At 63.0% G+C, this 57,671-nt stretch carries 47 protein-coding genes and 1 pseudogene; 16 read left to right on the top strand and 32 right to left on the bottom strand.

From position 1 onward, the window contains the following. Positions 1-143 precede the first annotated feature (143 nt). Positions 144-6,437 carry a HAMP domain-containing protein gene (locus AC5ZFO_RS28685; protein WP_282521483.1) on the top strand — a complete coding sequence of 2,098 codons (6,294 nt, stop codon included), beginning with the start codon at positions 144-146 and terminating at the stop codon, positions 6,435-6,437. 14 nt (positions 6,438-6,451) lie between these two features. After that, positions 6,452-7,942, top strand: a complete 1,491-nt coding sequence (locus AC5ZFO_RS28680; RefSeq protein WP_496122875.1) for an HWE histidine kinase domain-containing protein — start codon at positions 6,452-6,454, stop codon at positions 7,940-7,942. 90 nt (positions 7,943-8,032) lie between these two features. Here AC5ZFO_RS28680 and AC5ZFO_RS28675 read toward each other — a convergent pair whose 3' ends face one another. Then, a complete protein-coding gene (locus AC5ZFO_RS28675; RefSeq protein WP_496122874.1) occupies positions 8,033-8,338 on the bottom strand; it encodes a hypothetical protein in 306 nt (101 codons plus the stop codon). A 56-nt stretch (positions 8,339-8,394) separates the two neighbouring features. Between AC5ZFO_RS28675 and AC5ZFO_RS28670 the strand changes: the two genes are divergently transcribed. Then, positions 8,395-8,652, top strand: coding sequence for a hypothetical protein (locus AC5ZFO_RS28670; protein ID WP_166350479.1), 258 nt, complete (start codon positions 8,395-8,397; stop codon positions 8,650-8,652). A gap of 96 nt (positions 8,653-8,748) precedes the next feature. Further along, entirely contained in the window at positions 8,749-8,994 is a 246-nt protein-coding gene (locus tag AC5ZFO_RS28665) for a hypothetical protein (RefSeq protein WP_028148238.1), read from the top strand. A 98-nt stretch (positions 8,995-9,092) separates the two neighbouring features. Here AC5ZFO_RS28665 and AC5ZFO_RS28660 read toward each other — a convergent pair whose 3' ends face one another. Together AC5ZFO_RS28660 and AC5ZFO_RS28655 are read right to left on the bottom strand one after the other, a co-directional pair. Further along, positions 9,093-9,278: a hypothetical protein gene (locus AC5ZFO_RS28660; RefSeq protein WP_282521486.1), complete on the bottom strand. Its 186-nt coding sequence runs from the start codon at positions 9,276-9,278 to the stop codon at positions 9,093-9,095. 18 nt (positions 9,279-9,296) lie between these two features. Further along, a complete protein-coding gene (locus tag AC5ZFO_RS28655) occupies positions 9,297-9,518 on the bottom strand; it encodes a hypothetical protein (protein WP_282521587.1) in 222 nt (73 codons plus the stop codon). Between the two features lie 115 nt (positions 9,519-9,633). Between AC5ZFO_RS28655 and AC5ZFO_RS28650 the strand changes: the two genes are divergently transcribed. Continuing rightward, positions 9,634-9,828 carry a DUF3072 domain-containing protein gene (locus tag AC5ZFO_RS28650; protein ID WP_063984955.1) on the top strand — a complete coding sequence of 65 codons (195 nt, stop codon included), beginning with the start codon at positions 9,634-9,636 and terminating at the stop codon, positions 9,826-9,828. A gap of 68 nt (positions 9,829-9,896) precedes the next feature. Beyond that, entirely contained in the window at positions 9,897-10,208 is a 312-nt protein-coding gene (locus AC5ZFO_RS28645; protein ID WP_282521487.1) for a DUF6496 domain-containing protein, read from the top strand. 12 nt (positions 10,209-10,220) lie between these two features. Here AC5ZFO_RS28645 and AC5ZFO_RS28640 read toward each other — a convergent pair whose 3' ends face one another. Beyond that, complete coding sequence (locus tag AC5ZFO_RS28640; protein WP_028148242.1) at positions 10,221-10,583, bottom strand: hypothetical protein; 363 nt, start codon at positions 10,581-10,583, stop codon at positions 10,221-10,223. Between the two features lie 271 nt (positions 10,584-10,854). Beyond that, positions 10,855-12,390 carry a Do family serine endopeptidase gene (locus AC5ZFO_RS28635; RefSeq protein ID WP_282521488.1) on the bottom strand — a complete coding sequence of 512 codons (1,536 nt, stop codon included), beginning with the start codon at positions 12,388-12,390 and terminating at the stop codon, positions 10,855-10,857. Between the two features lie 210 nt (positions 12,391-12,600). Here AC5ZFO_RS28635 and AC5ZFO_RS28630 point away from each other — a divergent pair, with 210 nt between their 5' ends. Continuing rightward, a complete protein-coding gene (locus tag AC5ZFO_RS28630) occupies positions 12,601-13,437 on the top strand; it encodes a universal stress protein (protein ID WP_282521489.1) in 837 nt (278 codons plus the stop codon). 31 nt (positions 13,438-13,468) lie between these two features. On the opposite strand, the gene AC5ZFO_RS28625 is transcribed toward AC5ZFO_RS28630, so the two are convergent. The 9 genes from AC5ZFO_RS28625 to AC5ZFO_RS28585 form a co-directional block, all read right to left on the bottom strand. Then, complete coding sequence (locus AC5ZFO_RS28625; RefSeq protein ID WP_496122873.1) at positions 13,469-13,681, bottom strand: hypothetical protein; 213 nt, start codon at positions 13,679-13,681, stop codon at positions 13,469-13,471. Positions 13,682-14,074: 393 nt separating this feature from the next. Further along, a complete protein-coding gene (rpe, locus tag AC5ZFO_RS28620; protein ID WP_282521490.1) occupies positions 14,075-14,812 on the bottom strand; it encodes a ribulose-phosphate 3-epimerase in 738 nt (245 codons plus the stop codon). After that, positions 14,809-15,744 carry a CbbX protein gene (gene cbbX / locus AC5ZFO_RS28615; protein ID WP_496122872.1) on the bottom strand — a complete coding sequence of 312 codons (936 nt, stop codon included), beginning with the start codon at positions 15,742-15,744 and terminating at the stop codon, positions 14,809-14,811. The genes rpe and cbbX overlap by 4 nt, the downstream gene beginning before the upstream one ends. 97 nt (positions 15,745-15,841) lie before the next feature. Continuing rightward, on the bottom strand, positions 15,842-16,249 hold the full coding sequence (locus AC5ZFO_RS28610) for a ribulose bisphosphate carboxylase small subunit (RefSeq protein WP_282521492.1): 408 nt from the start codon (positions 16,247-16,249) through the stop codon (positions 15,842-15,844). Between the two features lie 11 nt (positions 16,250-16,260). Next, on the bottom strand, positions 16,261-17,721 hold the full coding sequence (locus AC5ZFO_RS28605; protein ID WP_282521493.1) for a form I ribulose bisphosphate carboxylase large subunit: 1,461 nt from the start codon (positions 17,719-17,721) through the stop codon (positions 16,261-16,263). 31 nt (positions 17,722-17,752) lie between these two features. Further along, positions 17,753-18,838, bottom strand: coding sequence for a class II fructose-bisphosphate aldolase (gene fba, locus AC5ZFO_RS28600; protein ID WP_282521494.1), 1,086 nt, complete (start codon positions 18,836-18,838; stop codon positions 17,753-17,755). Positions 18,839-18,852: 14 nt separating this feature from the next. Beyond that, on the bottom strand, positions 18,853-20,874 hold the full coding sequence (gene tkt, locus AC5ZFO_RS28595; protein WP_282521495.1) for a transketolase: 2,022 nt from the start codon (positions 20,872-20,874) through the stop codon (positions 18,853-18,855). A gap of 16 nt (positions 20,875-20,890) precedes the next feature. Continuing rightward, positions 20,891-21,766, bottom strand: a complete 876-nt coding sequence (locus AC5ZFO_RS28590; protein ID WP_282521496.1) for a phosphoribulokinase — start codon at positions 21,764-21,766, stop codon at positions 20,891-20,893. A 12-nt stretch (positions 21,767-21,778) separates the two neighbouring features. Further along, positions 21,779-22,816: a class 1 fructose-bisphosphatase gene (locus tag AC5ZFO_RS28585; protein WP_282521497.1), complete on the bottom strand. Its 1,038-nt coding sequence runs from the start codon at positions 22,814-22,816 to the stop codon at positions 21,779-21,781. 119 nt (positions 22,817-22,935) lie between these two features. Here AC5ZFO_RS28585 and AC5ZFO_RS28580 point away from each other — a divergent pair, with 119 nt between their 5' ends. Then, on the top strand, positions 22,936-23,913 hold the full coding sequence (locus AC5ZFO_RS28580) for a LysR family transcriptional regulator (RefSeq protein ID WP_282521498.1): 978 nt from the start codon (positions 22,936-22,938) through the stop codon (positions 23,911-23,913). A 211-nt stretch (positions 23,914-24,124) separates the two neighbouring features. Continuing rightward, positions 24,125-26,020: a TonB-dependent receptor gene (locus AC5ZFO_RS28575; RefSeq protein WP_496122871.1), complete on the top strand. Its 1,896-nt coding sequence runs from the start codon at positions 24,125-24,127 to the stop codon at positions 26,018-26,020. Between the two features lie 109 nt (positions 26,021-26,129). Here the strand turns inward: AC5ZFO_RS28575 and AC5ZFO_RS28570 are convergent, their stop codons facing one another. The 5 genes from AC5ZFO_RS28570 to AC5ZFO_RS28550 all read right to left on the bottom strand — a co-directional run bounded on the left by AC5ZFO_RS28570 (position 26,130) and on the right by AC5ZFO_RS28550 (position 30,770). Then, positions 26,130-26,327, bottom strand: a complete 198-nt coding sequence (locus tag AC5ZFO_RS28570; protein WP_404979798.1) for a hypothetical protein — start codon at positions 26,325-26,327, stop codon at positions 26,130-26,132. 139 nt (positions 26,328-26,466) lie between these two features. Further along, on the bottom strand, positions 26,467-26,886 hold the full coding sequence (locus AC5ZFO_RS28565; RefSeq protein ID WP_071916093.1) for a DUF4118 domain-containing protein: 420 nt from the start codon (positions 26,884-26,886) through the stop codon (positions 26,467-26,469). A 220-nt stretch (positions 26,887-27,106) separates the two neighbouring features. After that, the gene (locus AC5ZFO_RS28560; protein ID WP_496122870.1) at positions 27,107-28,606 is read right to left on the bottom strand and encodes a substrate-binding domain-containing protein; all 1,500 of its coding nucleotides are present in this window, start codon (positions 28,604-28,606) and stop codon (positions 27,107-27,109) included. Positions 28,607-28,904: 298 nt separating this feature from the next. Continuing rightward, positions 28,905-30,098: an MFS transporter gene (locus tag AC5ZFO_RS28555; RefSeq protein ID WP_282521501.1), complete on the bottom strand. Its 1,194-nt coding sequence runs from the start codon at positions 30,096-30,098 to the stop codon at positions 28,905-28,907. Positions 30,099-30,149: 51 nt separating this feature from the next. Next, on the bottom strand, positions 30,150-30,770 hold the full coding sequence (locus AC5ZFO_RS28550; protein ID WP_496122888.1) for a TetR/AcrR family transcriptional regulator: 621 nt from the start codon (positions 30,768-30,770) through the stop codon (positions 30,150-30,152). Positions 30,771-31,700: 930 nt separating this feature from the next. Here AC5ZFO_RS28550 and AC5ZFO_RS28545 point away from each other — a divergent pair. Further along, the gene (locus tag AC5ZFO_RS28545) at positions 31,701-33,101 is read left to right on the top strand and encodes a tyrosine-type recombinase/integrase (protein WP_496122869.1); all 1,401 of its coding nucleotides are present in this window, start codon (positions 31,701-31,703) and stop codon (positions 33,099-33,101) included. 225 nt (positions 33,102-33,326) lie between these two features. On the opposite strand, the gene AC5ZFO_RS28540 is transcribed toward AC5ZFO_RS28545, so the two are convergent. Continuing rightward, on the bottom strand, positions 33,327-33,458 hold the full coding sequence (locus AC5ZFO_RS28540; protein WP_496122868.1) for a hypothetical protein: 132 nt from the start codon (positions 33,456-33,458) through the stop codon (positions 33,327-33,329). A 430-nt stretch (positions 33,459-33,888) separates the two neighbouring features. Here AC5ZFO_RS28540 and AC5ZFO_RS28535 point away from each other — a divergent pair, with 430 nt between their 5' ends. After that, positions 33,889-34,149 (top strand): DUF3551 domain-containing protein, encoded by a 261-nt coding sequence (locus AC5ZFO_RS28535; RefSeq protein WP_496122867.1) that lies wholly within the window; start codon positions 33,889-33,891, stop codon positions 34,147-34,149. 968 nt (positions 34,150-35,117) lie between these two features. On the opposite strand, the gene AC5ZFO_RS28530 is transcribed toward AC5ZFO_RS28535, so the two are convergent. After that, on the bottom strand, positions 35,118-35,480 hold the full coding sequence (locus tag AC5ZFO_RS28530; RefSeq protein WP_496122866.1) for a hypothetical protein: 363 nt from the start codon (positions 35,478-35,480) through the stop codon (positions 35,118-35,120). Between the two features lie 378 nt (positions 35,481-35,858). Here AC5ZFO_RS28530 and AC5ZFO_RS28525 point away from each other — a divergent pair. Then, positions 35,859-36,072: pseudogene (locus AC5ZFO_RS28525) on the top strand (hypothetical protein); the annotation flags it as partial. Next, positions 36,050-36,229 carry a hypothetical protein gene (locus tag AC5ZFO_RS28520; protein ID WP_496122890.1) on the top strand — a complete coding sequence of 60 codons (180 nt, stop codon included), beginning with the start codon at positions 36,050-36,052 and terminating at the stop codon, positions 36,227-36,229. The pseudogene AC5ZFO_RS28525 and the gene AC5ZFO_RS28520, both read left to right, overlap by 23 nt. 9 nt (positions 36,230-36,238) lie before the next feature. Here AC5ZFO_RS28520 and AC5ZFO_RS28515 read toward each other — a convergent pair whose 3' ends face one another. From AC5ZFO_RS28515 to AC5ZFO_RS28465, 11 genes are all read right to left on the bottom strand, one after another. Continuing rightward, complete coding sequence (locus tag AC5ZFO_RS28515) at positions 36,239-38,176, bottom strand: adenylate/guanylate cyclase domain-containing protein (RefSeq protein ID WP_496122865.1); 1,938 nt, start codon at positions 38,174-38,176, stop codon at positions 36,239-36,241. A gap of 167 nt (positions 38,177-38,343) precedes the next feature. Then, entirely contained in the window at positions 38,344-38,688 is a 345-nt protein-coding gene (locus tag AC5ZFO_RS28510; RefSeq protein ID WP_496122864.1) for an HdeA/HdeB family chaperone, read from the bottom strand. A gap of 52 nt (positions 38,689-38,740) precedes the next feature. Next, complete coding sequence (locus AC5ZFO_RS28505) at positions 38,741-40,207, bottom strand: MltF family protein (protein ID WP_496122863.1); 1,467 nt, start codon at positions 40,205-40,207, stop codon at positions 38,741-38,743. Positions 40,208-40,357: 150 nt separating this feature from the next. Beyond that, positions 40,358-41,665, bottom strand: a complete 1,308-nt coding sequence (locus AC5ZFO_RS28500) for a DUF3300 domain-containing protein (RefSeq protein ID WP_496122862.1) — start codon at positions 41,663-41,665, stop codon at positions 40,358-40,360. Positions 41,666-41,744: 79 nt separating this feature from the next. Then, positions 41,745-43,229 (bottom strand): DUF1254 domain-containing protein, encoded by a 1,485-nt coding sequence (locus tag AC5ZFO_RS28495; RefSeq protein WP_496122861.1) that lies wholly within the window; start codon positions 43,227-43,229, stop codon positions 41,745-41,747. A 90-nt stretch (positions 43,230-43,319) separates the two neighbouring features. Next, on the bottom strand, positions 43,320-45,692 hold the full coding sequence (locus AC5ZFO_RS28490; protein WP_496122860.1) for a sulfatase-like hydrolase/transferase: 2,373 nt from the start codon (positions 45,690-45,692) through the stop codon (positions 43,320-43,322). A 61-nt stretch (positions 45,693-45,753) separates the two neighbouring features. Further along, complete coding sequence (locus AC5ZFO_RS28485; RefSeq protein WP_496122887.1) at positions 45,754-46,734, bottom strand: HAD family hydrolase; 981 nt, start codon at positions 46,732-46,734, stop codon at positions 45,754-45,756. Between the two features lie 106 nt (positions 46,735-46,840). Continuing rightward, the gene (locus AC5ZFO_RS28480; protein WP_496122859.1) at positions 46,841-48,550 is read right to left on the bottom strand and encodes an arylsulfatase; all 1,710 of its coding nucleotides are present in this window, start codon (positions 48,548-48,550) and stop codon (positions 46,841-46,843) included. 2 nt (positions 48,551-48,552) lie between these two features. Continuing rightward, complete coding sequence (locus tag AC5ZFO_RS28475) at positions 48,553-49,524, bottom strand: formylglycine-generating enzyme family protein (RefSeq protein WP_496122858.1); 972 nt, start codon at positions 49,522-49,524, stop codon at positions 48,553-48,555. A gap of 188 nt (positions 49,525-49,712) precedes the next feature. After that, on the bottom strand, positions 49,713-50,312 hold the full coding sequence (locus tag AC5ZFO_RS28470; RefSeq protein ID WP_496122857.1) for a DUF502 domain-containing protein: 600 nt from the start codon (positions 50,310-50,312) through the stop codon (positions 49,713-49,715). A gap of 63 nt (positions 50,313-50,375) precedes the next feature. Continuing rightward, on the bottom strand, positions 50,376-51,074 hold the full coding sequence (locus AC5ZFO_RS28465) for a transporter (RefSeq protein ID WP_496122856.1): 699 nt from the start codon (positions 51,072-51,074) through the stop codon (positions 50,376-50,378). A gap of 920 nt (positions 51,075-51,994) precedes the next feature. On the opposite strand from AC5ZFO_RS28465, the gene AC5ZFO_RS28460 reads away from it, so the two are divergent. The 3 genes from AC5ZFO_RS28460 to AC5ZFO_RS28450 all read left to right on the top strand — a co-directional run bounded on the left by AC5ZFO_RS28460 (position 51,995) and on the right by AC5ZFO_RS28450 (position 55,221). Then, a complete protein-coding gene (locus AC5ZFO_RS28460; protein WP_496122855.1) occupies positions 51,995-54,139 on the top strand; it encodes a sensor histidine kinase in 2,145 nt (714 codons plus the stop codon). Beyond that, positions 54,136-54,762, top strand: coding sequence for a response regulator transcription factor (locus AC5ZFO_RS28455; protein WP_496122854.1), 627 nt, complete (start codon positions 54,136-54,138; stop codon positions 54,760-54,762). The genes AC5ZFO_RS28460 and AC5ZFO_RS28455 overlap by 4 nt, the downstream gene beginning before the upstream one ends. Positions 54,763-54,825: 63 nt before the next feature. Beyond that, the gene (locus tag AC5ZFO_RS28450) at positions 54,826-55,221 is read left to right on the top strand and encodes a response regulator (RefSeq protein WP_496122853.1); all 396 of its coding nucleotides are present in this window, start codon (positions 54,826-54,828) and stop codon (positions 55,219-55,221) included. The last annotated feature ends 2,450 nt before the right edge of the window (positions 55,222-57,671 follow it).

The following is a 57,671-nucleotide window of genomic DNA, read 5'->3' as shown; positions in this document are numbered from 1 at the left end:
CATCGTTATTTTGACCGGGCTGAGCATGGCAGGTTCCAATTCCAAGCGCCGCAACGTTGGCGCTTGATTTCGAATTTGGCTGACGCTCTATTTTGACAACTGCGTCACGCCTTGGATTCGGCCGACGCCGCGGGGGAATCAGTATGAGCGACCTCGATCCCGGAACTGCATCACGCTCCGGTCGTCGCGTTCCAAAGCCAAAAAACAACGGTATGTCGGACCCGGATTCCCGGCCGGAATTGCTGCTTGTCTTGCAGGCCATGCGCAGCGGCGATTTTTCGGTGCGGATGAGCGGGGACTATCTCGGCATCGACGGCAAGATCGCCGACACTTTTAATGAAATCATCGCCGCCAACCAGCGCATGGCGCAGCAACTCGAGCTGGTCGGTCAGGTCGTGGGGCGCGAGGGCAAGACCCGCCAGCGCGTGAAGTTCGGCCTTGCCAGCGGCTCCTGGGCCGACATGGAAGGCTCCGTCAACACGCTGATCGACGATCTGCTGTGGCCGACGCGCGAAGTGACGCGCGCGGTCGCGGCGGTGGCGCAAGGCGACCTGCTCCAGACCGTCAAGCTGGACGTCGACGGCCGCCCGCTGCGCGGCGAATTCCTGCAGTCGGCGACCATCGTCAACACCATGATCAAGCAGCTCGGCGTGTTCACCTCCGAGGTGACGCGCGTGGCCCGCGAGGTCGGCACCGAAGGCAAGCTCGGCGGCCAGGCCCAGGTGCCTGAGGTGACCGGCGTCTGGAAGGATCTGACCGAGAGCGTCAACTCGATGGCGAACAACCTGACCAACCAGGTTCGCAACATCGCCGAGGTCACGATCGCGGTCGCCAACGGCGACTTGTCCAAGAAGATCACCGTCGACGTCCGCGGCGAGATCCTTCAGCTCAAGGAAGCCATCAACACGATGGTGGACCAGCTGCGCTCCTTCGCCTCCGAAGTGACGCGCGTGGCGCGCGAGGTCGGCACCGACGGCAAGCTCGGCGGCCAGGCCATCGTGCCCGGCGTCGCCGGCACCTGGAAGGATCTGACGGACTCCGTCAACGCGATGTGCGGCAACCTTACCGCACAGGTTCGTAACATCGCCAATGTGACCACCGCCGTGGCGCGCGGCGACTTGTCCCGCAAGATCACAGTGGACGTGCGCGGCGAAATTCTGGAATTGAAGGACACCATCAACACGATGGTGGACCAGCTCAACGCCTTCGCCTCCGAAGTGACCCGCGTGGCGCGCGAGGTCGGCACCGAGGGCAAGCTCGGCGGCCAGGCCCAGGTGCCAGGTGTGGCCGGCACCTGGAAGGACCTCACCGACAACGTCAACTTCATGGCGTCGAACCTGACCGCGCAGGTCCGCAACATCGCCGACGTCGCGACCGCCATCGCCGGCGGCGACTTGTCGAAGAAGATCACGGTGACCGTCTCGGGCGAGATCCTTCAGCTGAAGGAAACGCTCAACACCATGGTGGACCAGCTCAATGCGTTTGCCGGCGAAGTCACGCGCGTCGCGCGCGAGGTCGGCACCGAGGGGCGGCTCGGCGGTCAGGCCAACGTGCTCGGCGTCGCCGGCACCTGGAAGGACCTCACCGAGAGCGTCAACTCGATGGCGTCGAACCTGACCGCACAGGTCCGCAACATCGCCGAGGTGACGACGGCGGTCGCGGGCGGCGATCTGTCGAAGAAGATCACCGTGGACGTGCGCGGCGAAATCCTGGAGCTGAAAGACACTATCAACACGATGGTGGACCAGCTCAACGCCTTCGCCGGCGAAGTCACCCGCGTCGCGCGCGAGGTCGGCACCGAAGGCAAGCTCGGCGGGCAGGCCCAAGTGCGCGGCGTCGCCGGTACCTGGAAGGACTTGACGGACTCGGTCAACTCGATGGCCTCGAACCTGACCGGCCAGGTCCGTAACATCGCCGAGGTCGCCACCGCCGTTGCGAAGGGCGACTTGTCGAAGAAGATCACGGTGAACGTGTCGGGCGAAATCCTTCAGCTGAAGGAAACGCTCAACACCATGGTCGACCAGCTCAACGCCTTCGCCGGCGAAGTCACGCGCGTCGCCCGCGAGGTCGGCACCGAAGGCAAGCTCGGTGGTCAGGCGCAGGTGACGGGTGTCGCCGGCACCTGGAAAGATCTCACCGACAACGTCAACTCGATGGCGGGCAACCTCACCGCACAGGTCCGAAACATCGCCGAGGTCGCAACCGCCATCGCTGGCGGCGACCTCTCGCGCAAGATCACGGTGGACGTGCGCGGCGAGATCCTTCAGCTGAAAGACACGCTCAACACGATGGTCGACCAGCTCAACCGCTTCGCGGGCGAGGTGACGCGCGTCGCGCGCGAGGTCGGCACCGAAGGCCGCCTCGGCGGTCAGGCCAACGTGCCCGGCGTCGCCGGCACCTGGAAGGATCTCACCGACAGCGTGAACTCGATGGCGGGCAACCTCACCGCACAGGTCCGCAACATCGCCGAAGTGACCACCGCCGTGGCGCGTGGCGACTTGTCCCGCAAGATCACCGTGGACGTGAAGGGCGAAATTCTCGAGCTGAAGAACACCATCAACACCATGGTGGACCAGCTCAACGGCTTTGCCGGCGAAGTGACGCGCGTGGCGCGCGAGGTCGGCACCGAGGGCAAGCTCGGCGGCCAGGCCGAAGTGCCCGGCGTTGCCGGCACCTGGAAGGACCTCACCGACAACGTCAACTTCATGGCCTCGAACCTGACGGCCCAGGTCCGCAACATCGCCGAGGTCGCGACCGCGATCGCCGGCGGCGACCTGTCGAAGAAGATCACGGTGGACGTGCGCGGCGAGATCCTGCTGCTCAAGGACACCCTGAACACGATGGTGGAGCAGCTCCGCTCGTTCGCGGCCGAAGTGACGCGCGTGGCGCGCGAAGTCGGCACCGAAGGCCGGCTCGGCGGTCAGGCCGTCGTGCCCGGCGTCGGCGGCACCTGGAAGGATCTCACCGACAACGTCAACCTGCTGGCCGCGAACCTCACGACGCAGGTCCGCAACATCGCCGAGGTCACCACCGCCGTCGCGCGCGGCGACTTGTCCCGCAAGATCACCGTGGACGTGAAGGGCGAAATCCTCGAGCTGAAGAACACCATCAACACCATGGTGGACCAGCTCAACGCGTTTGCCGGCGAAGTCACCCGCGTCGCGCGCGAAGTCGGTACCGAAGGCGAGCTCGGCGGCCAGGCCCAGGTGCCCGGTGTGGCCGGCACCTGGAAGGACCTCACCGACACCGTCAACTTCATGGCGGCGAACCTGACCGAGCAGGTCCGCGGCATCGTCAAGGTGGTGACCGCGGTTGCGAACGGTGATTTGAAACAAAATCTCACCGTGAAATCGAAGGGCGAAGTGGCGGCGCTCGCCGACACCATCAACAACATGACCGAGACGCTCGCGACCTTCGCCGATCAGGTGTCGTCGGTGGCGCGCGAGGTCGGCGTCGAAGGACGGCTGGGCGGTCAGGCCGACGTGCCCGGCGCGGCCGGCACCTGGAAGGACCTCACCGGCAACGTCAACCTGCTCGCGGCCAACCTCACCTCGCAGGTGCGCGCGATCGCGGAAGTCGCGACCGCCGTGACCAAGGGCGACCTCACCCCGTCGATCCAAGTCGATGCCCGCGGCGAGCTCGCCGAGCTGAAAGACAACATCAACACGATGATCACGAACCTCCGTCTCACGACGGACGTGAACACCGAGCAGGACTGGCTGAAGACCAACCTCGCGAAATTCACCAACATGCTCCAGGGCCAGCGCGATCTCACCACCGTCGGCCGGCTGCTGCTGACCGAATTGTCCCCCCTGGTGAACGCCCATACCGGCGTGATCTACCAGGTCGAGAACGAGGATAGTCCGCGGCTCCTGCTGCTCGCCTCCTATGCCGGCGACGGCGTCTATCCCTATCAGCGCGTGCTCCCGCTCGGCGACGGCCTGATCGGCCAATGCGCCCTCGACAGACGGCCGCGCGTCATCGCCGACATTCCACCCGACGTGGTGCCGATCAACTCGGCGCTGTTCCGCGTCGCGCCAAAGAACCTCGTCGTGCTGCCGGTGCTGTTCGAAGGCCAGGTCAAGGCGGTGATCGAGCTCGCCTCGCTGACCTCGTTCACGACCTCGCAGATGACGTTCCTCGAGCAGCTTACCGACTCCATCGGCATCGTGCTCAACTCGATCGAGGCGACGATGCAGACCGAAGGCCTGCTCAAGCAGTCGCAGCAGCTCGCCGGCGAGCTCCAGACCCAGCAGCGCGAATTGCAGCAGACCAACGACCAGCTCGAGCAGAAGGCGCAGCAGCTCGCCGAGCGCAACGTCGAGGTCGAGCGCAAGAACCAGGAAATCGAGCAGGCCCGCCGCGCGCTGGAGGAAAAGGCGACCGAGCTCGCACTGACCTCGAAGTACAAGTCCGAATTCCTCGCCAATATGAGCCACGAGCTGCGCACGCCGCTGAACTCGATCCTGATCCTGGGACAGCAGCTCACAGACAATCCGGATGGCAACCTCTCGGCCAAGCAGGTCGAGTTCGCCCGCACCATCCATGGCGCCGGAACCGACCTGCTCAACCTCATCAGCGACATCCTGGATCTCTCCAAGATCGAATCCGGCACGGTGACGGTCGACGCCGAGGAGATTTTGACTGCGAACCTGCTCGAGACCGTCGGGCGGCCGTTCCGGCACGAGGCGGAAAACCGCAACCTGTCGTTCAAGATCGACGTCGACCCGAACCTTGCGCGCAGCATCGTCACCGACTCCAAGCGCCTGCAGCAGGTCCTCAAGAACCTGCTTTCCAACGCCTTCAAATTCACCGCCGAAGGCGAGGTGCGCCTGAAGGTCGTCGCCGCGGTCGGCGGCTGGGGCACGGATCATCCGGTGCTGAACTCCGCGCCGGCGGTGATCGCGTTCGAAGTGACGGACACCGGCATCGGCATTCCCCTGGAGAAGCAGAAGCTGATCTTCGAGGCGTTCCAGCAGGCCGACGCCGGCACCAGCCGCAAATATGGCGGCACCGGTCTCGGACTTGCGATCAGCCGCGAGCTCGCAAGCCTGCTCGGCGGCGAGATCCATCTGCGCAGCGCGCCCGGCAAGGGCTCGTCCTTCACGCTCTATCTGCCGCTGAAATATTCCGGCCCGACGCTCGCGCCGCGTGCGCCCGCGCCGCAGCAGTACAGTCAGCCACCGGCGTTGCAAGCGGCCGCGCCCGAACAGCAGCGCGTCATCGAGCAGATTGCCGACGACAGGCTCAATCTCGAACCCGGCGACACCATCCTGCTTATCGTCGAGGACGATCCGCATTATGCCCGCGTGCTGGTCGATCTCGCTCGCGACAAAGGCTTCAAGGTTCTGGTCGCCGCGCGCGGTGCGGAGGCGCTGGAGCTTGCCAAGCAGTATCAGCCGCGGGCCGTTTCGCTCGACGTGTTCCTGCCTGACATGCTGGGATGGACGGTGCTGAGCCAGCTCAAGCACAATCCGCTGACACGCCACATCCCCGTGCAGATCATCACGCTCGACGAGGACCGGCAGCATGCGCTGGCCCGCGGCGCCTTCTCCTTCGTCAACAAGCCGACCACGACCGAGGGCGTCTCAGCCGCGCTGACGCAGATCAAGGAATATGCGCGGCCGCGGCGCAAGCGGCTCCTGATCGTCGAGGACAACGAGGCCGAGCAGCTCTCGATCCGCGAGCTGCTGCATCACGACGACATCGAGATCGTGACGACGGACACCGGCGCCGGCGCGCTCTCGACGCTGCGCGAGGCACCCTGCGATTGCGTGGTGCTCGACCTGCGGCTGCCCGACATGAGCGGCTTCGAGGTGCTGGACCAGATCCGCAACGACGAGAGCCTGTCGAACGTTCCGGTGGTGGTCTTCACCGGCCGCGAGCTCTCGGCGGAGGAGGATGCGGAACTCCACACCATGGCGCGCAGCATCGTGGTCAAGGGCGTGGAATCGCCGGAACGCCTGCTCGACGAGACCGCCTTGTTCCTGCATCGCGTGATCACGGAACTGCCGGTCGAGAAGCAGCGCATGCTGGAGAAGCTGAACAGTTCCGACGAAGACCTGATCGGCAAGACCGCCCTGCTCGTCGACGACGACGCCCGCAACATCTTCGCGCTGTCGAGCGTTCTGGAACGGCGGGGCATGAAGGTGCTGACGGCCACGACCGGCCGCGAGGCGGTGACGCTGGTCGAATCCAATCCGGAGATCGCCATTGTGCTGATGGACATCATGATGCCGCAGATGGATGGCTATCAGACCATCGGCGTCATTCGCGAAAATCCGGCCTTCGCCCGCCTTCCGATCATCGCGCTGACCGCCAAGGCGATGAAGGGCGACCGTGAGAAATGCCTGGAAGCCGGTGCGTCCGACTACCTCGCCAAACCCGTCAACACCGATCAATTGCTGCTTGCGATCCGCATGTGGCTGCACCGGTGAGTTTGGATCCGCGAATGGACCACGAAAAGGTCAACATCCTCCTCGTCGACGACCAGCCGGCCAAGCTGCTCGCCTACGAGGTGATCCTGAAGGAACTCGGCGAGAACCTCGTGATCGCATCATCGGGCCGCGAGGCGCTGGAGGTGCTGCTCAAGACCGAGATCGCGGTGATCCTGGTCGACGTCTGCATGCCCGAGCTCGACGGCTTTGAGCTCGCCGCGATGATCCGCGAGCACCCTCGCTTCCAGAAGACCGCGATGATCTTCATCTCGGCCATTCAGGTCAGCGACATCGACCGCCTGCGCGGCTACGAGATGGGCGCGGTCGATTACGTGCCGGTGCCGGTCGTGCCGGAGGTGCTGCGCGCCAAGATCAAGGTGTTTGCCGAACTCTACCGCAAGACCCGCGAGCTCGAACGGCTTAACCAGGAGCTCGAGGACCGCGTTCGCGCACGCACGGCCGAACTGGAGAATTCCACCGCGAAGCTGCGCGAGAGCGAGGAGCGGCGCAGCATGGCGATCGCCGCCGGCAAGATGGGATCCTGGGATTGGGACTGGGTCAACGGCGACTGGATGTGGGACGAAGGCCAGTACCGCATCTTCGGCGTGACGCCGGAGACCTTCAATGTCACCTCAGCCAACATCCAGGCGCTGCTGCACCCTGATGACGTCGACCAGTTCGGCCAGGCGATTGCCGCGTTCAATACCGGCGCGCACGCCTATGAAGGCGAGTTTCGCGTCAGCCGGCCCGATGGCGAGGTGCGCTGGTGCGTCGGCACGGCAGCCGCGACAGTGGACCAGGGCGGCCGCGTGGTACGCGTGAGCGGCGTCACCGTGGACATCACCGAACGCAAACGCGCGGAAGAGAGACAAAACCTGCTTGCGCGCGAGGTGGATCATCGCGCCAAGAATGCGCTGGCGCTGGCGCAATCGATCGTGCGCCTCACCCGCGCCGACGAGGTCAAGGCTTACGTCAACGCCGTCGAGGGGCGCATCAACGCGCTGGCGCGCGTGCACACGATCCTGTCGCTGTCGAGCTGGCAGGGCGCCGAACTCTCGAGGCTGATCGACGAGGAGCTCGCGCCCTACTCGCTCGGCGGCCAGATCAAGCTGGCCGGTCCGGAAGTTCAGCTGGTGCCGGCGACAGCGCAGACGCTGGCGCTGGCGCTGCATGAGCTCTTCACCAACTCGGCGAAATATGGCGCGCTCTCGACGCGGTCGGGGCGGCTTGCGATCGGCTGGCAGGTCGAGGACGACCACCTCACACTGACCTGGGACGAAACCGGCGGTCCGCTGGTGAGGACGCCGAAATCCCGTGGCTTCGGCACGCGGAGCCTGCTTGCCAGTGTGGAATCGCAACTCGGCGGACAGGCGGAGTTCGACTGGCGTGCCGAAGGCCTGTTGTGCCGGCTCGAGGTGCCTCTGACGCGGAAGACCGTAGGGCCGGCGGCCGCGAGCAAGTTCGACGCGGCTCCGTCCGAACCCCTTCAGCGGGCCTCAGGCTAGAGCGTTTGCGAGCGAAGTGGGCTCCGAGGAAAGCGCGTGAAAGCGAGAATCCGGAGCCTCGGTTCTGATTCCCTCAGAAACGATAATGCTCTAGCGCGCCGCAGCGACCCTCATCGGCTGCATCGCCTGCGGTTCGTCAGCGACACGTCCTTCCAGCCAGGCTTCCGTTTGCGAAAGCTCGCGCAGCGCCCGCGCGTAACGGCGGGCTGCGCTCCGCTCGGCGCCGCGCGGCAGCCTGCGCGCCTTGCGCAGCATGTCCGCAGCGGCGTTGCGATAGGCCAGCGAGCGATAGAGAAAGACGACCTTACCCATATCGAATGTTCCCGTGTTGATGGCATTCATCCTCGCAAGACCGCCATGAACGTCGGATGAAGCGGGGAATGACAAAATCGTCATGAGAATGGAACCCGCAATCGTCGTGCGCGTTTTATGCCACACCGCGAGGCGGTTCCATGCGCGGGAAAAAGTCGCCGAGCCTCATCTCTCCGACCGGCGTCATCAAGCTGATGACGCATGCGATGATGGGCGCAGCCCTCGGCCTTGTCTTCGGTCTCGCCGTCGTCCTGTTCAATCCGGCGGTCGCGAATTTGCTGAACCACGGCGGGCATTCGGCCGCCATGGTCTTCATCATCACACTGGTGACGACGTTCGCGATCGGCGCGACGCTCACGGGCCTGGTGTTCATCCTCGCCGAGGACAAGGAATTTTGAAGCGCGCGTGACGCGCGCCGAGCGCTTTCATTCGGAACTCCTGCGGCAAATGGCGGTTGGCTGCCTGCGTCAATTCAACCCAGGGAGTTCCCACGCATGAAAACCACCAAGCTCGCTCTCACCGTGATGTTGGCAACCGGCCTCGCCGCCGCTCCGTTCGCCGCGCAGGCCAAGTCGCACAAGGCCAAGCAGGGATCCTCGATGTCCTCGTCGCAGACCACAGGCGCCAACACCAAGTCCTCCAAGGGCGCTGATCCCTCCGGTCAAGGTGGTTCTGGCCCCGGCTCAGACCAAGGGGGCACCATGACGAACAACAAGGGCGGGATGAGCAACACCAAGTGATCTCCGGCCGACAATCAAAGGCCTCGCGGCGACGCGGGGCCTTTCGCTTTGGAGCTGGAGTTTGGAGCTGGATTGGGAATCCTTCCAGCGTCACATCGCTAAGGCGGCCGTCCCGCAGCATTCGCCTTCACGAGATGCTCGAGCTGTGCACGTTTGCGTGCGATCAGGAGCTGCGCTGCGGCATCGTCGAGACCCTCGCGCTGCAATTGCCGGATAGCGGAGCCGAGTTCGAGAATTTCGGCGCGCAGTTTTAGAATCCGGTACGTGTCCGGGTCTTCCTCCACCGCACGCTCCCAAAATTCTCAGCGGCGCGCGATCACGCGCAGCGGACTGCCGGATGTCGTTGCAGGACGAAGGCGTACCCGCTCGCGGACGTCAGGCAAGACATCGCCGCCACCGGCCGCCTTCCATTCGCCGATCAGCAGGTTGATTTTCCGGCGCATATCCATCTGCGCCAGGGCCTTTTCTGTGCAGTCGCGGTCGCGATTGACGAGGTCGCGTACAGACACCTCGATGCCGGCCATTTCGAGCCTCAAGGCGCTGATTTTGCGTCGAATTTCATTAATTCTGTTGTCCATGGCTTGTTAGAACAAAATAAGAACATATAGTCAAGTCACGATTTGAGAACGGAGAGGTCAGATGCAGGTTCAGGGTAAATACGACGCCAGGGTTTTCCTCGCGGAGCAGATGACGCGCGCACAGGGGCTGAGGCTGAAGCGTCTGAGCGAGGAGGCCTATCAGCCCACTCAATACGATCGGGCTCTGTCCTCCACTGAGGCTGCGCGCCGCATTCGAGCGCTGGAAGACGAGATCGAGTTGGCGAACTCCTTCTGAGGAGAGCGCCGCGCTTGGAACGTTGGGTCAGTGATGCGGTTCTCTCCCCGGGCCAAGGGAGAGAGTTGATGGCACGCAAGGCAAAGAAGCGCCGCTACTCACGCAGCTCCGGCAGCGATGTCGAGCGCGAGATGCGTCGTTACAAGAAGGGCACCGCGAAAAGCGGCCCCGGCGGTCGTGGCGGACGCGTGAAGAGTCGCAAGCAGGCGATCGCAATCGGTCTGTCGGAAGCGCGCGCGAAGGGCAAGAAGATCCCGAAGAAAGCGTCGAAGCGAAAGACCTCCAAAAAGAAGACGGCCAAGAAGACGACCAGGAAGACGACCAAGAAGACGACCAAGAAAACGAAGAAGACCTCGAAGCGCAAATCCAGCAAGCGGTAGCGCCGACCCGAGTCAGATCATGCTGCCCGGCATGAAGCAGCGGATCGAAATCCCGAACGCAGTCTTCACCGGCCACACCATGGTGTGGCCAGCCCGGTTTGGCTCCGTGATGACGGCCTCATCAGGCACGTCCACCCACTGCCCGTCGAGCCGCACGCGATAGTGCCCATCGTGCGATTCCCAATCGGGATCGGAAACAGCAAAGCCATCTGCATCCGAGCAGCAGGGCCCGAGATGGCTGCGCAAGCTGTCGAACCAGGGTTTCAGGGGCGAGTTGGCGTAACGGCCATCGTCGCGCCCCAAGGCGCTTCCGGTCGTCAGAACAAGCGGCGCCACGAGCAGCGCACACCTCAGCGAGAGCTTCAATCGATCCATGTCGGCACCGATCAAATGCGAACCACCGGTTCCACAAGAGGGCCGGGCGTTCGAGGTTCCACTCCTGCAATTCGCCTGGGCGTCTTCATTGACGCCAAAGCCCAACACGCGATTCCGAACTGTGACGAGCGAACGCGGCTTTTTCGGACGAACCCGTCATCAAGACTGCCGTTAACGAGAATGTTATCGGCGTCTGTGGGAATCTTCCAGACGTGCACGAAAAAGGCGGCCCGCAGGCCGCCTTTTGAGTTTGCCGCAGGAAGCGCGAGGCTTACGCTAGCGGCACCGCGACGAACCGCGTCGCTTCCTGGCTCTTCACCTGCAACAGCACGCTGTTCTTGCCGGATGACTTGGCCTGCGCCAGCTCGGAGCGGACGTCGCCGACATTGGCGACGGCCTTGCCGCCGACATTGAGAATGACGTCGCCGGTCTGGATGCCGCGCTGCGCGGCGGGTCCCTGCGGATCGACCTCGGTGACGACGACGCCCTTCTGGCCCGCGCCCTGGACGTCGCCGGCCGGCGCCAGGCTGAGACCGAGGCGCGGCGTGCCGGTGTTCGGCTGCGCCTTGCCCTCGCCGGCCTTGGCCTGCCGCTCGTTCGGCAACTCGCCGAGGGCGAGCGTCACCGTCTTGCTCGCGCCATTGTGGAAGACGTCGAGCTTCACGGAGGTGCCCGGCGCCAGGGTGGCAATGGTGCGGGCGAGATCGCGGGAGTCCTTGATCGCGGTACCGTTGACGGCGGTGATGACGTCGCCCGCCTCGATGCCGGCCTTCGCCGCGGGGCTGCCGTCCTGCGGATTGTCCACGATCGCGCCCCGCGCCTCCTTGAGGCCGAGACTGTCGGCGATCTCGGCGCTCACCGGCTGCACCTGGACGCCGAGCCAGCCGCGGGTGACCGAGCCCTTGTCCTTCAGCTGCGCGACGACGAGCTTCGCGGTGGAAGCCGGAATGTCGAAGCCGATACCGACCGAACCGCCGGAGGGTGAGAAGATCGCGGTGTTCACGCCGATCACATTGCCGTTCATGTCGAAGGCCGGACCGCCGGAATTGCCCTTGTTGATCGGCGCGTCGATCTGGATGAAGTCGTCATAGGGACCGTTGCCGATGTCGCGACCGTTGGCCGAGACGATGCCGGCGGTCACGGTGCCGCCGAGGCCGAAGGGATTGCCGACCGCGACGACCCAGTCGCCGATCCGCGGCTTCTGGTCGGAGAATTTGACGAACGGGAAGTCCTTCTTGCCCTCGACCTTGATCAGAGCGAGATCGGTCTTCGGATCGGTGCCGACCACCTTCGCGGTGTAGCTCGTGCCGTCATCCATGGTCACCTGTACCGACTCGGCGTGATCGACGACGTGGTTGTTGGTCACGGCATAGCCGTCGGCGGAGATGAAGAAGCCGGAACCCTCGCCCGTGATCATCTGGTGGCGCTGGCGCGGCATGCCGTTCATGCCACCCGGGCCGCGGAAGCCGAACTGCCGCGAAAACTGGTCGAACGGCGAATCTTCGTCCGAATCCATCCGGTTCTGTTGCAGCATCGCGCTCTTGTCATTGTCCTGGTCGATCCTGACCCGCACCGAGATGACGGCGGGTTTGACCTTGCTGACGAGATCGCCGAAGCCCGGCGGGGTCGCGGCGGCTTCCGCGGCCTGGGCCGGCGCGACGAAGGAGTTCAGACCGAACTGCGACGAAGCGGGAGAGGCAGCCAGCACGGCCACGCCAAGCGCGGCCACGGTGCCCAGCAGCGCAAGCCGGCGCGGCTTCAAGATCTTGCGGGTCGTGGTGGTGTCGGAATTGACGCGATCGTTCATGTCGAAATGTCCATGTTGGGTAAGTCGCCTTGCACCCAACATGGACATCGTCACCTTACGGCGTCCCGTCCGTCCGATTAAATCTTGGCAAAGGTGCCGCGGCCAGCGGCCCGGCCGAAAATCAGGGCTGCATATTTGATGCGGCTCAACACAGGCCACGTGCGCAGTGATAGACTGCGGCCACTGGATGATGTCCATCGGAGGCACGCCATGTACAAAGACATTCTCGTCCACATCCCGACCGAGCGCCCGATGCACGCGGTGATCGACGGCTCGATCTCGCTCGCGGCGAGACTCAACGCGCACATCGACGCGGTCGCCGTCGGGTACGTTGCGAGCAGCACTGCCTACGTCATGGATGGCGGTGCCGCCGTAGCGGCCGTATTCGAGATGGAGCGCGAGCGCGCGCTGGAGCGGGCCGAGGCCGCATTGGCGATATTCCAGAGCGAAGCCAGGAGCGCCGGCATCTCCTGCACCTGCCACCCGCTCGGCGCAATCCCGGCGGATGCAGCCGGCTCGCTCGGCGAGATGGCGCGGCTCCACGATCTCAGCATCGTGCTGCAGCCCGATCCGGCGCAAGGCTCATTCGACAATGATATGCCCGGCGAGATCCTGTTCCAGGCGGGCGGACCAGTGCTGTTCCTGCCCTACACCTTTCGTGGGCCAGTCAAGGCGAACCGGATCGGCATCTGCTGGGATGGCAGCCGCCTCGCCGCCCGCGCGATGCGCGACGCCGCTCCCTTGCTGGCCCGCGCCGAGGAGATCGTGATCATCACGATCAACGAAGCCGACGCCGTTCCCGACGAGGTCTCGGCAAGCCATCTGGCAAGACACCTCGGACGGCGCGGATTGTCGACCCGCACGGTCAGCCTGTCGGCGGCACGCGCCGACATCCAGCCGACCATCCTGTCGCTGGCCGCCGACGAGAGCCTCGACCTCCTGGTCATGGGCGGCTACGGCCACTCGCGGTTGCAGGAACGCTTCCTCGGCGGCGTCACCCGTGCCATGCTGGAAGCCATGACGGTCCCGACGCTGATGTCGCATTGATCGAGAGATGATCCGCAACGGACCGACGCCCTCACGCCGCAGCGGGAGTGTCAAATGGCGCAGTGGCGATGGCGTCGTCCTCGGGTTGCGCATTGCACGCGTCGAAATGCGCCTTCAGCGCAATCTCGGCGAGATATTCGAAATGTTCGGCTTGGCCAAGGAGTTGCCAGTTCTGAAGCGGCCGATAGGCCGCCTGCTGACGACAGAGAGACGCCAGCGCCCGGTAGCGACGTACGTTCTCCATGAGACCCTCCCTCGCATTCACTGAGCTTATTGCCCTGATTTACGTCAGGCCGATGGCGGATATGCAAAACATTTACTGCATGCGAAGCGCCCCGCGCAACCTGGGTTAACGTCTGGAAAACGCGCAGGCCCCCGTTGGTTCCTCTCGGACGACTCCACGTGGAACTCATTGGCTGGACGTAGCGCCGGCGCGCGACGGAGATGCAGATCAGATCAAGATACCGTTCGATCGATTCCGGCCACCCGATGAAATTGCCCTGCATTTCTGCGCAGAACTCTCGCGCGAGGAAGGCCCGCCGCGCTGTGCCGCATGCCCTGTAGAACCCCGGACAGAAGTGGCACGCCAAGGCACGACCAGTGCGACGCCGGCTCTGCCACGCCTGTATGCCGTATTCTACCGGGTGAGCGCGGTCTCGCCGGCCCGGATCGTCTGTGCCGAACCATGTTGCAGCTTCGGAACCCTGCCGGCTTCCGCAGCAGCGCGGATGGCGGCGATGTTGACCGCATAATCCGCGCTGCTCTTGCCGCGGAACACGGCCGATCCAGCCACGAGGGTGTCGGCGCCCGCGGCAGCCACGGCGGCGGCATTGTCGCGCGTAATGCCGCCATCGACCTCGAGCCGGATCGGCCGGCCGCCGATCATGCTTCGAATGCGCCTGATTTTCTCGATCTGGGAGTCGAGGAAAGACTGGCCGCCGAAACCGGGATTGACCGTCATCACCAGCACGAGGTCGAGACGATCAAGCACGTATTCGATCGCGGCTTCCGGTGTAGCCGGACACAGGCTGACACCAGCCTTCTTGCCGAGCGCGCGGATGGCCTGGAGCGAGCGGTCCAGATGCGGGCCGGCTTCGGCATGGACCGTGATGACGTCGGCGCCTGCCTTTGCGAACGCCTCCAGATAGGGATCAACAGGCGCGATCATCAGATGCACGTCAAAGATCTTCGCCGTCGCCGGCCGGATCGCCTTGATGACGTCGGCGCCATAGCTGATGTTCGGCACGAAGTGTCCGTCCATGACGTCGCAGTGGATCCAGTCGGCACCGGCAGCATCAATAGCCCTGATCTCCTCACCGAGGCGCGCGAAATCTGCGGCCAGGATCGAAGGCGCAATGAGGATTTCTCCCGTCATGGCGTCGCACTCCTCTGCGCGTCCGCACCACCGCTGAAAACGCGACTCGCAAGGACATCCGTCGGATCGATCGTCTCGAGATCGACGACATCGAGCATCCGGTTGAGATCGGACACCAGGCGATCGGCCTGCCGGAGGCGGATACGATCGACCGCATTGCGGATCGAGCGCGCATTGGAGAAGAACGGCTGGGTCCGGCGTAGCGCGATGTATGTCTCGAACGCCTCGCGCGCGGCGGCCGAGAAGCGATAGCCGCGCTCCTTCAGCATCAGCTCGGCGATCACCAGCAGCTCGGCTTCGGCATAGTCCGGGAAGTCGATGTGATGGGCGATGCGCGAACGGAAGCCCGGGTTGGAGGCAAAGAAGCTCGTCATCCGCTCGCCATAGCCGGCGAGGATCACGACGAGGTCCTCACGCTGGTTCTCCATCACCTGGAGCAGGATCTCGATCGCCTCCTGGCCGTAATCGCGCTCGTTGTCGGGCCGGTGCAGATAGTAGGCCTCGTCGATGAACAACACGCCGCCCATCGCCTTCTTCAATATCTCCTTCGTCTTCGGCGCGGTATGGCCGATATACTGGCCGACGAGATCGTCGCGCGTCACCGAGATCACCTGCCCGCGCCGCACGAAACCGAGGCCGTGCAGGATCTTCGCCATGCGCAGCGCAACCGTGGTCTTGCCCGTGCCGGGATTACCGGTGAACGACATGTGCAGCGTCGGTGGCGACGATGCCAGCCCCGCACGCTGGCGGATGCGCTCGATCAGCAGCAGTGACGCGATCTGGCGCACGCGGTTCTTGACCGGCCGGAGGCCGATCAGCTCCTGCTCGAGCTGTTGCAGTGTGTCTGTGATTCCGGCCGCCTCGGCCTCCTTGCGGAGATCGAAACTGGTCTCGCTCGTTTCAGCGGTCGTCGCATGAGGGACATCAAGCATCGGCACCTCGAAGAAAAGAGCTTCGCCGCGGGGCAGCGGCGAAGCAGTGGTCCGCCAAGGAAACGGAGCAGGGAGTGCTCCGCGCGGAGAGGAGTGACTAGGTCGACGCGTGCGCGGCCGGCCGGCGCACGGTGGTGTAGCGGATCACGCGTCCGCCCACCTCCTGCCGCACCAGCTCGAACTCGGCTTCCTGCGGCGGGCGGTTGACGAGGAACGAGATCCGCACCGATTCCCAGCCATGGCTGGAGTCGAATCCACTGATGCGGATGTAGCGGTCGCCGTAAACCCTGCGGCATTCGGCAAGCTCCATCATCACGCCGGCGGCGTCCTGGAGGTCGAACATCGGCAGGCCCCACATCTCCCAATAGGTGTTGCGGGGATGCGGATCGTCGGTGAACTCGATATTCACCGCCCAGCCATTGGTCAGGCAATACTGCACCTGCTTGGTGATCTGGTCGTCGGTCAGATCAGGCAGGAACGAGAAGCAGCCCTGGGTCAGTTTCATGTCAAAACTCCTCAAACGGTTTCCAGCGCGGTCGGTACGAAGTCCGGCGTGTCGGTCGATTGATAGTTGAAGGTGACGTCCTTCCAGACCTCGAGCGCAGCCTTCAGCGGCGTGCAGGTCTCGGCTGCCCTGGCCAGGATCTCCGGACCTTCATGGACGTAGTCGCGCCCCTCGTTGCGGGCGAGGATCATCGCCTCGAGCGCCACGCGGTTGGCAATCGCGCCAGCCGTAATGCCCATGGGATGGCCGATGGTGCCGCCGCCGAATTGCAGCACGACGTCCTCGCCAAGGAGATCGAGCAGCTGGTGCATCTGGCCGGCATGGATGCCGCCGGAGGCGACCGGCATCATCTTGTTCAGGCTGGCCCAGGACTGGTCGAAGAACAGCCCGTGCTCGAGCTTGGTCGGATTGAAGTCTTCGCGGCAGACGTCGTAATAGCCGCGCGTGGTGTTGGGATCGCCTTCGAGCTTGCCGACCACCGTGCCGGCATGGATGTGGTCGACGCCGGCGAGCCGCATCCACTTCGCGATGACGCGGAACGACACGCCGTGGCTCTTCTGCCGGGTATAGGTCGAGTGACCGGCGCGATGCAGATGCAGGATCATGTCGTTGCGTCGTGCCCATTTCGCCATGGACTGGATCGCGGTGTAGCCAATCACGAGATCGATCATGACGATGCACGACCCGAGCTCTTTCGCGAACTCCGCGCGCTCGTACATGTCCTCCATCGTCCCCGCGGTGATGTTCAGGTAGGTGCCCTTCACCTCGCCGGACGCCGCCTGCGCGCGGTTCACGGCCTCCATGCAATAGAGGAAGCGGTCACGCCAATGCATGAAGGGCTGCGAGTTGATGTTCTCGTCGTCCTTGGTGAAGTCGAGCCCGCCCTTGAGCGCCTCGTAGACCACGCGACCATAGTTGCGCCCGGACAAGCCGAGCTTCGGCTTCACCGTCGCGCCCAGCAGCGGCCGGCCGAACTTGTCGAGCCGCTCACGCTCGACCACGATGCCGGTCGCCGGGCCCTGGAACGTCTTCACATAGGCGACCGGGAAGCGCATGTCCTCCAGACGCAGCGCCTTCAGCGGCTTGAAGCCGAACACGTTGCCGATGATCGAGGCCGAGAGGTTGGCGATCGAACCCGGCTCGAACAGGTCGAGGTCGTAGGCGATGTAGGCGAAGTACGAGCCCGGCGTGCCGGGCACCGGATCGACGCGGTAGCACTTTGCGCGATACTTCTCCGCAGCGGTCAGGCGATCGGTCCACACCACCGTCCAGGTCGCGGTCGAGGATTCGCCGGCAACCGCCGCTGACGCCTCGATGGGGTCCACGCCCTCCTGCGGCGTCACGCGGAACAGCGCGATGACATCGGTGTCCTTCGGCGTGTAGTCGGGCTCCCAATAGCCCATGCGCGCGTATTCCATCGTGCCAGATCGATAGCGCTCTTTGCCGCGGACAGTTCCTGCGTGTGCATTCATGGCTCTCTCCTGCTCTTCTCTCTCTGAATGATTAGGCGGCGACCGGCTCACGGGTGCCGATGCGCGGGTCGAGCTCGCCGGCGCGATAACGCCGCGCCATCTCGCTCAAGGGAATGACCTTGATCTTGCCGGCGTGGCCCGCGGTGCCGAACTGCTCGAAGCGATCGCGGCAGAGCTCGCGCATCGCATCCATCGCAGGCTTGAGGAATTTGCGCGGATCGAACTCGGAGCGCGTTTGCGCGGCGACCTTGCGGAACACCGCGGTCATCGCCAGGCGACAGTCGGTGTCGATGTTGACCTTTCGCACACCGCTCTTGATGCCACGGACGATCTCCTCCACCGGCACGCCCCAGGTCTGCGGCATCTCACCGCCGAACTGATTGAACATGTCCTGGAGTGGCTGCGGCACCGAAGAGGAGCCGTGCATCACGAGATGCGTGTTCGGCAGGCGGCGGTGAATCTCCTCGACCACCCGCATCGCCAGGATGTCGCCATCAGGCTTGCGGCTGAACTTGTAGGCGCCATGCGAGGTGCCCATCGCGATCGCGAGCGCATCGACCTTGGTGGCGCGGACGAAGTCGACGGCCTGGTCGGGATCGGTGAGGAGCTGGTCGTAACTGACCTTGCCCTCGACGCCGTGGCCGTCCTCCTGCTCGCCGCCGCCATGCTCGAGCGAGCCGAGCACGCCGAGCTCGCCTTCGACCGAGGCGCCCACCCAATGCGCGAGATCGACGACGCGGCGGGTGATCGCGACATTGTAGTCGTAATCGGCGGCGGTCTTGGCGTCGGCCTTGAGCGAGCCGTCCATCATCACCGAGGTGAAGCCATGGGCGATGGCGCTGGCGCAGGTCGCCTCGTCATTGCCGTGGTCCTGGTGCATGCAGAGCGGAATGTCCGGATAGGTCCGCTCCAGCGCGTCGATCATGTGCGAGAGCATGAGATCGCCGGCATAGCTGCGTGCGCCGCGCGAGGCCTGGATGATCACGGGCGCATCGACCTCGGCCGCGGCCTGCATGATCGCAATACCCTGCTCCATGTTGTTGATGTTGAACGCCGGCACCGCATAGCCGTGGCTGGCGGCGTGATCGAGCAGCTGACGAAGGGTGATACGGGCCACGAAAGTTCCTCCTGTTATGGCTTGCCGGCGCGGGTGATCGCCCGCCGGGCGGCTTCGGCAACGCTTTGCGGCGTGATGCCGAATTCGCGGTAAAGCACCGATGCCGGCGCCGAGGCGCCGAAGCCGCGCATGCCGACGAACTCGCCGTCAGCGCCGATCCAGCGATGCCAATCGCCGGCGACTGCGGCCTCGATGCCGACGCGCGGGGCGGTGCCGAGCACGCAGGCGCGGTAGTCCTCCGGCTGCTCCTCGAACAGTGCGAAGCATGGCGCGGAGACCACCGCGGCGCGGATGTGTTCCGTCGCGAGCAGGCGAGCGGCTTCCAGCGCGATCGAGACTTCGGAGCCGGTCGCCATCAACGTGACGTCGCGACCGCCGTCCGGCGAGACGATGAGGTAGGCGCCGCGCGCGACACGGTTCCTGCCGCGCACGTCGCTGCGGAATGTCGGCAGCGCCTGACGCGACAGGCACAGCACGGAGGGGCGATCTTCCGCCTCGAGCGCGCAGTCCCAGGCTTCCAGCGTCTCGACCGCGTCGGCGGGGCGGAACACCAGAAGATTCGGGATGACGCGCAGCGCCGCGAGATGCTCGACGGGCTGATGCGTAGGACCGTCCTCGCCAAGACCGATGGAGTCGTGGGTCATCACATGGATGACGCGCAGCCTCATCAGCGCAGCAAGACGGATCGCCGGTCGGCTGTAGTCGGAGAAGGCGAGAAAGGTACCGCCATAGGGGATGAACCCGCCATGCAACGCGAGGCCATTCATCGCGGCGGCCATGCCGTGCTCGCGAATTCCGTAGTGGATGTAGCCGCCGGCGAACGCTCCACGCGCCACCGCAGTCTGCGCTTTGGCATGCGTGAGGTTCGAATGCGTCAGGTCCGCCGAGCCGCCGACCAGTCCGGGAATTGTCCCGGCGATGCCGTCGAGCACCTGTTGCGAGGCTTGCCGCGTCGCCAGCTTCGGACGCTCGCTGGCAAAGCGCTCGCGCAATTTCGCCGAGGCCTGGGCATAGGCCTCCGGCAGGGCAACGGCCTTGCCCTCGATGAACAGTTCGCGCTGCGCGGCCGTCGCGCATTCGTAGCGGTCGAGCCAGGCAAGACGCTCGACCTGCCCGCGCTGTCCGATCATCCGCCATGCCTTGAGGATCGGGATCGGCACCACGAAAGGCTGATAGTCCCAGCCGAGCGCCCGCCGCGCCGCCGCCGTTTGCTCGGTGCCGAGCGGCGCACCATGCGCCTTTTCGGTGCCCTGACGGTCCGGCGCGCCATAGCCGATGATGGTGCGGCAGGCGATCAGCGACGGTCTTGTGCTCTCACGCTCTTCGGCAATCGCCTGCGCAACCGCTTCGGGGTCGTGGCCGTCGACACTGCGGACCGACCAGCCGGACGCCGCAAAGCGCGCGAGCTGATCATCGGAAGTGGCCAGCGACGTCGGCCCGTCGATGGAGATACCGTTGTCGTCGAACAGCACGATCAGCCGGCCGAGCTGGAGATGACCGGCGAGCGAGATCGCCTCCTGGCTGATGCCTTCCATCAGGCAGCCGTCGCCCGCGATCACATAGGTGAAGTGATCGACCAGGCCGTCGCCATGCCGCGCATTGGCCATGCGCTCGGCGAGCGCCATGCCGACTGCCGTCGCAATCCCCTGCCCCAACGGTCCCGTCGTGGTCTCGACGCCAGGCGTGTGGCCGTATTCCGGATGTCCCGGCGTCTTCGAGCCCCACTGCCGGAATGCCTTGATGTCATCGAGGCTGACGTCGCCGCCGGTGAGATGCAGCAGCGCGTAGAGCAGCATCGAACCGTGGCCCGCCGACAGCACGAAGCGATCGCGGTCCGGCCAGTTGGAGTGCGCGGAGTCGAACTTGAGGAACCGCGAGAACAGCACGGTTGCGACATCGGCCATGCCCATGGGCAGGCCGGGATGGCCGGACTGCGAGGTCTCGATCGCGTCGACCGCGAGGAAGCGGACGGCGTTGGCGAGATCGCTGTGTGTGACTGGCGTGATGTCGGCTTCAGCGTGGACGGAGATGTTCATCGGATTCTCTCCTTGTTCACTTCAGATTTCGCTTGCGCTCGATCAGCTGCATGATCAGCGGCGTCAGGATCAGCTGCATCGCCAGATCGAGCTTCGCCCCGGGACACACGATGGAGTTCGCGCGGGACATCCAGCTGTGGGGAAGCATCGACAGCAGATAGGGGAAGTCGATGCCGCGCGGATTCTTGAAGCGGATCACGACCATCGATTCGTCCGGCGTCGGGATCCAGCGCGCGATGAACGGATTGGAGGTGTCCACCGTCGGCACGCGCTGGAAATTGATGTCGGTCTCGGTGAATTGCGGGCAGATGTAGTGGATGTAGTCGGGCATCCGCCGCAGAATGGTGTCGGTGACGGCCTCGGTCGAATAGCCGCGGGCGCTGCGGTCGCGGTGCAGCTTCTGGATCCATTCGAGATTGATGACCGGCACGACGCCGATCTTGAGATCGGCGTAGCGCGCGACATTGACCTTGTCGGTGACGACGGCGCCGTGCAGACCCTCGTAGAACAACAGGTCCGAGGTTTCCGGCAGCCGCTCCCATTCGGTGAAGGTCCCGGGCGCCGCACCGTGCAGTGCAGACTCCTCGGCATCGTGGACATAGTGCCGCGTCGTCGCGGTGCCGGTCTCGCCATAGTCGCGGAAGGCACGCTCCAGCTCCTCGAACAGGTTGGTCTCGGGGCTGAAATGGCTGAAATGCTTGTTGCCGCGTTCGGCTTCCTTCGCCATCTGCGTGCGCATCTCGGCACGATCATAGCGATGGAAGGCGTCGCCTTCGATGTAGACGGCGTTGACCTTCTCGCGGAAGAAGATCTGCTCGAACGTCTTCTTGACCGAGGTGGTACCGGCGCCGGAGGAGCCGGTGATGGAGATGATCGGATGCTTCCTGGACATGGGTCGCCTCGCTCACAGCCGGAAGAAGCCGCGCCGCGCGAACAGCGGTGCGGAGATGCTGGCGACCAGCAGCGGATCGCAATGCAATTCCTCGACGCGCCGCACCTCGTTGCTCGAGCCCATGATCAGCGGCACGCGCTGGTGCAGGCTCTGCGCCGATAGCTCGAGGATGCGCTCGCGCCCGGTCGTGGCGGAGCCGCCAGCCTGTTCGACGATCATGGCCATCGGGTGCGCCTCGTAGGTGAGGCGCAGGCGACCGTCGCCATAGCCGGGGCGCGCGTCTGAGGGATAGAGGAACACCCCCCCGCGGGTGAGGATTCGGTAGGCCTCAGCGACCAGCGAGCCGATCCACCGCATGTTGAAATCGTGGTTGGCGGGCCCTTCGACGCCGGCAAGACATTCGTCGACGAAGGCGCGGACCGGCGAATCCCAGTGGCGGCGGTTCGACGCATTGATTGCGAATTCTTCGCACGTCTCGGAGATCTGCACGGCGCTGCGCGCGAGGCGAAAGCAGCCCGCCCTGCGATCGAGCGTGAAGATGTCGACGCCGTCGCCGAGCGTCAGCACCAATGAGGTCTGCGGCCCGTAGGTGACGAACCCCGCAGCAAGCTGCGCCGAGCCGCGCTGATGGAAGGCGAGAGTGAGATCATCCGGGGCGGGCAGGATCGAGAAGATCGTGCCGACGGTCATGTTGATGTCGATGTTGGAGGAGCCGTCGAGCGGATCAATCGCGACGCAGATTTTTGCCTCGCGGTCGCCGATTTGCGGCTCGCGCATCTCCTCCGACGCGAGCGCTGCGATCGGCAATCTGCTGAGACAGCGGCGCAGGATCGCATCCGCCTGGAGGTCGAGGTCGCGCTGGAGATCGCCGTCGCTGTTGCGGCCGGTGGTCAGTCCCGATGCGTCCGCGAAATCGCCGGTGGCGACGAGGTCGGCGATCTCGATCGCCGCCGCCGCGATGGCGTCGACTGCGGCTGCCACGGCCAGCGCATGCGGCGCCGTCTCGGAATACCGTTGAAGGTGGTCGTCCAACCTGAGTTGCCCGGTCATCTGCGTCCATCCCCTTGCGGGCGCCGCATCCAGTTCCCTCCCCGCTGGAGGTCGGTGCGGTCGGTCCCAACACGAGGAGATTGACAGGGGTGGCTTAATAAGGAAAATTTCTATTCATAATGAGCGCCAAAGAATTTTCTTATAATGGCCCAGGCCACGCGGCGGCCCAGCTCCGGCATCTGACGATCCGGCAGCTCCGCTCGCTTGCGGCGCTCTCGGCGAAGGGCAGCGTCACCGCGGCCTCGAGCCAGCTCGGCCTGACCCAGCCAGCCGTCACCCAGCAGCTCCGGCAGCTTCAGGACCTCGCCGGCCTGCCGCTGGTGCAGCGGACCGGTGACGGCATGCTGCTGACGGAGGCTGGCAAGGAGGTGCTGGCGCTCGCCGAGCGCGTCGAGGCCGCGATCATGGATTGCCAGGGCGCGCTCGATCTGCTCGCTGGACGGACCGGCGGCACGGTGCATCTCGGCGCGGTCTCGACCGCAAAGTATTTCGTGCCGCATGCGATCGCGGCGTTCTCGAAGCGCTATCCCAAGATCGAGATCAAGCTCACGATCGGCAATCGCGAGGAGATCCGCGAGGCCATGCACGGCTACGATCTCGATTTCGCCGTGATGGGTCGGCCACCGGCCGACGTCAGCGTCGACGTGCGTCAGCTCGGGCGCAATCCGCACATCATCGTCGCGCGCAAGGGACACTGGCTGGGGAAGGATTCCGGCCTCAACCTGACCGACCTCGTGCACGAGACCTTCCTCACCCGCGAGCCGGGGTCAGGCACGCGCACGCTGATGGAAGGCATGTTCCAGAGATCCGATCTCGAGCCGATCATCGGCATGGAGATGAGCAGCAACGAGACCATCAAGCAGGCCGTCATCGCCGGGCTCGGCATCGCCTTCATCTCGGCCCACACGGTGGCGCATGAGCTCGCCGAAGGCCGCCTCATCGTGCTCGATGTCGCCGGTTTGCCGATCGTCCGGCAATGGTACGTGATCCGCCGCAGCGACAAGGTGCTGCTGCCACCGGCGCAGGCGATGTTCGATTTCCTGGGCTCCGAGGGCTCGAACTATTTGCCCGACGTGCCCGAGTTCGGCGGGCAATAGCCCACCGATATTCAGCCCATCAGCTTCATGGCAACTGTTGCCGCCAGAATGACGATGATCTGGAGCAGACGCTCCGTCGTGAAGATGCGGTTGAAGGTGGTCATCGCTGGTCCCGGCCGACGTAGGAGATCTCGATCGGTCGATTGCTAGCACACGCGGGCGCCGAGATAACTCCGTAGTCGCCACGGATCCTGCCGGCGCGCCGAAACATGTGATCGCTTGGAACCCGACAAGTTTCGAACGATTCAAATCATCCTGCGCGGAATGGCAGCACGGTCGCTGTGTTCATCAAACGGCACGGCGGCCGGGGACGACCGCCGCGCCACAGCCCTTCGCGCCATCGCAGGACGCGCGCACCGGGACGGTCGGCTATTTCGCCAACAGCACCTCCGTCGCCACCAAGTCGAACACGCCCATCGTCAACATCCCGCAATCGCTTTCCGTCATCACCCAGCAGCAGATCCGCGACCAGAATTACCAGGGCTTGACCGATGTCACGCGCTACGTCCCGAGCGTCGCCGTCCACCAGGGCGAGGGCAATCGCGACGAACTCGTCATCCGCGGCGTCGATTCCAGCGCGAACTTCTTCGTCAACGGTTTTCGCGATGACGTGCAGTACTTCCGCGACTTGTACAACGCGCAGAGCATCGAGGTGCTGAAGGGCCCGAGCGCGCTGACCTTCGGCCGCGGCGCCGGCGGCGGCGTGCTCAACCGCACCCTCAGGGAGGCCGACGGCACCCGCATCTATGAAGCCACCGCGCAGACGGGATCGTGGGGCGACCGCCGCGTCACGCTCGACGCGGGACAAGCGATCAACGAGAACGTCGCGGCGCGGCTGAACGTGTTCTACGAGGGCAGCGATGCGTTCCGCGACTTCAATCATCTCGAGCGCTACGGCATCAACCCGACCGTCACCCTGAAGCCGGACGATTTCACCAAGATCAAGCTGTCTTACGAATATTACCACGACGGCCGCACCGCAGATCGCGGCAATCCCTCGCAGAGCCTTCCCGGTGGCGTCACGCGCTTCAATCCAACGACGCCGGTTGCGCCGAACGGAAACCTTCAGACGTTCTTCGGCAGCCCCAGCCTCAATACCGCGCAAGCGACGGTGCAGACCGGCATGGCGATCATCGAGCACGATTTCCAGAACGGACTCTCGGTGCGCAACGGCACGATCGCGGCCGACTACCAGAAGTTCTACCAGAACGTCTATCCCACGGGCGGGCCGCTCGCCGGTGCCGTCAATCCGGCCGACACCGCAGTCAATCTCGGCGCCTATCAGCACACGACCAACCGCGACAACGTCTTCAGCCAGACCGACTTCACCTACAAGGGCTGGACCGGGCCGATCGCGCACACTGTGGGCTTCGGCACCGAGTTCGGCCGCCAGACCGGCGTCGATATCCGCAACACCGGCGTCTTCCCGAACGGCACCAACACCATCGTGCAGAACCCGTTCGCGCCGACCTATTTCGGGCCGGTCAACTTCGTCCACCACTTCACCGGCACCAACACCGATGGCGTCACGACACCGGATTCGAACAGTAAATATGCGCTGAACGTCGAGTCCGGCTACCTGCGCGACACCATCGAGTTCTCGCGCGCGCTCCAGCTCATCGTGGGCACGCGGTTCGACCGCTTCGAGATGTCGGCGCTGGACATGAACACCAACCTCAACCGCAATCGCACCGACAATCTGGTGTCGCCGCAGGCGGCCGTGATCCTCAAGCCGATGCAGAGCATGTCGGTCTACACCGCCTACAGCATCTCGTACCTGCCCGCCTCCGGCGACCAGTTCTCCTCGCTCAACGACGGCACGCTGATCCTTCAGCCGCAGAAGTTCGAGAATACCGAGGTCGGCATGAAGTGGAACATCAATCCGATGTGGGCGGCCGCGCTCGGCATCATCTATTTCGGCGATTCCTTTGCATCGTCGGATGACACGGTGAGACTGCCGAGCTCGTGCGCTTCGATGCCGGCGTCTACGCGACGATCGACGCCAACTGGCGCGCGCAGCTCACGGTCGAGAACATCTTCAACCGCGGCTATTGGGCGTCCGCCGACGGCAACAACAACATCTCGCCCGGCCAGGGCCGCACAGTGAGGGTCCAGGCGAGCTACCGGTTCTGACGGCTAGGGCGCGAACGTCTGCGTCCCATCGCGTGTCATTCGCGCTATTCGTCATCGATACGAATGCCTGCGATGGTTAACGATCAGGCAGCGAGCGGGGCGGCGTAATCCGCGCGTGCGGCAAAATAGGCTTCCAGCTCCGACAGCGCCCGCGCTTCCCACTCGCTCGCCTGCTCCAGCAGCGACCAGCTCTGGCCCGGGCGGAATGCAGCGGTCTGGCGATAGAGCGATGCGATGCCGCGATAGCGGCGCACGTTCTCAAAGATAGCGTGACCGTTCATGTTCAAAAACTCCCTCGTCATTCCCGGGGGAGAAATTGCGGCCAAATCTTTTTCGAAAAGTTAGCGGCGCGCACCAAGCTCGCGGATGGTTGCCGGACTGTTGCGCCGGTGCAACGCGCCGCTTCCGCGCGAAGCGGATTTATTGCGAATTCGTTGCCGTGCTCTCGCCCGAAGGCTTGAGTCCACCGCGGCTGATCATTGCCATCGTCTCGCGGCAGAGATCGGCAAGGCCGATCAAGAGCACCGCGAGCAGGCAGAACAGGTTGATGGAATCCGCGCCCGCGCTGGAGAGCGGCATGAACTGGAAGAACGGCGGGATGAACGCCCACCACACCAGCGGAACGGTGAGCAGCGCGGCGAACGCCGCCGCCGGCGCGCCCGCGACGATTCCGAGCACGAACAGGCTGGGCAGGAACGCCGCGAAATAGAGCTTTGCGCCGAGCGCGACGCAGACGCCTTGAAGCGCGGCCGACATGGCGACGACGACAAATCCGAGCAGAAACGCCTGCCACGACCATGGCCGTACTCGCGGTACGCCAACCAGTCCCGCACGCCTCATCAGCCTCCCCCTGCCGCCCGTTAACCGGGCTCGCTTGCGACCAAAGTACTACAGCGGTGCGGAAACCGCGAGGCGGAAATTGCACCGTCCAGGGCTCCGTATTCGAGGCTGGTAAACGGCCGCAGCGCACCACCGCCCATCTCCGGCCGTCGCCTGCACCCGGCCGAAGCCGGATGCATGCGGTCGTGGCCGCTTCGTCGAGCCGAAGCCCGTGCGCGGCCTAGTACGCACCAACCTTCCCGGCGCAGGCAGACCCATTCGGACCATAGACGGGGTCGTTCAGCAGCATGTCGATCTCGTTCCGCCAGACGGGCGGCACTTCGGCTACTTTGTCGTCGAGACGCATGATCGGCACGGCATCCGTGCCGTAGAGGTAGTCCAGCCACATCTTGAACCAGAGAAAGGCGTTATTTCCGTTCGCGTGGGTCTGGTAGCACTGATACATCTCGACCCAGCTAAATCCGGCGATCGGATAAGCACCCTGCGTGATCGGATTCGGAACGAGACCCTCGATGCTCCACTGCAGGGGATTGCCGCGCTCCGCCGCGCTGAAGTGCGGGATCGCCGTGGCCATCGTGACGTAACCGCCCTGTATGGTCGGAGGCTGGAATGCCCCCGTGGCCGCGGTGAGGTCCCATTGCGACTGCAGGTTCGCCGTTCTGGGTCCGGTCAGGTCGATCGGCGCCAGGAACTCCAGATTGGCATAACCGATCGCACCATTGGTCGAGTTCACCAGCGCGACGACTCCGCTGTTGCCGCTGGCGCTGGCGAAGCTGCTGCCAACCGGACCCACAATGGCCCTGCCGCACTGATCGGCAGGAAATTGATCCGGCCAGTTCGACAGGCTGGCACCGGTCGGCAAGGGTAGAGCCGTGCAAGCAGTCGAATGATCGGTCCACGGATAAGCGTAGGACACGAGCGTCGGGTCGGCCTCGCTCGCGGGGCCGAATTCGTAGCGGCACTGCTCCGTCATCGCGTTGGAGAGCAGGAAGGAGGCCTGAGAGCTGTCCGAGCGATGGACGAAGGTGATCTGGCCGGTGCCGAGAACGACGCCATTATTGTTCACAGTCAGCAGCGGATTATTCCACTTGGTGACATGTCCGGACACGATGCCGCACAACGCCTTGCGCGAGAGATTGAGGCCACTGGTTCCCTCCAACGGCGCCACGGGGAGGATATTCAGAACAGCGCCCGTGCCATCCTTGCCGTTGAACCCGATCCCGACGGCGCGAACCAGCGTCGGAATCTGGATGACGTTGCCGAAGCGTGCAGGATTGCCAGCCGCATTCCACGCCGCGATGTCGGCGGGCGTGAGCACGTCGTCGCTGAAGGCGAACTGGACGCCGTCGTAATCGGAGATCTTGTTCACAGCAATGGTTGAATCGGCATAAGTGACCGCGCCCGACGCCGGCACGCCGATATCGGCAACACGATTGGTGCGCAGAACCAGCTTGCCGTTGCCCGTCGACGTCGGAGCGTAGAGTACCAGACCGCCGTAACCACTGCTGTTGAATGCGGGACAATGCGGCGCTTTTGGTGTTTTGGGAGGCGTCCCCAGGCTGCCTTGCGCCTGATTGTACTTGCAGTCCATCAGGTGACGATACAAAAGCTGAGAGAGCGACGCGCCGGCGCCGAATGCGTAGGATTGCGCCTGCGCGGCGTTCGTAGTGAGGCCCGTGCAGATCAATGCAGCAGAGGCGCACAAGATCGATTTCCTCATCCCTGTTCTCCGTTGTCGTTAATTTCGCCTCCGGCACCGCCGCAGGACGAACGCGCCATTCGGGCGCCGACAACAACCTAAGGATGCTGCGTGAAGGACATGATACTATATCATAAAACATACCATAACTAAGTTGTGAGCCTGCGTTCGCGCCGCAATTGACGCGTGTTTTCCGAACGATGGGAATACCGCGCCACTCTGCCGCAGCGGACCTGTCGTCGAGCTGTCACGTCGCATCTTCGCTCTCTTTCACCATAGAGAGCCCCGCTCGGAACAGCGCGCGATCCGATCACAGTGGTTACTCTGTCGCCGCATAGAGCAAGCCCGCGACGGGCAGAGCAAGGCCAATGGCCGACGCCAGCGTCCAGCCGCCTTGCGCGAAGGCCCAGGCGCCGACCGCAGAGCCGGCAGCGCCGGCGGCGAAGAACGTCGCCATATAGAGGCCGTTGAGACGGCTGCGGTGCTCATGCCCGAGCAAGAAAATGGCGCGGAAGCCGAGCACGACGTTACCCTGGACACCGATATCGATGGCGATCGCGGCCACGACCAGGCAGGCGAGATTGAGCATCGAGCCGGCCGCACCGATATAGGTCACCAGGAAGCCGGCGGCCGCGAGCAGCATGGCGACCAGCGTTGCGATGCGGCTATGGCCGCGGTCGGCGAGCCGTCCCGCGATTGGCGCAGCGAACACGCCGGCGACACCGGCGAGCGCGAACAGCGCGATGCCGCGCTGGGAGAAGCCGAATTCGCTGGCGAGTTGGAGTGGCGCCACCGTCCAGAACAGGGTGAAAGCGCCGAACAGGCTCGCCTGATAGAGCGCGCGGCGCCGGAGCAGCGGCGTGGTCCGGGCCAGATGCGGCATCGACAGCAGCAGCGTGCCGTAATGCATGCGCGCGACCGGCTTGCGCTTCGGCAGCGTCGTCCACAGCACCGCCGCGAGCACGATCATCAGCGCGGCGGAGATGAAGAACACCGCGTGCCATGACAGCGCTGCCGTGACGAAGCTCGACACCGGTCGCGCCAGCATGATGCCGAGCATCAATCCGGTCGAGACGTTGCCGACGACGCGGCCGCGAATGGCTTCCGGCGCAAGGTGCGCCGCGTAGGGAATGATGATCTGCACGGCGACCGAGCCGAGGCCGATGAACAGCGCGGCGATCAGGAACGGCAGCGCGTGGGTGGCGAACGCGGCGGCCAGCAGCGAAGCCGCGCCGAGCGTGATGACGGAGCAGATCAGCGCGCGGTTCTCGACGAGGTCGCCGAGCGGCACGATGAAGAGAAGCCCCACGCCGTAGCCGATCTGCGTCATGGTGACGATCAGTCCGGCCGCCGCATGCGAGAGGCCGAGCGCGGCGCTGATCGGGGCGATCAGCGGCTGGGCGTAGTAGATGTTGGCGGCGACCATGCCACAGGCCGCGGCAAGCACGAAGGTCAGTCGCGGCGACACCGCATCCGGCCCGGGCGAGGTCTCGATCGTGGCATTCATCGTCATTCCAACAGACTCCAGATATCGGGAATGATCATTCCCTAATATGACACAAATTCAGGCGAGCAGCTTCATCGCGACGCCGACCAAGCGCTCGCCGTCGAGCGGCAGGCGCGCCTTGCCGACGACACGCATTCCCTGCGTGATGCAGATCATCAGCCGCGCGGTGTCGTCGGTCGCAACATGGGCGGGAATCGAACCATCGGCCTGGCCCTCGCGAATGAGGCCGGCGATGAAGGTCTCGTTGGTCTCGAGCTGGGCGTTGACGCGGGCGCGGACGTCCGGATCGAGCGCGGCAAGCTCGACCGCGCCGCCGACCACGATGCAGCCGCGACGGCCCTCGATCCCCTGGGAGTGCTCAACATAGGACAGCAACACATGGCGCAGTCGCTCGCGACCGTTGGTGCCGCGCGCGGCCGCGCTGCGGGTCTGCTCCCGGCGCACCGCGGCATAGCGCTCGAACGCGGCCAGGAACACGGCCTGCTTGTCGCGAAACGCCTTGTAGACGCTGCCGGTGGCAAGCCGCATCGCGGCGGTCAGGTCGCCGATCGAGGTGGCATGATAGCCGCGCTCGCAAAATACGCGTACGGCGCGGTCGAGCGCGGTGTCCATGTCGAATTCCCGGGGACGGCCGGGTGGACGGGCGGCAGGCTGGGGACGGCGCGCGACTTTTTGCATTGCGGGATAATAGGGAATGATTGTTCCCAAATCAAGCCACGTGGTTGTGAATGGGGGACGGGCGGGATGAGGGATGTATCGCGCAACGTCCAGCTCTCGTCGCGGCTCTGCAGCGCACTGGGGCACGAGGGCGAAATCGGCGCACCACTATCTCCCCATCGTCATTGCGAGCGCAGCGAAGCAATCCAGACCGTCACTGCGGAAAGACTCTGGATTGCTTCGCTGCGCTCGCAATGACGGAGTGTGAGGCATCGGCGTCGTCTTCCAAGTGCCACTGTCATTCCCCGCGAGAGCGGGGAATCCAGTACGCCGCGGCCTCTCGGCTCAATCACAGCCGTCTCTGGAATGCTGGATCGCCCGGTCAAGCCGGGCGATGACAGCGAGTGCTGCAGACGCACCATCACCTTCTCGCGGCGCATTTCGCCCGAGCTTTGCTTTGACGTTCCACCCTCGAAGCCAAGAGGGCGCAGGGAAGGCCGGGTGCTGACCTCGCACCCGCGGTCCGCTGCGCGAAAGGTAGCGCAAGGAAACCGCACAGCAGCATACAGGTGGTGCCAATCACTCGGCCTTCCCTGCGCGATGGTTGGACGGCTTATGCCGTGCTCTCCCGGGAGCCGAATTCCCTATGGCCTCCCTCACGCCTGCGAAAGTCACCAGCAGCGCGCCGGTTGACGCGACTGCCGCATCCGCAAAGCATTTGACCGTAGCGACGACGGCCAGGACCACACGTCTATATTTTGGCATTCGGTGAAACACGCCGAAACTAAGAAAACCCTTCAAAATCAGCGCTTTTCGATTAGCTTGATGCGGGCTGTTTCAGCGGGCTTCACCAAAATAAGGGCCCGGCCCTAAGCCTTTCAGCGTCCGCACGACAAACTGAAAGTCCCAAAGCCGAGCCCCTTGGTCCCAAGCCTTAGGAGCCGAAACCACGTGAAGAATAGCATTACCCCCTCCCCCGCCGGCAAGCGGGGCCGCAACGGCAGCGTCATTCTGACCGACCGCATGTGCGAGAAGCGGGTCGCCAGCCGGATCAAAATCTACGACCGCAAATGCCCTGGCCTGTACGTCAGCATCACCACGGCGGGCGTCGCGACCTTCTCCTTCAAGTTCACCGACCGGCAGACCGGCAAGCAGCGCACTGGCTGGCTGGGCGTCTACAATCCCGAAACCTTCACCGTCGAGGACGCGCGAGCCAAGGTCTACGGCCTCAGGGGGATGGGGGGCGACGCGCTCGCCGAGACCTTCCGCGACCAGAAGGCCGCGAAGGCCAAGCGGGGCAAGACCGTCGCCGAGATCATCGACGAGCGAATCACTTGGATGAAGACACCGGTCAAGAAGCCGGACGGCGAAATGCGCCCCCGGCTGGAAAGCTGGGAGAACACGGCAAGCCACCTCAACCGCTTCATCCGTCCCCGCCTCGGCAAGAAATCGGCCATGGAGGTCACCAAACACGACATCGCGACGCTGTCGAACGACATTGTCGCGGGCAAGTTCGGCAAGCCTTCGGTCAGCAATGCGCGTCACATGCGCAAGGCAGCCTCTGGCCTGTTCAACTGGGCAGCGGAAGCCGGGCGCGACTACGTGACGGCAAGCCCCTGCGTCAATTTGCCGAAGCTCGACCCCGAGCATCCGCGGACCCGCGTCCTGTCCGAGGACGAGATCAGGACCTTCTGGCATGGGCTGGACCGAGACGACCTGCCGTGGGACCGCCGGACCCGTCTCGCGCTCAAGTTCGAGCTGGTCACCATGCTCCGCTCGCGTGAACTGCTCGGTGCGCACCGGGAAGAGCTGTTCGACCTCGAGGGCGACCACCCGCGCTTTGACGTGCCGCTCAAGCGCGTCAAGAAGCGGCGCAGGATCCAGCAGCCGTTGTCAGATCTGGCCGTCGAGATCATCAAGGAAGCGTTGACCTCGGATGATCAGCAGTTCCTTTTCGAAAGCCCGATGTACAAGGGCCAGCCGATCCACCGCAAGGCAATGGCCGACGCGCTGCGCGGCACCAAGCACGAGAAGAACAAGGACAAGACTAAGACCGCCGGTCTTTGCGAGCTGCTTGGTCTCAGGCCGTTCACGCCGCACGACCTGCGGCGGACGGCGGCGACTTTGGCAGGTGATTTGGGCTTTGACGATGCCGCCATCGCCAAATGCCTCGACCATACTGTCAGCAAGAAGGGGGACGTGATCGTCCCGACTGTAACCGGCAAGGTCTACAATCACAGCACGCGGATGAAGGAGAAGCGCGCGGTGTTGGAAGGAGTTGCGGCGGAGCTGCACCGCATTATCGGGCGGCCAAAGGCCGTTGACCGATCTGAGGCACGGTACGCGGCCTGATGAGGTAGCGTCTTGAGCCGGCCAACCGCGCTAGGGCAACGATCCGATCGACCGCCGCACCGAGGCCGAACTCGACGCCGCGATCGATCGATGTTTCCAGCCGATAGTCGCTACTGAATTGCCAAGCCTTCACTGTCGGTCAGAAGGGTTGAGGCCGTGCGACCATCGGTCAACCCGATGGCGACCGCCAAAATTGGCAGCGCGAATTCTCCATTGATGATCTGCTCACAAAGCGTCTCCGACCGCCCCAGCATCAATGTACGAAACCACCACGGACCCATTGGCTCCGATCTGCACGATCATGAACGGAAGCGCCATTCCATCGTCAACGCACTGCATCAAGAAGGCATCAAGCATCTTTGGCTCCCAAAGATTGAGAGCCCGCCGTTGCGTTGCGTTGGATGCCGGATATCCGTGCGGGTTTGCGGGTCCGACCTCACAGCATCTGATGGCCGCAAGGACAAGCATAGACGCAACCGACGCCAAGGCCAACCGTGGATTCGTGCCGGTGCGCCGCTCAGCTACGTTGAACCTAGGACGATCAGCTCTCCGCGCACCCTGCATCGAAGGGGCCGTTCGGCGGTGGCGACCCCTTGCCAGTTGCAATCCGACTAGAAGCAGTAAGACACCGATTCAATTCAGATAACTACCGTAGGCAACACTGACCTAATTGCAGATCTCCGGCGCCAGAGCTGGCATTGAGTTCAATCTGGCTCCATAAATTCGGGTGACCTACAATAGAACAACCTTCGAAACCGAAGCTCCTGACCAATTAAGGGAGGTGGCGATGCGGACGCTACGTTGGTTGATCTTGGGCAGTGCGGCGTTGCTGGCAATCACCTCAGCTGCGGCTCAGACTTACGATCCCAGAAACCCGGTCTGCCTTCAGAAATGGCAGTGGGGTGGCGGCACCTACTTCGATTGCTCCTATACTTCATGGGATCAGTGCCGAGCGACAGCGATTGGGCTTGCAGCGATGTGCTTGGAGAACCCCTACTGGCCGCGAGCGCAGCAGAGGCTCCCGGGCGGCCCGCGCGTCACCCGATAAAGTTGAGATTACTCGCCGGCCATAGTGACGCGCAGCACGCCGCGACCCCCTCCTCGTTTGATATCTGCCATGCACTCAGCAGCGACGCGAGGGCGTGCCTAAGTCGTAGTTGACCTTTGGAAAGAAATCACCCCGGCCGTCAGGCGTCATGTCGAGAAGACCCCAGACCGGGTCGACGAGATCGCCAGCGCGGTGGTGCTGTTTGGGAGCGGGAGGGGCAAAGCTCATCTCTGAGCCCTAGAAGTGTTTGATCGCGCCGTTCTTCTTCCGGAAGACGTTGAAGATTGTTTCGTCCCAGTTCTCTCCGTCCGAAACTCGATGTTGCGCGCGCATCCCTTGGAAAATTTTGACGTGTCACCAAAGTAGTCCGCGTCGTAGCTGTTGCCAGCGGTAGACAGCAGCGAAAGGTTGTCCCAACCACGTTCGTGCGCCCAGGTGGCTAGACGCGCGATTGGCGATTTGGCGACAATATGAAGTGCGGCGCGCTGGCCCACATGCCTCGCGGCGCCGTCGAGCCCATGCTGCGGCTCGCAACGACATGGTGATTGCGGCCGGTGAGCAGCGCAGCCCGGGTCGGCGAGCATATTGCCGTGGTATGGAACCGGTTGAACCGAAGGCCTCCCGACGCGAGTGCGATCAAGTTCCGGCGTTGGAATCCGGGCGAACCGGGCTCCGGTGGAAGCCGAGGCGCGCCTCCAGGGACGCAGACATGGGCCGTGCAGCAACTCGGCGAGGCACGATGGTGCAGCCGTAAGCGCACAGCCCGTCGATGACGACGGACTTGCCGGAAATGCGTAGCCGCTGATAGCGCGCCATGTAGGTCTCGAGCCTGCCTCCGCCGTCGTCAGCGATCTTAACCGTCGCGGCTCTTCTTTCCGCCGGAGCAAGAAGAAAGAAGACGGTGCCAATCAGCCAAGACGACGGTTTCATGCTCGTCGCGCGAAGCGTCCGTTCGGTGCGGGTCAGTATCAGTACGGGCGATATCCGCCACAGATGTAATTGCCGTAGGCGTCGTAGCAGTTGCGTTGGTTGTAGTAGGCTGCGGAACCGACGGCGGCCGCGCCGAGCGCCGCCGCTCCGACCGCCACGCCGGGGCGATAGCCGTAGGCGCCACGATAGCCGCCCCGATAACCGCCATGGTAGCCGCCCCGATACCCGCCGCGAACCGCCACGGCCCGACCACCTCCCCCACCGCGAACCGCGACCGCCCGGCCGCCGCCGGCGCGGTAGCCGCCGCGCGCGTCGGCGGGCTGCGGATCAAAGGTGCCGGCGATCAGCACGAGGCCGGCGATGGCAATAAGACCTTTGGCAACGAGACCTTTACGTAGCATGCTCTTCTCCGTGGGTTGCGGGGAACAAGATCGCACGGCGGTTCCGCCAGTGTTCGAGTTTCCCTCAATGTCGCCCCCGATGCCGCGTTTTCCCGTGCCGATGCTGTCGTCGCGACAGGGAGTGGGTGCTGCCAAGCGGAAGGGTCGGCGTGACTGTGGTCGGGCGCCTGAATCCATAACGATGAACTCGCGTCTTCGTTCGGCGCCGATGGTAGTTTTCCTCCTCGGTCCGACTACGGTTTGAAAGATGGTTCCCACCGCCGAGCGCGACTTTGATATTCGTCGGATCGACGATCTGGGCAATGCGTTGCTGGGGCCGAGCTGGAAGCCGTCCAGACGGCTGGGGTCTGCGTTCGTGGCAGCCTGCGTCGTCCCCGGATGGCTCCGAAGCATCACCCGACGCTGCTGTCCGACGACGACCGAGAGGCCCAAGGCAAGGAGCTCGGCAAGGCACGCCATGACCACCATTCTGGCGGCGAAGTCCTCCGCCGCTCGCGCCGAGGTTGAAGCACTGATCAAGCAGACCGGCTTCCTTCTCTGTGAGAGCTGGAACGAACGCATGTGGGCGAATGGCGAACGCATCCGGCCAACGACTGATCGACCAAGCCATGCTGAACGCGACCGTGGTTCTTGTCATCATCGTCTCCTCGTTGGTCGGCCTGGTCCTCACCGAGCGGGCCGCCCGGCTTGTCACGCAGGCGCCGATCGGATCCGACGGCCTTGTCGATGCTCCACCAACCGCCGAATAGCATCATGTTTCAGCCGCGCCCCTCATTCGCGTCGATTGCATCGGCCTCCTCGTTCAAGCCCTCCTCGAGAAGTTCATACACCCTCGTCTCGGCCGCCATGCCCTTCGCGACGACGGTGTCGACGAACCGGCAGCGGAAACTCTGCTTGACGCGCATGTAGACGCGCTCGCTGACAAGAATTTGAGTGTCGTATTGCTTGTTGAGCCCTTCCAGGCGAGCCGCGAGATTTACGACGTTCCCGAGCGCGGTGTAGTTCATCCGCTCAGACGAGCCGAGATTTCCGACGACGGCTTCGCCAACGTGAATACCGAACCGCGTGAAGAAAGACGGCAGCCCTTCCGCTTCGAATTGCCGGTTGACCGCCTCATTGGCGGCCTTTGCTTGCAGGGCAGCGCGGCAAGCGCGCTCGCAATGATCGCCTTGGGGATTCGGCGCGTTCCAGAATGCCATCACGGCATCGCCAATGAACTTGTCGACGGTACCGCCCTGAAGCAGGATGACGTCCGTCAGAGCGGTGAAATACCGGGAGGTCTGCTGCATCAGAACATCGGGATCGGCATCTTCGGCGATCGTGGTGAAGCCTCTCACGTCGGTGAAGAGCGCCGTGATCTCCTGGCGTACGCCGCCGAGCTCGGTGGAAATCGAATTATCGAGCACACCGCTGACGATCGCGCGCGGCGCGAGCCTCGAGAACAGCCAGATCGCCCTTTGCGATTTGTGAATTGTTCGCGCCAGAATATCCAGCTCCTTGATCACCGAGCCGATCGCCTGCTGGGGCGGCGGCGCCATCGTCTGCAACCGCGCAGCCTCGCCCGTGATATCGCGAATCGTCGTCGACATGCGCGTTCCGAATATCCAGGCTGCCGGAATGAACAAAAGGCAAGCCAGCAGCGCAATCATTCGGGCTTTTCGATCGAGCTCCCGGATGCCGGCGGCAAATTCGTCCTCGGGCGCAATCAGAAGCACGCTCGCGGCCAGGTTTGGCCCGAGAGCGATGGTTTCGAGACGCGCGAAGTACTCCCGGCCGTCCTTCCAGGTTAGCTTGTGCCTATATGGGCTGCTCTTGTCCCAATCCGCAATGACGCGTCCTTCGACCGTCTCGCGAAGGTCAATGGTGCTGGGAAGTCGCGGACCTGCCGCGTCCACGGACGTCTGTGCGAACAACGCCGCGTAATTGGGATGCACGATCAACGTACCCTGGTCGTCGAAAATCAACAGATAGCCGTTCTTGCCGAATTTCATGATCGGCGCTGACCTGCTGTAATTGTCGAGCTTGAGGTCCAGTCCGACCACGCCGTGCGCCTTCCCGTCGAACGACACACTGAAGGTCAGCATGGGTACGCCGAGGTTGAACGAGAGATAAGGCGCAGACGTGATCAAATGGCCCGCCTTGCGCGCGTTCATATACCAGTTGCGTTCGCGCGCATCGTAGCCGCGTGGCGGGATCTCAATCTGTCCGATGCGGTTGCCGTCCTTGTCCAGGAATATGCGGGTCGTCGGCAGTTCCTCGCCGGCAGCCCATTGTGTGATTGTCGTAGCGTAGACCGCGTCGGCCGGACCGCCGACGCGCTCGCGCTGGACCCCTTTCAGCCCGTCCAATCGCTGCACCTGAAGCCAATAGCCGTTGTCATAGCCGACATAGATGCTGTCCAGCGCCGGCCATTGCGCCAGATTTCCCCTGATGAGGCCGGCCGTCGGGCTCGCGTCGCCGGGATCGGATGAATTCATGATGGCCGGGGTGAAGGCCAGCGAGCGAGACATGCGCGAAAGCATTTCGACCTGGAGCTGAAGCGAAGAGACCGTGCTGCGGCTCGTCGCATCCATGGTCGAGGTCGCGGCATCCTCGGTGACGAGATCGAGCGTCAGAACCTGCACGACAATCAGCAGCGCGGCCAAGAGGCCGATCATGAACATGACGCAGGCCGTCAGGGTAAGGCGAAAACTCATCGACCACCCAATCGTTTACCGCTCGAGAGCATTGTACGCGCCCCGTCAACGCCGCCGGAGCGGCAGATGACGCTCGAATTACACGTCGCTTGCCTTGCCTCCATGAGTGCACGATGCAGCCAGACTCTCATGTCTCCCTGCACCGACCATTATCAGTGCATCACCAATCACTTCTCGTTCTTGAAAAGCACGTCGATGGCCTGGATGACCTTGAGCTCAGCGTGCGCCTTGCAATAGACGATCGCCTGATGCTCACCCGACTTCGCTCGCGTGACATGAGCAAAATGCTTCTGCGCCAAGCCATTGTACCAGCCGCTGTACCATGCAGCGAGATAATCGGCGTCTTCCTGATAGGTGTTGGCGAGCTGGGCGCAGGTCAGGGCCTGAACGTCGATGAATCCTTTCGAGTCCATATAGGTCGAGAGTGGGACCTGAGCCTGGGCAGAAGCAATCGAGATAGCGAGAGCGCCGAGGCCGAGCTTGGTCCTGCCCGCAAGTGATTTGAGTCTCATGGTTTGTCTCCTTTTCTTGATCGAGTTCGTCGCAGTGAGGCACAACGCAGTATTATTTCTGCGATGGATCGGCCGTCGCGCTGGCTGGACCCGGGGTGCGGAGCGTTTCGTAGGAAATGTAATATTTGTAGATCTTGCCGACGTACTGGACCGTCTCCTGCCCGACGATCGCGGCCGCGCCATTCTCGACGTTGCCGAACCAGATGGTGGAGTCGAAGCCGTGCTTGCTGGCGTAGTCGCGGAAACGCTTGAGATTGCCGGGTCCTGCATTGTAAGCCGCCAGAGCCATGAACACGCGCTCGCGCGGATCGGTGACCGATGTGTCGACATAGGTGTCCGCGAGATACCGCAGGTACTTCGAGCCGGCCTGGATGTTGGTATCGGCGCTCGCCGCGACGCCGGTGATCTCGATCGGCTTCTCCTTCGCGGTGCTGGGCTTGATCTGCATGATGCCCGTTGCGCCGGAGGCATTGTGGCAGGCTTGGTCGAGCTCGGACTCCTGATAGCCCTGAGCAGCGAGCAGCACGGGATCGAGCGAATATTGCACGCCGTACTTCTGGAACGAGGTGCGCAACGCCTTGAACTTCTCCGCCTCATTGTGCGCGAGGGCGTTCTTCAACGGCTTCGCCGTCTTGAAATAGCGTGCACGCAGGTCGTTGCCGAACTCGGTCCCGATCTTGTGGGTGCTGACGAATTCCGACAGCTCCTTCTTCAATCCCGGACTGTCCTTGCGGATCGCCCAGGCGATGTCGCCGCCCTCGTTGATCGCGATATCGTCGCGCACCGTCAGCCCGTTCAGGAGGCCCGCCCATGCCTGCGCCTTGAAGCGGTCGACGACGGCCCAGGGCAACAGGCCGGTACTGACCATCTCCAGCAAGTCCTCGTCCGCGAGGTTCTTGTCGGCCGGTTGGACGATGACAGGCTCCAGCCCCTTGGCCTTGCGGTCCGCGTTGAGCGCAGCCAGGTGCTCGAAATAGCTGCTCGATTCCCGCACCGAAATCGTCGTGCCGCCGAGGTCGTTCAGCGCACCGACGCTCGGCGCGGCCGATCCGGTCACGAGCACCTCGCGGATCCCCGTTGCCCAGGGATCGGCGAAGTCCACCAGCCTGCTCCGTTCCGGTGTGACCGTGAGCATGCCGGCGGCGATGTCGCCCTTTCCGGCGGCAAGGTCGCTCAGCAGCCGGTCGCGCGGCGTGGGGACGAAGCCGACATAGATCCGTTCCTTCTTCTTCCCGTAGCGCTTAATCAGCCAATTCTCGAACTCGGCACCGAGCTCGGCCTCGAAGCCGAGCGTCTCGCCCTTGTCGATGAAGAACGATGTCCTGTCCGTCGCCACCAAGATGCGCACGAGCTTTCTCTTCAGCATGCCGTCGAGGTCGCCCTGCCACGTCTTCAGGAAGGGCAGCGCCAGGACCTGAGGGCCGGCCTGTGCCGCCTCACCTGTCGCGACGACGGCGGTGACGACTGCGATCAAGGACGCCGCAAGACGGCGGGGACTCACGTCTAACGAGGAAAACATCATTTGATCCAGCCCAATCATTTGAAACTTGCCTGAATGATCCTCATCGAAGAAATCCCGATTACGCACACTCCGCAATCCCGGAGCGACCTGGACCCGCGAATGCCGGCGCCCCTATTGCGAGCGCACATGTGCGAGCCCAGGCCCTGATCAACGCCGGCGACTGCCACCGTGAAAACCGCCACCCCGGCCCCCTCCATGGAAACCGCCGCCCCGGAAGCCGCCACCGCCGCCGCGATGGAAGGCGGCACCGCCGGCCCGCATGCCGCCGCCGCGCATCGCGGCCGGCCGGCCGCCACCAACGCGGCCGCTGGCTCGCGAGTGCGTCACGCTTCGATGCGAGATCACGGCACGGTTGCCGGCGCCGGTGCGGGCGCGCGTGATGCTTCTGCTGCTGGTGCGGCGGGACACGCTGGCGCCGCGATTGCCGGTGCGTTGCGAGACCGCCGTCCTGGCCCGGTCTGCGCCGGCGTTCGAGAACTTGCCGCCGGGACCGCCGGTGCGATTGCGCAAGGCTTCGCGCGCGCCCGGCGTGTTGCCGCTGCCGAAGCGCCGCGCCACGCCGGCATCGCGATAGGCCACGCCGCCGCGATGGACCGGATTATGCGCCCAGGCGTTGGTTCTGATGTTGGTGCGGTTGAACTGGTTGTAACGGTTGACGTTGACGAAGACGTTGCGGTTCCACCAGTTGCAGCCGCCCCAGATCGCAGCACCGACAGCGACGGCAGCGGTGAAGCCGATCACGCCCGCAGCGACATAGCCCGGCGGATACCAGTAGAACGGCTGGTAGTCGGGATAGTCCCACGCACCATACACAGCGGCGGGATCATAGACAGGAACGTGGTACTGGTCGGGATCGACCGGATCGATCGAGATCGCCTGCGCCATGCCCGCTGGCGCCGACCCGCCGGCCGGAGGCGCGCTCTTCGTCACCTTCTGCTGGGGCGTCGACTTGAGATTGCCTGCGGCATCGGCGCGCTGGCGCAGCTTCTGCACAGCACTCATCACATCCTGCTCCTGGGCAAGGAAGCCGTCGCCCAGCTGCTGCACCCACTCAAGCTTGTCGTTCATCATCTGCAGCACTTGCGGCACCGACGTCAGTGCCTTGACGCTGGGATCCCAGGACTGCTTCTGCATGGCGTCCTCGAGCGCCTTGCCGGTGACACTCTTGTTGTCCTGCGACCAGCGCGCGGCCTCCACGACCTCCAGCGGATAGGTCGACGCCATCAGGATCTGCGACAACAGCGCATCCGGATAGAGCGCGATCGGCGCCACCAGTTGCTCTATCTGTCCGTCCGGGAACTTGGCCGCGGCCGGCGCTGGGGTCGGCGCAGCGGCCTGATCCTGCGTTGGCGGCTGGGTTGCAGGCGCCTGCGCGAACGCAGCCGTCACGCCGATCCCAAGGGTCAAGGCGACACCGAGCATGAGCCCGCGTACGTTCGAAAGAGATCGCTTCATCACACGTCCTCGCTTCCCAGACAAAAACACTCACTGCGTCTCTGGCGACAAAGGGATGCCGCTGCACCCGTCTCCGAGATCAGCCAACCAGCTCGAAGTCCCCCAGCTTGAAAGTCTTGTTGTTCAACGTCTCTGTCGGTCCGTAACATCGCATTGCTGGCAAAGGCCGTTTGCCTGCTGTCGGAATCCAGTTCTGCTCGAGCCTGTCCGGCGCCTTCGGTCCGACGTAGATCGTCACGCCGCCATCGGCGTTCTTCTTCATCTTGTCGAGGTCATAGGACGACAGCGTCGTGCGGTTCGAGTTGCTGTAGATGAAGGAGCAGGTCGCACGGTCATAAACAGTCAGGGCCCAAAATTGCCTCACCGGCATATCCTTCGGCACGTCGATCTTGTACGTCTTGCCGGCTTCCAGCAACTTTCCGTCCTTGTCAGCCAACGCCATGAAGTATTGCGTGCCTGGACTGTCGGTCAGGACCTTCGGCATGTAGGTGCACCAGAAATACTCGGCGGCGCGCTCGATCAGGTCGATCCGGTCGTCATAGGTGAAAGTAAAGGTCCGATGCTCGTCGGGCTGCAACAGCGACGCGTAGTGCCGATCCGGCCAATAGAGCTTGTTGGCCGGAAAATTGTCGTACCACCATTGCAGGTAATACCACGCGTCGATCGCGGCCTGCCGCATCGCACGTTTTGTCGTGTCGTCAGGCGCAAACGGTTTGCCTCTTTCGATCCCGAGCGACTTGATCATCCCCATCATGACCTTGTCGTGCTCGCGGACGGGCTCGACGCTCATGATGGCATGCATATCCTCGAAATGCCGTTCATCGTAGAACGGCAAAGTCGGATAGCGCTGGTTTGCGGGGTCGACGAATTTCTGTTGCGGCGGATTGGATGCCTCCGAGAGATAATACATCCGCAGGCGCCTGGCGTATTGATATGCGTCCGCCGTCGTCTTGCCCGGGGCAGGCACCGAGCGGAATGCGAAGGCGACGCGGTAATTCGGCGAAGGCACATGGATGTAGCCGGCGGGCACAGTGTCCTTGAAGTCCGGCGACGTGAAAAGCATCTTGCCCCCCTCGCCTTTGTCGAGACCGGTGGGGCCGACATCGGCGATGGTGAATTGCCAGGCATCGACGACCTGCCCGTAAAGGCTGCCGTCGGGGCCGGCGACGGGCAGCTCGAGCACGACCGGCCCCTTGCGAAGGTCCGTAAAGGCACTGATGTAGGGCGTCGTGCTGTTCGCCGTGATCGCTTCCAGCTTAGGCGTCGCCGTCGCCGAATAAGCGATGATGTCGTTGTCCTTCATGCCGAGATCGGCGAATGCAGCCCGACGGAAGGAATAGATCGCAATCGCCGGCATGTTCCAAAGCACCGCCTCGAAAGCGCGCTGGTATTTGATCTGGTAGTCGAAGTCCTTGATCGAGCAGGTCGATCCCGGCGGCGGCTGGCCGCCGAGAGGGTTTTGGCCGTCCTGAGCGGATGCTGGAGCGGCCCCGAGCACGGAGACTGCATAAGCGGATGCAAGCGCACCGGCCGCCGTTGGAATGAAGAATTCTCGCCGGTTCATACTCTTCTCGTTGCCTCATCGCGAATGGTCTTCAATGGTGTCTGATCTGCATGCGCGCGACAATCAATCGGGAGGTCTCTCCACGCGTTCCTATTTCTCCAGCTCGACCACAACCTCGTCGATCCTGCCCTGGAACGTGAACGGCTCCTGATAATCCCTGACGACCGCCGTGCCGGTGTCCGTTCCGATGTCCTGGTTTTCCGACAGCGAATATTTGAACGGCGAGGTCTGATCGACCTTGCCCGAGCCCACCGCCTTGCCATCGACGGAGAGCGTGATGGTGCCGCTCTTACCCATCTCCTTGCCGCCCTCGTAGCTGAAGGCCATCTTGAGCTCGTGCTTTCCGGCCGGCACGGTCTGGCTGCTCGTGACCGTGTAGGACTTCAAGTCGATGTAGTTATGAGCGGCGGCGAGCTTGCCGTCTTTCATGTAGAAGCCCCAGCCGCCGGTGTTGCCGCCCTGCGTGAAGATCACGCCGTTAGTGCCGTCCTTGATGTCGACTTTGGCTGACACCGTGAACGACTTGTTCTTGAGGTCAGGTGCTGACGCTTCGGGAAGCCCACTGAAATTACCGGGATAGACGAACTTCTTGCGATCGCCGGCGAGGTTGGGCTTGCCGGTGAGCTCGGCGCTGAAGCGCTCGGCGCCGCGCCAATCCAGCGGCAGCACCTTGTTGGCGGAGGCTTCCGCCCACCACAGCGCGACCATTTCCTGGAGCTTCTCGGGATTCTTGTCGGCGATGTTGTTCGCCTGGCTGAAATCCTTGTCGAGGTTGTAGAGCTCCCATTTGGCCTTGAGCGGGTCGAACTCGCCACGTTCGGCCTGCCAGGGTTCGAACGCCAGCGATGCCGCCCACCAGCCGTCCTTGTACATGCCGCGGTTGCCGAACATCTCGAAATACTGGCTCGTCCGCATCTCCGGCGCCTTGGCATCGCCAAAGGTGCTGATGATGCTGCGGCCCTGGATCGGCTCCTGCGGCGTGCCGTTGACGCTGCGTGGCTCGTCGACACCGGCGGCCGCGAGGATCGTCGGTGCGATATCGATGATGTGGGTGAACTGCGTCCGCACCGCGTGATGATCCTTGATCTTGGCGGGCCATTTGATGATCATCGGATTGCGCGTGCCGCCGAGATGGCTGGCAACCTGCTTGGTCCACTGGAACGGCGTGTCCATTGCCCAGGCCCATTCAGCCGGGAAATGGTTGAAGTGCTTCTCGGTGCCGATCTCGTCGATGTACGGCAACATGTCCTTGTAGGTCATCTGATAGGCGTTGAAGAACGCGGTCTCGTTCAGCGTGCCGTCGAGCCCGCCTTCGGCCGATGAGCCATTGTCGCCGACGATGTAGATGATCAAGGTGTTGTCGGCATCGGGACGCGAGGCGACGTAGTCGAGAACCCGGCCCACCTCCTGGTCGACTTGGTAGCCATAGGCCGCGAACGTCTCCATCATTCGTGCGTAGAGTTTTTTCTGGTCGGCGTTCAAGCTGTCCCATGCAGGAAGGCTTTGGGGCCGTGGCGTAAGCACTGCATCCTGCGGCACGATGCCGAGCTTTTTCTGCCGCTCAAAAGTCTGTTTGCGATATTCATCCCAGCCCATGTCGTACTGGCCCTTGAACTTCGCGACCAGCTCTTTCGGAGCCTGATGCGGGCTGTGGGTCGCGGCCGGCGCCAGATACATAAACCAGGGCTTGCTCGGCGAGATGGCTTCGGCCTTCCTGAGCCACTCGATCGATTTGTTGGCCAAATCCGTGCTGAGGTAATAGTCCTGCTGGCTCGGCGTGCCGACCGGCGTCTGGTTCTCGAAGATGAACGGCCTGATCTGGTTGGTGTCGCCAGCCATGAAACCATAAAAGTATTCGAAGCCCAACCCGTTCGGCCAATGGTCGAAGGGACCTAACAAGCTGGTTTCATAGACCGGCGTGTTGTGGTTCTTACCTATCCACGCGGTCGCGTATCCATTCTGTTTCAAAATCTCTGCGACAGTCGCCGTGCTCTTGGGAATGATGCCGGTATAGCCGTCATAGCCTGTCGCGAGCTCGGTGATGATGCCGGTGCCCGCGACCTGATGGTTGCGCCCGGTCAGCAAAGCTGCGCGCGAGGGTGAGCATAACGCGGTCGTGTGGAAGCGATCGTAGAACAACCCGTCGTTGGCGAGTTTTTCCATGTTGGGAGACGGCACGCCGCCCCCGGCAACCGAGAATTGACCGAAGCCGACGTCATCGAGCAGCACTAGCAGAACGTTCGGAGCGCCTTGCGGCGCCTGCACACCCTTCGGGAAGGCAGCCGGATCAGAGTCCTTGAAGGTTGTTCCGACATTGCCTCTGAAGCGGGGTTCTGCGTAAGGCAGCACCGCTTGCCCCTTTGCGCGCAAATCCGTCTGGGCGTGTGCGATCGGGAGTTGCAGGCTCATGACGAGAGCCGTGGTGCTCAGTGCGATGGAAAGCGGTCGAGTCTTCTTGGTCATTGCTGCTCCTCGATAGCTCTTTGACGCTGACCGCGTTGCTGTGCACGGCCTCACAGCGTTCTCAAAAACTGAACACGCTCTTCCAGTCATCCTTCATGCTGACAATGGTCCAGCCGTTGGCGCTCGCTGCGTCGAGGCCCTTGTCGAGCTTGCCGAACGGCGACTTGCGGTCGTAGGCGAATTCGCGCTCGGCATCCGTGTGATGCACGATCAGGCCGAAACGCTTGCCGCGCGCGCCCGTCGTCCATTGCAGCATCTGGAAGTCGCCGTCGGAGTTCCCGAACGCCGCGACCGGGCGGCGGCCAATATGAGAATTGATACCGACAGGTTTGCCGGGACCATCGTCCACGAGATCGATGGTGGGCAGACGGATCAGCACCGGTCCATCCTTGTCGACCTTGAACTGGGTCTTGATGCTCGACCCCACGACCTGCTCGGGCGGGATGCCGTAGACGCGCACGCTCCAGGGACGCATGAATTCGATGCCGCCGCCCGAGACGATGAAGGTCTTGAAGCCGCTCGCCCTGAGATAGGCGAGCAGCTCCCGCATCGGCTGGTAGACCAGATCGGTGTAGGGCCGGTTGAACTTCGGATGACGCGCCGTCTTGATCCAGTCGCCGGCGATCTGCTCGAACTCGGCCGTGGTCATGCCGGCATGGGTCGCCATGACGAGCTCGACCAGGCCCTTCTCGCCACCCTTGGCGAGCGCGGTAATGTCGTTGTCCAGAACAGCCCTGAACGGCTGCTTCTGCTTCCATTCCGGATGTTTGCCGGCGAGCGCCTTCACCCGGTCCAGCGCAAACGCAAGCTGCACATACATCGGCTGCTCGCACCAGAGCGTGCCGTCATTGTCGAATGTCGCGATGCGCTCCGGCGCCGGCACGAAATCCGGCGCGCCTTCCTTTGTCACCGCCGAGACGAAGTCAAGGATCGACTTCTTGGCTTGGCCGTCGTTCCAGGATGGAAGAGGATCACCCTGCGCGCGCGCCGGACGCCCCGAAGCCGACAGGGTGGCCGCCGATAGCAGCAGACCCGCCAGGATCGTGCGACGGTCAACAAAGCTTCCTTTCACAGGCTTCCGCCCTCCAATTCAACGGTGCACCACGGCGCAACAGCCCCGCGATACGGGGCCGTTCCGTCGATTGACCTTAGTTGCCGTTGGGCAGACCTATAGCAAAGCCGTCCTTTGCGAGGGCTTCCCTGAAGAACTGGAAGCGCTCGTACTGTTGAATCGTGATCGGACCCGCGTAGGTCTCGCTCTGAATCTTCCGCGGAGGATACTTCACGTAGGTCTGCATCAGCTCCTTGATCGCGGCATTGATCGAGACCAGGGACCAGGTGTGCTCCGTGTAGTTGTTCATGAAGACGTCGTAGCGCTCCTGCGGGTCCTGCCAGAGGTCAAAGACCTGGGGTACGGTCGCCACATAGGACTCCGGCCCCTTCCAGCCGAGATTGCTGTCAACCGCGAGGCCGCCGGTTTTTGCTCCGTTGTCGCCGCGCAGATTGAACACCGCCTTGTAATTGCCGACGCGCGCTGCGCCCGGCGTGAGCTCAGACTCGGTGAAATAGAACCAGCTCTTGCGCTCGGACTTGCCGGTTCCGAACAGGATCGGGGAGATGTCGATGCTGTCGAAGATGATGGGCTTACCTTCGCGGTCGTTCTCCGGCAGCTTCACACCGGCGAGCTTTGCGAAAGTCGCCATGTAATCGAGGCCGCCGACGATATCGGAATTCTTCGAACCGGCCTTGATGCCTGGCCCCCATGCGAGGGACGGGACGCGGTTGCCGCCTTCGCGAACGGTGCCCTTGGTGCCGCGGAACGGCGTGTAGCCGGCATCCGGATAGACGTCCTGCCAGGCGCCGTTGTCCGTCGTCCAGAACACATAAGTATTCTTGTCGAGCCCGAGCGACCGCACCTTGTCCATGATACGGCCGATACGCGTGTCGTTCTCCACGACCGAATCGGCGTACTTGCTCTTGGACATCGACTTGCCCTGGAATTCGGGCGCCGGCATGTTGGGCTGATGCACCTTCATGAAATTGATGCTCATGAAGAACGGGCCCGACGACTTGTTGCGATCCAGATAGTCGAGCGAGGCCTTCTCGACATAATCGTCGAAGAATGGGATGCCGACCACGCCCTTGTCCGGCGTGTTGACGTACTGTCCGTTGATCTTGAAGTCCTCCTTCGCCTTCTCCCCTGCGTTTCCGGACAACGCGCCCTTGGTGACCTTCGTGAACATCGCTCTGAGTTCGGGGTCCATGTCGGGAAACCACGTCGGGTCGGCGTAGGTATAGGCATTGAGATGATAAAGGCCCGCATACCTCATCTCGTCATAGCCCTGGGCGTTCGGTATGGCGTAATCGTCCTCGCCGAGATGCCATTTGCCGGTGAAAAATGTCTTGTAGCCGCCGGTCTTCAGAACCGACGCGAGCGTCCATTCCGCGGCCGGCAACCCTCCGCCCTGCCCCTGGAATGCCACAGTGGTCATGCCGCTGCGGTTTGGAATTCGGCCAGTCTGCACTGCGGCGCGTCCGGGGGTGCAGCTCGGCTGGGCATAGAAGGACATGAATTGCATGCCTTCGGCCGCCATGCGATCGATGCTCGGCGTCGGCATGCCGCGATTTTCGCCACCGCCGTAGGGGCCGGAGTCACCATAGCCAAAGTCATCCGACAAGATCAGGATGATGTTCGGCTTTGCTCCGCCGGCAGAGGATGACGGCTGCGGGGTAGTCGCCTGCGCTTGCGCAGTCTGGACGGGTGCCATCGCCGAGAAAGCGGCGATGGTGGCAAGCGAGCTGGAGGCCGCGAGCAGTTTGCGGCGGCTGAAGTCTTCCGTCGTCTTCTTGTCAGTCATCACTATCTCCCTGGTCGTGTCACGCAACGAAATCCGAGGTGGCTGGTCGACGTGTCGATCGGTTCGGCATGGCGCGCGGCCGGTCGATAGCGGCGGCAATAGTTCGGCGCGCAGAGATGCGAACCGCCCTTGATCACCTTGCGCGGGATCCGGCTGAGCGGCAGCGACGGATCGTGGCTGTCATGTTCGGCGCCGCCGCGCGGATTCTGCGGAATGCAGCAGGCCTTCTTGGCGTCGGCCTGGTGCTTCGGAGCCCACCAGTCGCTGGTCCACTCCCAGACATTTCCGATCATGTCGAACACGCCGTAGCCGTTCGGCGGATAGGTCATCACGGGCGAGGTGCGCTCGTAACCGTCCTCACGCCGGTTCTCGAACGGGAAATGACCTTGCCAAATATTGGTCTGATGGACGCCACCCGGAACGAGCTCGTCACCCCAGGCATATTTGGCGCCATCGAGGCCTCCGCGCGCGGCGAACTCCCACTCGGCTTCCGTCGGCAAATCCTTGCCGGCCCATCGGGCATAGGCGAGCGCGTCGGAATAGGCAACGTGGACGACGGGATGATCGTCGAGCGACTTGATGTTGCTCTTCCGGCCATAGGGATGCCGCCAGTTCGCGCCCTTGAGCAGCGTCCACCATTGGCTGAAGTCACGAAGATCGACAGGATGGTCCGGCGGCGTGAAAGTGAGCGACCCCGCATAGATCATACCCGGCAAGGCATCCGGATAGTCCTTCGGATCCGGCGCAACCTCTGCGAAGGTGACATGGCCGGTGGCGCGCACGAACTCCTTGAATTGCCGGTTCGTCACCGGCGTGCGGTCGATCCAGAATCCGTCGACGCACACCATGTGGGACGGCGCTTCTTCCGGATAATGCCGATCCGACCCCATCCGAAAGGTTCCACCGGGGATGAAGATCGAGTTTGGTGGGCTGCTTTCACTGACGTTCGCGACCGGTGCCTGCGCAAGATTCACGTCGGATGCTCCGTACTTTAAAAGCGCCCAGCAGCAGTTCGTCTAATGACGGCCGGCCAGAGAGGACGAAATTTAAAGCGCGGCAAGCATTGGCCTAGTTGGACCTTGGTCCATCATGTTTCGTGCGCGCAGTGCGAACTTCCGCGAAAACTGAATTGGAGGCCCGGCGGGAACTCGCCGCCACTCGATCAGGCCGGCAGGCGACGCAGATCCTGCCCCTGAAGCGCGGCCGCCGAACCGATCCCGATGTTCTTTACGATCGCCCTCGCCTGCAGCATGGTGATGTCGAGCGGCCTCACGAGCTCGGCCGGATAGTACCGGACATTGCCGGCCAAGGGCGTCGGTGCCTGCGGCACGAAGACGACCATCCAGTTGTGGTCCAACGATTCCAGCAGGTATCCGATCTGCCAGCCTCCCTCGGCGCGGACGAGCACCGGCTTGAACTCGTCGCTGGCGCTTTCGGCCTGAGCCAGGCCCTGGGCCATGCTCTTGACCATCTGGTATTGCGGCATGCCACCGAGAAACGAATTCTCGAACCACGCGCTGGCGTTTGCGCCCACCCTTGTCCGCGCCACGACGCCAGCCAGGAAGGATACCAGCACGAGAAGCACCACCGCGAGCACCGTCACGATACCGACGCCGGCGATTTTTCCGACCTCGTCGAAGTGCAGCAAATGGGACACGGGCAGCGCGGCCTTGACCGCGATGCGCATCGCATGCCCGAGGATCACCAATACGAGCGCGACCGGCAGCAGGAACAGCGCACCGCCGATGATCGTGGTCTTCAAGAACTGCTTCATCGCCCCTGCCCCTCGCACGGCGCAGCCTCGGCTCGCGACCTCCAGGACACGCTACCAGGTGATGTTGAGACGAAACTGGCTTTTGAAATTATAGACCGGATAATCCTTGATGATGGGAACGCCGATCTCGAGCGATGCCGCGACGTTGTCGGACAACTTCTTTCCCGCGCGCACATCCAGGGGAAGAAACAGGCGGCCGGTCTGTCCGGCGACCGGATCGCCGAAATTTATCCTGATGTCCTGGCTGGGGTAGAATGTGACGAACCAGCGATCCGGCAAACCGATGTTCAGGGCCGGACCGAACTGCAGATTGCTGACATTCCGTCTCGTCGGATCTCCGGCAACACTCACGTCATATCGGAAGATCGGCTCGAAATAGCTCGACTTGCTGATTTCCGGCAGCGCGACACGAAAGCCGACGATCGGCATGATGCGCCACTTGCCAGACCCCAACGGATCCTCGCCGGTCGGGGTGATCAGACGGGCACCGAAACCGACCGCCCAGCGCTTGTCGAGATCATGAATGACGGCCGCCTGGATATCGGCATCTCCGAGACCGTAGATGTAGTTGCCGCTGGGATTGCTCGCATTGATCGTATTCCGGCCGAGCAACGGCAAATCCGTCCGCGTCACCACCGTCCATGTGGGAGTCAGGTAGAAGGCGTGGTCATAGCGCAGGTTCAACGTCTGCGTCGTCACATCCAGGGTGTTGCCTGGAGCCGTGCGGTACTCGTATTCGAGTTGAAACAAGTTCGGCGGCGGCCGGAAAAAATCAAGGCCGGAACGATCCTGGCTTTCGGGCGACTGCGCGGCGGCGGGGCATGACCACGACAAGGCGAACGGAACGAGCAACGCGGCCCAACGGGGGTCGGTGGGCGCTCTTCGGACACGCGAGCCGGTGCGATCAATAGTATTACGCGCGAGCGACGACCGGTCAGGCGTCGAACTGCGCGTCATGTGCGACCCGAGACTCAACTTCGAGAGCGGAAACGACATCGCGCAATTTCGCCTGGTCGCATACGGCTCGCCTGTCAACCGACGTTGAAGAGAAGAAGGTTAGAGTGCAGCCAGGGCCTCGGCCTAGTTGGACCTTGGTCCATCACGCTGCGCAGGAGCATCGCGAAGGCGCTGATAGCCCTCGACGAACTGATACGCTTTGCCGTTCGCCAGAAGTCCCAGCATCTTGCTGTGGTCGCGACCAAGTGCCGCGGTGCGGGACAAAAGACTAACGGTTCCCGCAGTCTCAGATTTGAGACCGACGGCGCGGCATCTCACAAAGCCTCAAGCCAGTCAGAATGCCGGCGCCAAATCGGCCTTCGATTTAGGAAATTTATCTCTCCCTCTCCATGGGTGGCACAAAGTGCATAGTCCATTCGAACTAATGGCGCCCACCACAGAGGTAAGCCCTCCCGGTAAGAGCGCGGACCGACTCTCCAAGCATTCCAGACCACCGGACTCGGCATAGATCGACCACAGGTTTTAGCTTACGTTTTATACCAGGAGCCGGGTCGCAATTCGTGAAAAGCGTGGATCGACTTGAAAGGCCAACTGCCAGATCGAACCGCGGCGGTTCTCCGCCCGGCGCTCTTTTGCTGATAGTTACAGTTATTGCGCTCTTCTTGTCGGTCCTACAATCGCGCGCGGACAATGCGGAGCGGCGCATCCTTATATTGAGCGCATTTAACTACACGCTTCCCGCGGCGAGCCAGGCCATAAGCGGCATAGAAGCACGGCTGAGAGAAGCTGGCGGCCAGGAATTCGCAATCGACGCCGAATTCCTTGATCTCTTTCGCGTCACGGACCCCGCGCACGAGATGCGCATGGCCGCCTTCGTGCGCGAGAAATACGCGGCGAGACCACCCAGAGCGGTCATCGTCCTCGGCAGTGCGGCATTGCAGTTCATCCTGAAGCACCCCGACATCGTGGCGCTGCAGATTCCGGTGGTGTTCGCTGGGGTTTCACCCGCCACCTACGCTAACTTAAATCCGCCTTCGAACGTTACCGGAGTTTTTTTCGAGCTGAATTTCGAACGAACGCTCGAATTGGCGGAGAGGCTCCAGCCTTCGGCCAAGCGGCTGTTCGTCATCTCCGGCGCGTCTGCGCTCGAAGATCGTGCTTGGCAGGAAGTGGGTCGTCGCACGATCGCACAGCATCCGCGACAATTCGAAACGACTTATCTGTTTGGACTTTCCCATGATGCGCTCATGACCGAGGTCTCGCGCATTCCAAGCGATGCAATCGTGATCTTTCTAACATTCCTGATCGACGGGGCCGGCAAGCCTTTTACTCCCAAGGAAGTGGCCAAGGACATTGCCCGCGTTTCCGCCGCTCCGGTCTATGGACCATACGACACCTATACGGGCACCGGGGTCGTGGGCGGGTTTGTCGAGACATTCGAATCGCACGGGGCCGCCGCTGCCGACCTGGTGCTTGCCATCGAAGGAGGCAGCGATCCGGCCTCGCTCCCTCCAAGACTTAATCCGGCGCAGGCCTTTCGCGTGGACGCGCGCGCGACGACGCGGTGGGGCCTGAAACAGAGCAACCTGCCGGCCGACACCATTGTCCTGTTCAAAGAGCCAAGCCTCTGGGAGGAGCACCGCTATCTGATTACGGCGGTGGCACTTGTCATCGCACTGCAGATGGCCGGCGTGGCCGCCCTCCTCATCCAACGGCGGCGGAGAAGGCAAGCCGAACTCTCGCTCAGAGAGAGCGAGGACCGTATGACCTTCACCGCCGCTTCCGCCAATATCGGCTTGTGGCAGTTCGACCGTTCGACGGACGAGTTGTGGGCGACCGAGCATTGCCGGACAATGTTCGGCCTCGCCGGCGACACTTCCCTCACGCGCGAAACGTTTGTCACGGCGGTGCACCCCGAGGATCGGCGCGTCGCAGTCGGGACATTGCGGGGTATATTGCGGGGACATGCGACCGTGACCGACATCCGCATCATTCGTCCCGACGGCCAGATCCGCTGGTTCAGGATTCGCGCGCGTGCTCCTCTCGACAGCAACGGATCTCCGGATCAACTCAGTGGCATCTTCGTCGATATCACCGACCAGAAGGCAGCCGAATGCGAAGCGGACCTGCAGCGCCAGGAAATCACGCATTTGATGCGTGTCTCGACGCTCGGCGAGCTTTCGGGCGCGATTGCCCACGAGGTCAATCAGCCGCTGACCGCAATATTGTCAAACGCGCAGGCAGCGATCTACCTCCTCGAACAGGACGAGCCGAATCTGGCGGAAGTGCGCGACGCGCTCCAGGACATCGTCAAGGACGACAGTCGCGCAGGCAATGTCGTTCGGCGTTTGCGGGGGCTACTCAAGAAAGACCAGACGCGTTCCGAACTTATCGATCTCAATGAGATGGTCGATTCAGCCAAGGCGCTGCTTCGCAGCGAAATGATCAGCCGGCGCGTGACGATAGAGATGGACCTGGCAACGAGCAGACCGATAGTGCTCGGTGACTCCGTGCAACTGCAGCAGGTCCTTCTCAATCTCATCATCAATTCCATGGATGCGATGGTCTCGACGCCCGCCAGCCAAAGACGCATCCGGGTCCGTACCAGGGACGCTCCAAACGGTGCCGTCGAACTGTTGGTGAGCGACAGCGGATGCGGCATCAGCAATGTCGACGGCAAGCAACTTTTTACGCCGTTCTACACGACCAAGGACCATGGCCTTGGCCTCGGCCTGACGATCTGCTCCAGTATCATCCGGAAGCACGGCGGCACGATCAATCTGCAGAACAATGAAGCTGGCGGCGCAACGGCAAAGATCACCCTGCCCGCTCGGCCAATGCTCATGGCAGCTCAATGACAGACCGAGAATTTACAATCTTTCTGGTCGATGACGACGAGAGCGTGTTGAAGGCGATCGCCCGGCTGCTGCGGGTGCGCGGGTATCGTGTTCAATCGTTCGCTTCGCCGGGCGCATTCCTCTCGAATCACGACGCCTCGATCCCCGGTTGCGCCATCCTGGACGTCGCGATGCCGGACCTTGACGGTCTCGCACTGCAACAAACGCTCAGTGCGAGCGGCTCCTGCCGCCCGGTTATTTTCCTCACCGGCAGAGGCGATATCCCGACCACCGTGCGGGCCATGCGGGCCGGCGCGCTCGATTTCTTGACCAAGCCAGTGAACGATGCTGACCTGTTGACGGCCGTTGCACAGGCCGAGCGGAAAGATGGCGAAATTCGCGCTACCGAGGCAGGCCGGAGCTCGTTCAGCACCAGGCTTGCCATGCTCACGCCACGCGAGCGCGAAGTGATGCAGCATGTCGTCGCCGGCCGTCTCAACAAGCAGATCGCGAGCGATCTGGGGACCGTCGAGAAAACAGTCAAGGTTCATCGCGGCCGGGTCATGGCCAAGCTTGGCGTCCGCTCCGTCGCAGACCTCGTGCGATTCGCAGAGAGGGCCGGAATTACCGGCAACGAGGCGTGAGGATGGGCTGTTGGCCCTAGGGCCAACTCGACAACGCCCCGTTGTAGCGCCGATAGTCATCGCATGGTACAACCTCCCCGGTGGACAGCTATCGTCGACGACGATCCGTCGGTGCTCAAGGCACTGTCGCGATTGCTGCGGACACGAGCCATCGACACCAGGACGTATGAGTCCGCCAGGGACTTCCTCAACGCGCTGCCGGAAGAGCCGACGGGCTCGTGGCCCGAATGCTTGATCCTCGACCTCCAGATGCCCGAGATGAACGGCCTCGAGCTTCAACGCCACCTGAACCGATCGGGAATTCAGATCCCGACCATCATCATCACGGCGCATTCGGAAGACGACATGCGCGAACTCTGCATGACCGCAGGTGCCGATGCCTATCTCCTCAAGCCGCTCGAAGATCTGTCGCTGATTGCGGCGATCAATGACATCCGGTCCAGGGGCGCGCGATCATAGCGGATCATCGCTGCGCTGCGTCGTCCGCACGACCTGGAAATTCACGGCGGGAACTTTCGCGTCACCCGAAAGCATCACTCTCCTCGCTAATTGCGAGGCCGCCCGGCACTGCCACAATGATGGCAAGCTGTGCCGAAAGAGTGAACCTCGTGATTTGCTCCTTCAAATTGTAGCAATTCTTACGTGTTCGCAGCGCCAGAATAGCGCGTCCCATTCTTTCGATTTGTCGTCGTTGAACGTCACTTGAAGGAGGTGCGCGGCTCAGTCACATAAGCATGCTTCTTGGCGAGACTTTTTCCCTCCCCCTACCCTCGGCCAAAAATCCGTGGTCGAACTTCTGGATGACGCTCGCCGACCAGCACTCATCTTTGTCAAATCACAAGCACAAGCACGCTTTTCCGTAACTTTTCCCCTCCCCCACCCGTCGGTCAGAAAGTTGTTAGCCGGAAATTTCTTGATCTAGTCCTGCTGGCTGCGGCGCCCCTGTTGCCGGGCGAGTCTTGCTCGATACCCCTTCCGAAGAAGAAGATCCCGAATTGCGCTTTCTGTCGGTAAATTCGCCAGTGTTCAGATAGACGCACTTCAGTTCTCCGCGGCCCGCGGACGTCGCGGTCGCCCTCGTCGTCGGAGCAGGTAGCGACAACCAGGTTCTGCGCTCTGGATTGCCGCGCAGATGCCGATTGCAGCACACGAGGGACGGCGTCTTTGGTCAGGATGCCCTTCTTAGCCGTCGCCATCGAGCGCCACCTTCGCGATCTTGCCGACCTCGGTGATGACATGCCGCATGCAGTGCGCAGCGGACGTCTGAATCGTGTGGACAATGTACGATTACGCCGGTGAGATCGCAGTAAAATCCAGCGAAGGAATTCTTGCACGCTAGAGGACGTGGCTTGTCGGCCACACGTCCGACTAAACGAGGCGATCTGTCGGGATTCGCACAGACGCGCCAGCGCCATTTATTCAGCCTGTCAGCGGTGTGATCGGCGGATCAGCCCGGCGGTCTCCTCCAAGGGCCGCCGGGTTTTCCGGTCTCCATTGGCGAGGGGCTGTCGGCGCTGTGTGAGTAGAGGCAAATGGGCTTGGACAATGATCTTCATCTCAAAATTGCTGTCATCGCCCTTGGCGCATTTACGACCGTCTTGGCGATCAGGCTGATCATTTCTTTCTGAGTTTCCCTCAGTGTTGGTGCTTGCTCGGCCGGACCGATGACGGAACCGCGACTGCAGACTGCATATCCCCCTAGCGCTTAGTCGAGAAAATCACCGATTGGTCATCGAATTCACTAGTCGGGAGCTGGCCTGCAGCGGCTGTTAGCTCCCCGATCAACATCGAGTTCGTCCCCGCTACGGCTCGGTTGGCAGAGGGCCTGACTATTGCTGCGGTCGTGGCGGCAGCAACGAGAACAACAGCTACCAATCCGGTGATCGTACGATGCTTCGTCATAGGAAAGCTCCGTTTCCCACCCCACGGACGTAGGTCACGAGAGTCCTGCAAAGGTTCAACAATGCCGGACGGGCACGAGTTTTATAAGCGTCAGCGTGATTGACTAGGGCAAGGTGCGGTACATGAACTGGTGGTCGTGCGGCACGTTTGCCATCACCGGCCGACCGCGAACGGCTCGTCGAGGAACGTTGGGCTTATTCCCCCATTGATCAGCGAAAGGGAGGACAACATGGTCCGTGACCTTTTGATCCTCGTCGCCGTTTCGATTGTTATCTGCAGCGTCTTTGGAAATTCGCACACAGGACCCCGGCACCCGCGAGGTGAAGCATCACTCTCCTTGAATGCCGCTCCGGATTTGCAGCCGACGTCTGAGTTCAGTCCCTATGTGAGGACAGAGCGCTGATAGGTCTGTCGCCCTGTGCCCAAGTCAGCACTCGCAGGCCAGTCTTGTATCTCCTACGCGCGCTTTCATGAGCCCAGCAGGTTGCGCACAGGGTCAGCGGTGGATGGGTGCCGGGGTAGGTCCTGACCTCGCCTCGGGAGTAGCGGCACTTGTCACTGTCGCAATTGGGGTTGTTGTTTGGATTATTCACCTTGGCCTCGGTCAGTCGCAATCTGCCTAAAGTGAGCGAATACGAGTGCGTGATCGGGTGACCGGCGAAACGGCCCCAGCGCGCTGTTGCCGGACAAGTGCGCTGAGGCCAGTCACGACGGGTTCGCCCCTTGTGGGGGCTCGGGAAAACCTTGCAACTGGCCGGTCGTTCCTAAGAGAGGGCCACTCCCCGACGAGGCGCTCTGGCCCGCTGCGTTAGCTTCGCGCAGGTGCCGCGCGCTCGAAAAGCTCTGCGCTCACGTCATGGCTTCGACGGCCACCGCCGCCGGCCTTGCCGAAGGCAACCCTGCGGCTCTAGGGGCGGGCGTTCCGTAGTGGCACGTCCGCCCCGACCCATTTGAAACCAGAACCCGGCGTAATCCGTTAGGGTCGCGCCTCCACGGCCGCCTTGCCC

The sequence above is a fragment of the Bradyrhizobium sp. Unk1 genome, assembly GCF_059512345.1.
The sequence above is the reverse complement of the archived record's forward strand: the minus strand, read 5'-3'. Positions and strand labels throughout refer to the sequence as shown.

What these genes read in the sequence shown, in the direction of transcription:
- AC5ZFO_RS28650 (WP_063984955.1), top strand. Translation starts at nt 9,634, where the DNA reads ATGCAGGTTCAGGGTAAATACGACGCCAGGGTTTTCCTCGCGGAGCAG.
- AC5ZFO_RS28625 (WP_496122873.1), bottom strand. Translation starts at nt 13,681, where the DNA reads ATGGAGAACGTACGTCGCTACCGGGCGCTGGCGTCTCTCTGTCGTCAG.
- AC5ZFO_RS28580 (WP_282521498.1), top strand. Translation starts at nt 22,936, where the DNA reads ATGAGCGCCAAAGAATTTTCTTATAATGGCCCAGGCCACGCGGCGGCC.
- AC5ZFO_RS28680 (WP_496122875.1), top strand. Translation starts at nt 6,452, where the DNA reads ATGGACCACGAAAAGGTCAACATCCTCCTCGTCGACGACCAGCCGGCC.
- AC5ZFO_RS28605 (WP_282521493.1), bottom strand. Translation starts at nt 17,721, where the DNA reads ATGAATGCACACGCAGGAACTGTCCGCGGCAAAGAGCGCTATCGATCT.
- AC5ZFO_RS28630 (WP_282521489.1), top strand. Translation starts at nt 12,601, where the DNA reads ATGTACAAAGACATTCTCGTCCACATCCCGACCGAGCGCCCGATGCAC.
- AC5ZFO_RS28510 (WP_496122864.1), bottom strand. Translation starts at nt 38,688, where the DNA reads ATGAGACTCAAATCACTTGCGGGCAGGACCAAGCTCGGCCTCGGCGCT.
- AC5ZFO_RS28480 (WP_496122859.1), bottom strand. Translation starts at nt 48,550, where the DNA reads ATGACTGACAAGAAGACGACGGAAGACTTCAGCCGCCGCAAACTGCTC.
- AC5ZFO_RS28565 (WP_071916093.1), bottom strand. Translation starts at nt 26,886, where the DNA reads ATGAGGCGTGCGGGACTGGTTGGCGTACCGCGAGTACGGCCATGGTCG.
- AC5ZFO_RS28685 (WP_282521483.1), top strand. Translation starts at nt 144, where the DNA reads ATGAGCGACCTCGATCCCGGAACTGCATCACGCTCCGGTCGTCGCGTT.
- AC5ZFO_RS28500 (WP_496122862.1), bottom strand. Translation starts at nt 41,665, where the DNA reads ATGAAGCGATCTCTTTCGAACGTACGCGGGCTCATGCTCGGTGTCGCC.
- AC5ZFO_RS28610 (WP_282521492.1), bottom strand. Translation starts at nt 16,249, where the DNA reads ATGAAACTGACCCAGGGCTGCTTCTCGTTCCTGCCTGATCTGACCGAC.
- AC5ZFO_RS28450 (WP_496122853.1), top strand. Translation starts at nt 54,826, where the DNA reads ATGGTACAACCTCCCCGGTGGACAGCTATCGTCGACGACGATCCGTCG.
- tkt (WP_282521495.1), bottom strand. Translation starts at nt 20,874, where the DNA reads ATGAACATCTCCGTCCACGCTGAAGCCGACATCACGCCAGTCACACAC.
- AC5ZFO_RS28530 (WP_496122866.1), bottom strand. Translation starts at nt 35,480, where the DNA reads ATGCTACGTAAAGGTCTCGTTGCCAAAGGTCTTATTGCCATCGCCGGC.
- AC5ZFO_RS28665 (WP_028148238.1), top strand. Translation starts at nt 8,749, where the DNA reads ATGAAAACCACCAAGCTCGCTCTCACCGTGATGTTGGCAACCGGCCTC.
- AC5ZFO_RS28570 (WP_404979798.1), bottom strand. Translation starts at nt 26,327, where the DNA reads ATGAACGGTCACGCTATCTTTGAGAACGTGCGCCGCTATCGCGGCATC.
- AC5ZFO_RS28495 (WP_496122861.1), bottom strand. Translation starts at nt 43,229, where the DNA reads ATGAACCGGCGAGAATTCTTCATTCCAACGGCGGCCGGTGCGCTTGCA.
- AC5ZFO_RS28540 (WP_496122868.1), bottom strand. Translation starts at nt 33,458, where the DNA reads ATGCTTGATGCCTTCTTGATGCAGTGCGTTGACGATGGAATGGCGCTT.
- AC5ZFO_RS28640 (WP_028148242.1), bottom strand. Translation starts at nt 10,583, where the DNA reads ATGGATCGATTGAAGCTCTCGCTGAGGTGTGCGCTGCTCGTGGCGCCG.
- AC5ZFO_RS28505 (WP_496122863.1), bottom strand. Translation starts at nt 40,207, where the DNA reads ATGTTTTCCTCGTTAGACGTGAGTCCCCGCCGTCTTGCGGCGTCCTTG.
- AC5ZFO_RS28515 (WP_496122865.1), bottom strand. Translation starts at nt 38,176, where the DNA reads ATGAGTTTTCGCCTTACCCTGACGGCCTGCGTCATGTTCATGATCGGC.
- AC5ZFO_RS28590 (WP_282521496.1), bottom strand. Translation starts at nt 21,766, where the DNA reads ATGTCCAGGAAGCATCCGATCATCTCCATCACCGGCTCCTCCGGCGCC.
- AC5ZFO_RS28670 (WP_166350479.1), top strand. Translation starts at nt 8,395, where the DNA reads ATGCGCGGGAAAAAGTCGCCGAGCCTCATCTCTCCGACCGGCGTCATC.
- AC5ZFO_RS28455 (WP_496122854.1), top strand. Translation starts at nt 54,136, where the DNA reads ATGACAGACCGAGAATTTACAATCTTTCTGGTCGATGACGACGAGAGC.
- AC5ZFO_RS28585 (WP_282521497.1), bottom strand. Translation starts at nt 22,816, where the DNA reads ATGACCGGGCAACTCAGGTTGGACGACCACCTTCAACGGTATTCCGAG.
- AC5ZFO_RS28520 (WP_496122890.1), top strand. Translation starts at nt 36,050, where the DNA reads ATGGCGAACGCATCCGGCCAACGACTGATCGACCAAGCCATGCTGAAC.
- rpe (WP_282521490.1), bottom strand. Translation starts at nt 14,812, where the DNA reads ATGACGGGAGAAATCCTCATTGCGCCTTCGATCCTGGCCGCAGATTTC.
- AC5ZFO_RS28645 (WP_282521487.1), top strand. Translation starts at nt 9,897, where the DNA reads ATGGCACGCAAGGCAAAGAAGCGCCGCTACTCACGCAGCTCCGGCAGC.
- AC5ZFO_RS28535 (WP_496122867.1), top strand. Translation starts at nt 33,889, where the DNA reads ATGCGGACGCTACGTTGGTTGATCTTGGGCAGTGCGGCGTTGCTGGCA.
- AC5ZFO_RS28675 (WP_496122874.1), bottom strand. Translation starts at nt 8,338, where the DNA reads ATGACGATTTTGTCATTCCCCGCTTCATCCGACGTTCATGGCGGTCTT.
- AC5ZFO_RS28550 (WP_496122888.1), bottom strand. Translation starts at nt 30,770, where the DNA reads ATGCAAAAAGTCGCGCGCCGTCCCCAGCCTGCCGCCCGTCCACCCGGC.
- AC5ZFO_RS28560 (WP_496122870.1), bottom strand. Translation starts at nt 28,606, where the DNA reads ATGAGGAAATCGATCTTGTGCGCCTCTGCTGCATTGATCTGCACGGGC.
- AC5ZFO_RS28555 (WP_282521501.1), bottom strand. Translation starts at nt 30,098, where the DNA reads ATGACGATGAATGCCACGATCGAGACCTCGCCCGGGCCGGATGCGGTG.
- cbbX (WP_496122872.1), bottom strand. Translation starts at nt 15,744, where the DNA reads ATGCTTGATGTCCCTCATGCGACGACCGCTGAAACGAGCGAGACCAGT.
- AC5ZFO_RS28655 (WP_282521587.1), bottom strand. Translation starts at nt 9,518, where the DNA reads ATGGCCGGCATCGAGGTGTCTGTACGCGACCTCGTCAATCGCGACCGC.
- AC5ZFO_RS28635 (WP_282521488.1), bottom strand. Translation starts at nt 12,390, where the DNA reads ATGAACGATCGCGTCAATTCCGACACCACCACGACCCGCAAGATCTTG.
- AC5ZFO_RS28490 (WP_496122860.1), bottom strand. Translation starts at nt 45,692, where the DNA reads ATGACCAAGAAGACTCGACCGCTTTCCATCGCACTGAGCACCACGGCT.